This is a genomic window from Cupriavidus sp. MP-37, from assembly GCF_020618415.1.
GTDB lineage: Bacteria > Pseudomonadota > Gammaproteobacteria > Burkholderiales > Burkholderiaceae > Cupriavidus.
On sequence record NZ_CP085344.1, the window covers coordinates 166,339 to 221,696 of the forward strand.

53 protein-coding genes and 2 riboswitches (1 of these 55 running past the window's edge) are annotated in these 55,358 nt (G+C 68.6%); of the genes, 36 read left to right on the forward strand and 17 right to left on the reverse strand.

Features of this window, described 5'->3' with window-relative positions:
- A protein-coding gene (locus LIN44_RS00830) for a homoserine O-acetyltransferase (RefSeq protein ID WP_227313142.1) crosses the window boundary here: on the forward strand, positions 1-762 show its 3' portion. The gene continues 420 nt to the left of window position 1, outside the view; the window shows 762 of its 1,182 coding nt (coding positions 421-1,182); its start codon lies off the left edge, out of view; its stop codon occupies positions 760-762.
- Entirely contained in the window at positions 759-1,370 is a 612-nt protein-coding gene (gene metW, locus LIN44_RS00835; RefSeq protein WP_012351496.1) for a methionine biosynthesis protein MetW, read from the forward strand. The genes LIN44_RS00830 and metW overlap by 4 nt, the downstream gene beginning before the upstream one ends.
- A gap of 10 nt (positions 1,371-1,380) precedes the next feature.
- Here the strand turns inward: metW and LIN44_RS00840 are convergent, their stop codons facing one another.
- Complete coding sequence (locus tag LIN44_RS00840) at positions 1,381-1,809, reverse strand: VOC family protein (protein ID WP_227313143.1); 429 nt, start codon at positions 1,807-1,809, stop codon at positions 1,381-1,383.
- A gap of 86 nt (positions 1,810-1,895) precedes the next feature.
- On the opposite strand from LIN44_RS00840, the gene LIN44_RS00845 reads away from it, so the two are divergent.
- Positions 1,896-2,486, forward strand: coding sequence for a TetR/AcrR family transcriptional regulator (locus LIN44_RS00845; RefSeq protein WP_227313144.1), 591 nt, complete (start codon positions 1,896-1,898; stop codon positions 2,484-2,486).
- On the opposite strand, the gene LIN44_RS00850 is transcribed toward LIN44_RS00845, so the two are convergent.
- On the reverse strand, positions 2,483-3,397 hold the full coding sequence (locus tag LIN44_RS00850) for a LysR family transcriptional regulator (RefSeq protein ID WP_227313145.1): 915 nt from the start codon (positions 3,395-3,397) through the stop codon (positions 2,483-2,485). The two genes, LIN44_RS00845 and LIN44_RS00850, sit on opposite strands and share 4 nt — an antisense overlap.
- A gap of 111 nt (positions 3,398-3,508) precedes the next feature.
- Here LIN44_RS00850 and LIN44_RS00855 point away from each other — a divergent pair, with 111 nt between their 5' ends.
- The gene (locus LIN44_RS00855) at positions 3,509-4,396 is read left to right on the forward strand and encodes a DMT family transporter (protein ID WP_227313146.1); all 888 of its coding nucleotides are present in this window, start codon (positions 3,509-3,511) and stop codon (positions 4,394-4,396) included.
- A gap of 125 nt (positions 4,397-4,521) precedes the next feature.
- Entirely contained in the window at positions 4,522-5,370 is an 849-nt protein-coding gene (locus LIN44_RS00860; protein ID WP_227313147.1) for an acyl-CoA thioesterase II, read from the forward strand.
- An 11-nt stretch (positions 5,371-5,381) separates the two neighbouring features.
- Here LIN44_RS00860 and LIN44_RS00865 read toward each other — a convergent pair whose 3' ends face one another.
- Positions 5,382-6,641 (reverse strand): muropeptide transporter, encoded by a 1,260-nt coding sequence (locus LIN44_RS00865; protein ID WP_227313148.1) that lies wholly within the window; start codon positions 6,639-6,641, stop codon positions 5,382-5,384.
- Between the two features lie 97 nt (positions 6,642-6,738).
- On the opposite strand from LIN44_RS00865, the gene LIN44_RS00870 reads away from it, so the two are divergent.
- Together LIN44_RS00870 and LIN44_RS00875 are read left to right on the forward strand one after the other, a co-directional pair.
- A complete protein-coding gene (locus LIN44_RS00870) occupies positions 6,739-7,707 on the forward strand; it encodes a M48 family metallopeptidase (protein WP_227313149.1) in 969 nt (322 codons plus the stop codon).
- Positions 7,708-7,800: 93 nt separating this feature from the next.
- Positions 7,801-9,879, forward strand: a complete 2,079-nt coding sequence (locus LIN44_RS00875; RefSeq protein WP_227313150.1) for a S8 family peptidase — start codon at positions 7,801-7,803, stop codon at positions 9,877-9,879.
- A 69-nt stretch (positions 9,880-9,948) separates the two neighbouring features.
- On the opposite strand, the gene argC is transcribed toward LIN44_RS00875, so the two are convergent.
- Positions 9,949-10,896 (reverse strand): N-acetyl-gamma-glutamyl-phosphate reductase, encoded by a 948-nt coding sequence (gene argC / locus LIN44_RS00880; RefSeq protein WP_227313151.1) that lies wholly within the window; start codon positions 10,894-10,896, stop codon positions 9,949-9,951.
- Between the two features lie 171 nt (positions 10,897-11,067).
- On the opposite strand from argC, the gene LIN44_RS00885 reads away from it, so the two are divergent.
- Together LIN44_RS00885 and LIN44_RS00890 are read left to right on the forward strand one after the other, a co-directional pair.
- Positions 11,068-11,364, forward strand: coding sequence for a type II toxin-antitoxin system MqsR family toxin (locus tag LIN44_RS00885; RefSeq protein ID WP_227313152.1), 297 nt, complete (start codon positions 11,068-11,070; stop codon positions 11,362-11,364).
- Between the two features lie 29 nt (positions 11,365-11,393).
- A complete protein-coding gene (locus LIN44_RS00890; protein ID WP_227313153.1) occupies positions 11,394-11,792 on the forward strand; it encodes a type II TA system antitoxin MqsA family protein in 399 nt (132 codons plus the stop codon).
- Between the two features lie 23 nt (positions 11,793-11,815).
- Here the strand turns inward: LIN44_RS00890 and LIN44_RS00895 are convergent, their stop codons facing one another.
- Entirely contained in the window at positions 11,816-12,592 is a 777-nt protein-coding gene (locus LIN44_RS00895) for an exodeoxyribonuclease III (protein ID WP_062796369.1), read from the reverse strand.
- A gap of 27 nt (positions 12,593-12,619) precedes the next feature.
- Between LIN44_RS00895 and pyrE the strand changes: the two genes are divergently transcribed.
- Positions 12,620-13,324 carry an orotate phosphoribosyltransferase gene (pyrE, locus tag LIN44_RS00900; RefSeq protein ID WP_227313154.1) on the forward strand — a complete coding sequence of 235 codons (705 nt, stop codon included), beginning with the start codon at positions 12,620-12,622 and terminating at the stop codon, positions 13,322-13,324.
- Positions 13,325-13,414: 90 nt separating this feature from the next.
- Positions 13,415-14,722 (forward strand): patatin-like phospholipase family protein, encoded by a 1,308-nt coding sequence (locus LIN44_RS00905; RefSeq protein ID WP_227313155.1) that lies wholly within the window; start codon positions 13,415-13,417, stop codon positions 14,720-14,722.
- A 21-nt stretch (positions 14,723-14,743) separates the two neighbouring features.
- On the opposite strand, the gene LIN44_RS00910 is transcribed toward LIN44_RS00905, so the two are convergent.
- The 4 genes from LIN44_RS00910 to LIN44_RS00925 form a co-directional block, all read right to left on the reverse strand.
- Positions 14,744-15,553, reverse strand: a complete 810-nt coding sequence (locus LIN44_RS00910) for a polyphosphate kinase 2 family protein (RefSeq protein WP_227313156.1) — start codon at positions 15,551-15,553, stop codon at positions 14,744-14,746.
- 98 nt (positions 15,554-15,651) lie between these two features.
- Positions 15,652-16,518 carry a diaminopimelate epimerase gene (gene dapF / locus LIN44_RS00915; protein ID WP_227313157.1) on the reverse strand — a complete coding sequence of 289 codons (867 nt, stop codon included), beginning with the start codon at positions 16,516-16,518 and terminating at the stop codon, positions 15,652-15,654.
- Positions 16,519-16,560: 42 nt separating this feature from the next.
- The gene (locus tag LIN44_RS00920; protein WP_227313158.1) at positions 16,561-17,454 is read right to left on the reverse strand and encodes a lipid A biosynthesis lauroyl acyltransferase; all 894 of its coding nucleotides are present in this window, start codon (positions 17,452-17,454) and stop codon (positions 16,561-16,563) included.
- Positions 17,451-18,374 carry a lysophospholipid acyltransferase family protein gene (locus tag LIN44_RS00925; protein ID WP_227313159.1) on the reverse strand — a complete coding sequence of 308 codons (924 nt, stop codon included), beginning with the start codon at positions 18,372-18,374 and terminating at the stop codon, positions 17,451-17,453. Before LIN44_RS00925 ends, LIN44_RS00920 begins: the two co-directional genes overlap by 4 nt.
- Positions 18,375-18,651: 277 nt before the next feature.
- Here LIN44_RS00925 and metK point away from each other — a divergent pair, with 277 nt between their 5' ends.
- Entirely contained in the window at positions 18,652-19,815 is a 1,164-nt protein-coding gene (gene metK, locus LIN44_RS00930) for a methionine adenosyltransferase (RefSeq protein ID WP_227313160.1), read from the forward strand.
- Positions 19,816-20,046: 231 nt separating this feature from the next.
- Entirely contained in the window at positions 20,047-20,988 is a 942-nt protein-coding gene (locus LIN44_RS00935) for a Kdo hydroxylase family protein (protein ID WP_227313161.1), read from the forward strand.
- A 23-nt stretch (positions 20,989-21,011) separates the two neighbouring features.
- Here LIN44_RS00935 and LIN44_RS00940 read toward each other — a convergent pair whose 3' ends face one another.
- Positions 21,012-22,415, reverse strand: coding sequence for a coniferyl aldehyde dehydrogenase (locus tag LIN44_RS00940; RefSeq protein ID WP_227313162.1), 1,404 nt, complete (start codon positions 22,413-22,415; stop codon positions 21,012-21,014).
- Positions 22,416-22,708: 293 nt separating this feature from the next.
- On the opposite strand from LIN44_RS00940, the gene LIN44_RS00945 reads away from it, so the two are divergent.
- Complete coding sequence (locus LIN44_RS00945; RefSeq protein WP_227313163.1) at positions 22,709-24,388, forward strand: GMC family oxidoreductase; 1,680 nt, start codon at positions 22,709-22,711, stop codon at positions 24,386-24,388.
- Here the strand turns inward: LIN44_RS00945 and LIN44_RS00950 are convergent.
- Positions 24,385-26,055 (reverse strand): acyl-CoA dehydrogenase family protein, encoded by a 1,671-nt coding sequence (locus LIN44_RS00950; RefSeq protein ID WP_227313164.1) that lies wholly within the window; start codon positions 26,053-26,055, stop codon positions 24,385-24,387. The genes LIN44_RS00945 and LIN44_RS00950 overlap by 4 nt on opposite strands.
- A 200-nt stretch (positions 26,056-26,255) precedes the next feature.
- A riboswitch (TPP riboswitch) is annotated at positions 26,256-26,357 on the forward strand.
- A 101-nt stretch (positions 26,358-26,458) separates the two neighbouring features.
- On the opposite strand from LIN44_RS00950, the gene thiC reads away from it, so the two are divergent.
- The 7 genes from thiC (at position 26,459) to LIN44_RS00985 (ending at position 33,050) form a co-directional block, all read left to right on the forward strand.
- On the forward strand, positions 26,459-28,339 hold the full coding sequence (gene thiC, locus LIN44_RS00955) for a phosphomethylpyrimidine synthase ThiC (RefSeq protein ID WP_018004674.1): 1,881 nt from the start codon (positions 26,459-26,461) through the stop codon (positions 28,337-28,339).
- Between the two features lie 137 nt (positions 28,340-28,476).
- Entirely contained in the window at positions 28,477-29,667 is a 1,191-nt protein-coding gene (locus tag LIN44_RS00960) for an FAD-dependent oxidoreductase (RefSeq protein ID WP_227313165.1), read from the forward strand.
- 12 nt (positions 29,668-29,679) lie between these two features.
- On the forward strand, positions 29,680-29,877 hold the full coding sequence (thiS, locus tag LIN44_RS00965; RefSeq protein WP_227313166.1) for a sulfur carrier protein ThiS: 198 nt from the start codon (positions 29,680-29,682) through the stop codon (positions 29,875-29,877).
- 3 nt (positions 29,878-29,880) lie between these two features.
- Positions 29,881-30,717 carry a thiazole synthase gene (locus tag LIN44_RS00970; RefSeq protein ID WP_116381774.1) on the forward strand — a complete coding sequence of 279 codons (837 nt, stop codon included), beginning with the start codon at positions 29,881-29,883 and terminating at the stop codon, positions 30,715-30,717.
- Entirely contained in the window at positions 30,714-31,847 is a 1,134-nt protein-coding gene (locus tag LIN44_RS00975) for a thiamine phosphate synthase (protein WP_227313167.1), read from the forward strand. The genes LIN44_RS00970 and LIN44_RS00975 overlap by 4 nt, the downstream gene beginning before the upstream one ends.
- 7 nt (positions 31,848-31,854) lie before the next feature.
- The gene (locus LIN44_RS00980) at positions 31,855-32,361 is read left to right on the forward strand and encodes a GNAT family N-acetyltransferase (RefSeq protein WP_227313168.1); all 507 of its coding nucleotides are present in this window, start codon (positions 31,855-31,857) and stop codon (positions 32,359-32,361) included.
- A gap of 239 nt (positions 32,362-32,600) precedes the next feature.
- The gene (locus tag LIN44_RS00985) at positions 32,601-33,050 is read left to right on the forward strand and encodes a PaaI family thioesterase (protein WP_227313169.1); all 450 of its coding nucleotides are present in this window, start codon (positions 32,601-32,603) and stop codon (positions 33,048-33,050) included.
- Between the two features lie 23 nt (positions 33,051-33,073).
- Here the strand turns inward: LIN44_RS00985 and thiD are convergent, their stop codons facing one another.
- Positions 33,074-33,910: a bifunctional hydroxymethylpyrimidine kinase/phosphomethylpyrimidine kinase gene (gene thiD / locus LIN44_RS00990; protein WP_227313170.1), complete on the reverse strand. Its 837-nt coding sequence runs from the start codon at positions 33,908-33,910 to the stop codon at positions 33,074-33,076.
- A gap of 58 nt (positions 33,911-33,968) precedes the next feature.
- Positions 33,969-34,063: riboswitch (S-adenosyl-L-homocysteine riboswitch) on the forward strand.
- 119 nt (positions 34,064-34,182) lie between these two features.
- Between thiD and ahcY the strand changes: the two genes are divergently transcribed.
- The 4 genes from ahcY (at position 34,183) to LIN44_RS01010 (ending at position 37,946) form a co-directional block, all read left to right on the forward strand.
- On the forward strand, positions 34,183-35,601 hold the full coding sequence (ahcY, locus tag LIN44_RS00995; RefSeq protein ID WP_227313171.1) for an adenosylhomocysteinase: 1,419 nt from the start codon (positions 34,183-34,185) through the stop codon (positions 35,599-35,601).
- Positions 35,602-35,685: 84 nt separating this feature from the next.
- Positions 35,686-36,036 (forward strand): phage holin family protein, encoded by a 351-nt coding sequence (locus LIN44_RS01000; protein WP_116335928.1) that lies wholly within the window; start codon positions 35,686-35,688, stop codon positions 36,034-36,036.
- A 40-nt stretch (positions 36,037-36,076) separates the two neighbouring features.
- Entirely contained in the window at positions 36,077-36,907 is an 831-nt protein-coding gene (metF, locus tag LIN44_RS01005) for a methylenetetrahydrofolate reductase [NAD(P)H] (RefSeq protein WP_111521693.1), read from the forward strand.
- 280 nt (positions 36,908-37,187) lie between these two features.
- Complete coding sequence (locus LIN44_RS01010) at positions 37,188-37,946, forward strand: Mut7-C ubiquitin/RNAse domain-containing protein (protein ID WP_227313172.1); 759 nt, start codon at positions 37,188-37,190, stop codon at positions 37,944-37,946.
- Here LIN44_RS01010 and LIN44_RS01015 read toward each other — a convergent pair.
- Positions 37,943-38,521 carry a 5-formyltetrahydrofolate cyclo-ligase gene (locus tag LIN44_RS01015; RefSeq protein ID WP_227313173.1) on the reverse strand — a complete coding sequence of 193 codons (579 nt, stop codon included), beginning with the start codon at positions 38,519-38,521 and terminating at the stop codon, positions 37,943-37,945. The two genes, LIN44_RS01010 and LIN44_RS01015, sit on opposite strands and share 4 nt — an antisense overlap.
- Before the next feature lie 104 nt (positions 38,522-38,625).
- Here LIN44_RS01015 and LIN44_RS01020 point away from each other — a divergent pair, with 104 nt between their 5' ends.
- The 4 genes from LIN44_RS01020 (at position 38,626) to LIN44_RS01035 (ending at position 43,939) form a co-directional block, all read left to right on the forward strand.
- Complete coding sequence (locus LIN44_RS01020) at positions 38,626-40,590, forward strand: lytic transglycosylase domain-containing protein (RefSeq protein WP_227313174.1); 1,965 nt, start codon at positions 38,626-38,628, stop codon at positions 40,588-40,590.
- Between the two features lie 124 nt (positions 40,591-40,714).
- Positions 40,715-41,737 carry a complex I NDUFA9 subunit family protein gene (locus LIN44_RS01025; protein ID WP_227313175.1) on the forward strand — a complete coding sequence of 341 codons (1,023 nt, stop codon included), beginning with the start codon at positions 40,715-40,717 and terminating at the stop codon, positions 41,735-41,737.
- Positions 41,738-41,936: 199 nt separating this feature from the next.
- A complete protein-coding gene (locus LIN44_RS01030) occupies positions 41,937-42,635 on the forward strand; it encodes a glutathione S-transferase family protein (RefSeq protein WP_227313176.1) in 699 nt (232 codons plus the stop codon).
- Between the two features lie 56 nt (positions 42,636-42,691).
- Positions 42,692-43,939, forward strand: a complete 1,248-nt coding sequence (locus LIN44_RS01035; protein WP_227313177.1) for a multifunctional CCA addition/repair protein — start codon at positions 42,692-42,694, stop codon at positions 43,937-43,939.
- A gap of 27 nt (positions 43,940-43,966) precedes the next feature.
- On the opposite strand, the gene LIN44_RS01040 is transcribed toward LIN44_RS01035, so the two are convergent.
- Together LIN44_RS01040 and LIN44_RS01045 are read right to left on the reverse strand one after the other, a co-directional pair.
- On the reverse strand, positions 43,967-44,161 hold the full coding sequence (locus tag LIN44_RS01040; RefSeq protein WP_227313178.1) for a DUF2905 domain-containing protein: 195 nt from the start codon (positions 44,159-44,161) through the stop codon (positions 43,967-43,969).
- 16 nt (positions 44,162-44,177) lie between these two features.
- A complete protein-coding gene (locus LIN44_RS01045) occupies positions 44,178-45,377 on the reverse strand; it encodes a class I SAM-dependent methyltransferase (protein WP_227313179.1) in 1,200 nt (399 codons plus the stop codon).
- A 15-nt stretch (positions 45,378-45,392) separates the two neighbouring features.
- Here LIN44_RS01045 and LIN44_RS01050 point away from each other — a divergent pair, with 15 nt between their 5' ends.
- From LIN44_RS01050 to ttcA, 3 genes are all read left to right on the forward strand, one after another.
- Positions 45,393-46,241 (forward strand): SDR family oxidoreductase, encoded by an 849-nt coding sequence (locus LIN44_RS01050; RefSeq protein ID WP_227313180.1) that lies wholly within the window; start codon positions 45,393-45,395, stop codon positions 46,239-46,241.
- Between the two features lie 95 nt (positions 46,242-46,336).
- On the forward strand, positions 46,337-46,738 hold the full coding sequence (locus LIN44_RS01055) for a dihydroneopterin aldolase (RefSeq protein ID WP_227313181.1): 402 nt from the start codon (positions 46,337-46,339) through the stop codon (positions 46,736-46,738).
- 109 nt (positions 46,739-46,847) lie between these two features.
- A complete protein-coding gene (ttcA, locus tag LIN44_RS01060) occupies positions 46,848-47,786 on the forward strand; it encodes a tRNA 2-thiocytidine(32) synthetase TtcA (RefSeq protein WP_227313182.1) in 939 nt (312 codons plus the stop codon).
- 88 nt (positions 47,787-47,874) lie between these two features.
- Here ttcA and LIN44_RS01065 read toward each other — a convergent pair whose 3' ends face one another.
- Positions 47,875-48,741 carry a DUF6279 family lipoprotein gene (locus tag LIN44_RS01065; protein WP_227313183.1) on the reverse strand — a complete coding sequence of 289 codons (867 nt, stop codon included), beginning with the start codon at positions 48,739-48,741 and terminating at the stop codon, positions 47,875-47,877.
- A 263-nt stretch (positions 48,742-49,004) separates the two neighbouring features.
- On the opposite strand from LIN44_RS01065, the gene glmU reads away from it, so the two are divergent.
- Both glmU and glmS read left to right on the forward strand, forming a co-directional pair.
- Positions 49,005-50,369, forward strand: coding sequence for a bifunctional UDP-N-acetylglucosamine diphosphorylase/glucosamine-1-phosphate N-acetyltransferase GlmU (glmU, locus tag LIN44_RS01070; protein ID WP_227313184.1), 1,365 nt, complete (start codon positions 49,005-49,007; stop codon positions 50,367-50,369).
- A 90-nt stretch (positions 50,370-50,459) separates the two neighbouring features.
- Complete coding sequence (gene glmS / locus LIN44_RS01075; RefSeq protein ID WP_227313185.1) at positions 50,460-52,298, forward strand: glutamine--fructose-6-phosphate transaminase (isomerizing); 1,839 nt, start codon at positions 50,460-50,462, stop codon at positions 52,296-52,298.
- A 152-nt stretch (positions 52,299-52,450) separates the two neighbouring features.
- On the opposite strand, the gene LIN44_RS01080 is transcribed toward glmS, so the two are convergent.
- Entirely contained in the window at positions 52,451-53,395 is a 945-nt protein-coding gene (locus LIN44_RS01080; protein ID WP_227313186.1) for a LysR family transcriptional regulator, read from the reverse strand.
- Between the two features lie 103 nt (positions 53,396-53,498).
- Here LIN44_RS01080 and LIN44_RS01085 point away from each other — a divergent pair, with 103 nt between their 5' ends.
- Positions 53,499-54,491, forward strand: coding sequence for a tripartite tricarboxylate transporter substrate binding protein (locus LIN44_RS01085; protein ID WP_227313187.1), 993 nt, complete (start codon positions 53,499-53,501; stop codon positions 54,489-54,491).
- Between the two features lie 306 nt (positions 54,492-54,797).
- Positions 54,798-55,277, forward strand: a complete 480-nt coding sequence (gene bfr, locus LIN44_RS01090) for a bacterioferritin (RefSeq protein WP_227313188.1) — start codon at positions 54,798-54,800, stop codon at positions 55,275-55,277.
- Positions 55,278-55,358: the final 81 nt, after the last annotated feature.

Consider the following 55,358-nt stretch of genomic DNA (forward strand, 5'->3'; position numbering starts at 1 on the left):
ACGGTGGAGGACTGGGTCAATGCGCAGGCGCGCGTGGCCGACGCGTTCGGCATCGCGCAGTTTGCCGCGGTGATGGGCGGCAGCCTGGGCGGCATGCAGGCGGTGGCCTGGAGCCTGATGTACCCGGACCGGCTGCGCCACTGCATCGTGATCGCGTCCACGCCCAAGCTGTCGGCGCAGAACATCGCCTTCAACGAAGTGGCGCGCAGCGCGATCCTGTCGGACCCCGACTTCCACGGCGGCAACTACTACGCGCACGGGGTCAAGCCCAAGCGCGGACTGCGCGTGGCACGGATGATCGGCCATATCACCTACCTGTCGGACGAAGACATGGCCGAGAAATTCGGCCGCGAGCTCAAGAGCGAAGACATCCGCTTCTCGTTCGACGTCGAGTTCCAGGTCGAAAGCTACCTGCGCTACCAGGGCGACAAGTTCGCCGAGTACTTCGACGCCAACACCTACCTGCTGATCACGCGCGCGCTCGACTATTTCGATCCCGCGCTGGCGCACGGCGGCGACCTGACGCGCGCGATGGCGCAGACGCAGGCCAGCTTCCTGGTGGCCAGCTTCGGCACCGACTGGCGCTTTGCGCCCAGCCGCAGCCGCGAGCTGGTCAAGGCGCTGCTGGACAACAAGCGCCCGGTCTCGTACGCCGAGATCGACGCGCCGCACGGCCACGACGCCTTCCTGCTCGACGACCCGCGCTATCACAACCTGATGCGCGCCTACTACGACCGCATCGCGGAGGAGATCGGCGCATGAACGCCCTGGCCAATCCCAATATCCTGGCGCTGCGCCCCGACTTCCGCGCCATCGCGCGCTGGATCGAACCGAATTCCACCGTGCTCGACCTGGGCTGCGGCGACGGCAGCCTGCTGCGCGTGCTGCAGGACGAGCTCGACGTGCAGGCCTACGGCATCGAGATCCGCGACGAAGGCGTGCTGGCCTGCGCGCAGAAGGGCGTGCATGTCATCCAGCAGAACCTGGAAGGCGGGCTGGCGCTGTTCGAGGACAAGAGCTTCGACACGGTGATCCTGTCGCAGACGCTGCAGACCATCCACAACACCGCGCAGGTGCTGCGCGACACGCTGCGGGTGGGGCGCGAGTGCATCGTCTCGTTCCCCAACTTCGGCTACTGGCCGCACCGGCTGTCGGTGTTCCGCGGGCGCATGCCGGTGTCGGAATCGCTGCCTTACCAGTGGTACAACACGCCCAACGTGCGCGTGCTGACCATCAGCGATTTCGAGGCGCTGGCGCCCAAGGTCGGCCTGCGCGTGATCGACCGCGTCGTGATGCACGAGGGCGTGACCGTCAGCTGGGGCGTCAACTGGCGCGGCAGCCTGGCGGTGTACCGGGTCTGCGCAGCCTGAGCGGCGGCGCCTAGGCCGGCAGCGCGCCGGCCTGGTACTGCGCCGCGAATTCCGCCGATGGCGGGATCGGCTTGATGATGTCGATCAGCACGCCGTTGGGATCGGCGGTAATGAAATGCCGCTGGCCGAAGGCTTCGTCGCGCAGCGGCTGCAGGATCGGCAGCCCGGCCGCGCGCAGGCGCTCATGCAGGGCGTCCGGGTCTTCCACCTCGAAGTTCAGCAGCAATCCCTGCGCACGCTGGCCACGGGCCGGCGCGGGGATGGTCGCGTGGCTGCCGTCGAGCACGGCGAGGTTGACCGACGGCTGGTCCGCCAGCTGCAGATGGACATACCAGTCGCTGGCGAACAAGGCCGTGAAGCCGAAATGTCGCTGGTAAAACGCGGCCGACCCCGCCACGTCGGTGGTCATGATGACGGGGTAATAGCTGGTGACTTTCATGGGCGACTCCTCGTTTCAAAAACATGCAGGCTGTATGTATTTAGAAGAATAAGATACAGGCTGCATGTTTGCAAGGAAACCGAAGCGTGGCCCGAACCAACCGCGAACGTACCGAAGCCACCCGCCAGGCGCTGACGGATGCCGCGCGCGCGCTCTTTGTCAGCCGCGGCTACGCCGACACGTCCACGCCTGACGTCTGCGCCGCCGCCGGCATCACGCGCGGTGCGCTGTACCACCACTTTGCCGACAAGCGCGACCTGTTCCGCCACGTGCTGGCCGAGGAAGCGGCGGCCGTCGCCGCCGACATCGAAGCCGCCACGCCGGCGGGGCAGGATCCTGCCGAAGCGCTGCTCGGCGGCGCGCAGGCATACCTTCAGGCGATGACGGTGCCCGGCCGTACCCGCCTGCTGCTGGTGGAAGGCCCGGCGGTGCTGGGATTGCGCGAGATGCTGGCCCTCGACGAGGCCAACGCGGCCCGCACGCTGCGCGACGGGCTGGAGGCCGCGGGCGTGGACGCAGGCGGCGTGGCGCCGCTGCTGTCGGCGGCCTTCGACCGTGCCGCGCTGGAGATCGAGGCCGGCGCCGATGCCACCCGCGTGCGCGACGCGATGCTGTGGCTGCTGCGCCGTGTGCTCGGGCAAGGCGGGGACAGGGCCCGGGGACCGGCGGCTTCCTAGCGCGGCGCGTCGCCGGCGCTGCCGGCCAGATGGTCGACAAAGGCCCGGACCTTGGGCGGCACGTGCCGCGTCGGCGTGTACACGGCGTACGCCGTGCCGATGTAGGGCTCGAGGATGTCCCAATCGCTCAGCACGGTGACGACCCGGCCCCGCTCCAGCGCATCGCCCAGCGAGAAATCCGGCACCAGCCCGATGCCGGCATCGCGCTCGACCATGCTCATGATCGCCAGGCTGTTGTTCAGCGTCAGGCGCGGCGGGATGCGCACCTCCACCTTGTCGCCGCCGGCCCGGTGGCGCAGCGTCCAGCGCTCGCCGAAATTGCCGTAGCCCAGGTACAGGCAGCGGGCCGCCGGCAGGTCGGCGGGCGTGGCCGGCGCGCCGTGGCGGGCCAGGTAAGCGGGGGAGGCCACCAGCCGGTAGCGCACCTCGCGCAGCGGGCGCGCCGCGAGGCCGGGGGCCAGTTCACGCGCGATGCGCACGGCCACGTCGAGGCCCTCTTCGACCAGGTCGACCATGCGGTCGGCCAGCGTCAGCTGCAGGTCCAGTCCCGGGTATTTCGCCAGCAACGCCGGCAGCCGCGGCGCCAGCCACGCTTGCCCGAACGAGACCGGCGCGCTCACGCGCAGCACGCCGTGCGGCGCGCCGCCATGCTCGCCGGCCAGCGCGGTGACCTCGCGCGCGGCGGCGGTCATGCGCGCGCAGGCGGCATAGACCGACTGGCCCAACTCGGTCAGTGCGAACGCGCGCGTGGTCCGCTGCAGCAGGCTCGCGCCGAGCCGGGCCTCGAGCCGGGAGACATGGCGGCTGACCGCCGACGGCGTCATGCCGAGGTCTTGCGCGGCCGCCGAGAAGCTGCCGCACTCGACTACGCGCGCAAACACCGCCATCGCATTGAGTGGCGTATCCAGCATGGCGAATCTCCTGTCTTTGACCTCTAGTCAAATACTAATTGAGTCATGGCTGTATTGTTGACTTCCGTGACGGGTGGAACAATGCGGCCATTGGCTAAACCGGAGTTCCTCATGCCTTCGCAACAATCCCGGCCGGGCGGCACCTGGCGCATGGCCGCCGCCATGGTGCTGTCGGGCACCATCGGCTGGTTCGTGGTGACCAGCGGCCAGCCGCCGCTGGATGTGGTGTTCTTCCGCTGCCTGTTCGGCGGCGCCGCGCTGCTGGGCGTGCTGACCCTGCAGCGCGGCTGGGTGCGCATGACCCGCGCGCAGGCCGGCTGGCTGGCGCTGGGCGGCGTCACGCTGGTGCTCAACTGGCTGGCGCTGTTCTCGGCGTATGCGTACAGCGGCATCGCCATCGCCACGGTGGTCTACCACACCCAGCCGTTCTTCCTGCTGTTGCTGACGTCGGTGCTGCAGCGCGAGCCGTTCCCGTTCGCGCGGCTGCCATGGCTGGTGCTGGCCTTCGCCGGCGTCATGCTGATCACCGGGCTCGAGCACGGCGGCGGGGGCGCGTCGATGCTGGCCGGCATCGGCCTTGGCCTGCTGGCGGCACTGCTGTACGCCGTGACGACGCTGGCCACGCGGCGGTTGCAGGCGATCCCGCCAGGCCAGATCGCGGGGCTGCAGATGGTGCTGGGCGTGCTGATGCTGGCACCGCTGGCACATCCGGCGGCGGGCACATATAGCGGCGGCACCTGGGCGGCGCTGCTGGCGCTGGGGCTGGTGCATACCGGCGTGATGTACACGCTGTTGTATGGCGCCTTCCAGCGGCTGTCGGTGGTGTCGATCGCGACGCTGTCGTTCATCTACCCGCTGGTGGCGATCGTGATCGACGTGATGGTGTTCGGCGTGGTGCTGGGGCCGCTGCAGGTGGCCGGCATGGCGCTGGTGCTGCTGGGCGTGGTGGCCAACCAGCTTGGCTGGGCGCTGCCGTTGCGGCGGCGGGCGCAGGGGTGATGCAGAGGACGCGGCTTGGTTTGGGCGGGCGAACGGTCGCGCTTGACCGGAACGCTGACTACGGTTAGTGTAGGCAGCTAAAGCGAACGATCGTTCTATTCCAACGAAACCAGCCTGCTTCCGCCATGTCCACTGCGCCCCAGATCCACGCCGCCGCTGCCGCGAGCGCGCTCCATCCCTTCGACGACGCGCTGGCACTGGTGCCGGCCGGCGAGCACCGCTTCCAGGGCCGCACCACGCCGGCGTACTGGAACATGATCGGTCCGTTTGGCGGCATCACCGCCGCCACGCTGCTGCAGGCGGCGATAAACCATCCGCAGCGCGTGGGCGAGCCGGTGTCGCTGACCGTCAACTTTGCCGGGCCGATCGCCGAGGGGCCGTTCGAGATCGAGGCGCGTCCGGTCCGCACCAACCGCTCGACCCAGCACTGGATACTGGAACTGCGCCAGGGCGATGCCGTCGCCACCACCGCCACCGCGATGTTTGCGCTGCGGCGCGACACCTGGGCCTGCGGCGAGGCGGTGATGCCGGAGGTGCCGGCTGCCGACGCGCTGCCGCCCATGGGCGGGTTTGCGCCGGTGCGCTGGCTCAAGGCTTACGACATGCGGCCGGTGCGCGGCGCCAAGCCCACCGCCGAGGCCGGCACCGAACACCCGGACAGCCTGACCCAGTTCTGGCTGCGCGACGCGCCGGCGCGCACGCCGGACTTTGCCGCGGTGGCGGCGTGGGCCGACAGCTTCTACCCGCGCATCTTCCTCAAGCGCGCGGGCTTCGTGCCGGCCGGCACGGTGTCGATGACCACGTATTTCCACGCCGACGCGGCCACGCTGGCCGCGCTGGGCGACAGCCATGTGCTCGCCAGCGCGCAGGCGCAGGTGTTCCGGCAGGGCTTCTTCGACCAGCGCGCGCAGCTGTGGAGCGCCGCGGGCGAGCTGATCGCCAGCTCGCACCAGATCGTCTACTACAAGGAATAGTTTCGGGCCGTTCAGGCCACCGCTTCGCGCGCCTGGGCCTCGTAGCGGTGCACGGTGTGGCGCATCGCCCAGAGCAGCATCACGCCGGGCAGCGCCACCGCCACGGTGCCGAGATAGAACGGCGCCCAGCCCCAGGCCTCGACCATATAGCCCGAGGTGGGCCCCACGTAGACCCGGCCCACCGACGCCAGCGCCGACAGCAGCGCGTACTGCGTGGCCGAGAACGAGCGGTTGCACAGCGTCATCAGCAGCGCGACGAAGGCCGCCGTGCCCATGCCGCCGCACAGGTTCTCGACCGCGATGGTCGCGCCCATGGTCCACAGGTGCGGCGGGGTCACCGCCAGGATCCAGTAGCCCAGGTTCGACACGGCCTGCAGCACGCCGAACAGCATCAGCGAGCGGTACAGGCCCAGCCGCACCATCAGCGTGCCGCCAAACAGCGCGCCAAGGATGGTGGCGGCCAGCCCCAGCGTCTTGTTGACGATGCCGACCTCGCCCGCGGAAAAGCCGGCACCGCGGATCAGGAAGGTGGTCGACAGGCTGCCGGCGAAGGCGTCGCCAAGCTTGTACAGCACGATCAGCAGCAATAGCCACCAGGCCCCCGGACGCGCGAAGAAGTCGCGCAGCGGGCCCACCACCGCCTCTTCCAGCGAGCGCGGCGCGCGCGCGGGCACGTCCGGCTCCGGCGCCCACAGCAGCGTCAGGATGCCCACGCCCATCAGCGCCGCCATCAGCAGGTAGGTCTGCTGCCAGCCCAGCACGCGGTCCGCCAGCCACAGCGCCAGGCCGCCCGAGACCAGCATCGCCAGCCGGTAGCCCAGCACCTTGACCGCGGCGCCGGCGCCGCGCTCGGGCGGGCGCAGCACGTCGGTGCTGTAGGCGTCGAAGACGATGTCCTGCGAGGCCGACAGGAATGCCACCAGCGTGGCCAGCGCCGCCAGCATCCACAGTCCCTGCTGCGGCGGGCAGAACGCCATGCCGGCGATGCCCAGCACCAGCCCGACCTGCGTCAGCAGCAGCCAGCCGCGCCGGCGTCCCATCAGCGGCGGCGTGTAGCGGTCCATCAGCGGCGCCCACAGGAACTTGAAGATATAGGCCTGGCCCACCAGCGAGAAAAAGCCGATGGTCTTGATATCGAGCCCTTCGACCGTCATCCACGCCTGCAAGGTGCCCGAAGTCAGCGCCAGCGGCAGGCCGGAGGCAAAGCCCAGCATCAGCATGGCGCCGATGCGGCGGTTGCGGAAGATATCGAGATAGGTCTGGAAATTCATGGATGGGGCAGCGGTGTGCCGCCCGCGCGGCTGCGCGGGCGCCGTGTATTATTGCACCACCTGTTTGCCCACTCCGCTTGCGCCCAAGGAATCGCACATGCTTCGCCGCCTGCAAGGTGTTCAGCGTCCCTCCCGACTGCGGCTGGTCCGCGCGCTGGCGCTGGCCGCGGCCGTGCTGCCGCTCGGCTGGAGCCTGCCGGCGCCGGCGCAGCCGCAGGACCCCGGCGCCGGCGGCATCCGCCTCAACCCCGGCGGCTCCGCGGTGCGCAACATCGTGCCCGCCGAGGTGATCGAGCAGCAGGCCGTGCAGGAGTACGAGCAGCTCAAGCAGGAGGCCATCGCCAAGCGCGCCCTGGCACCCGACAATCATCCGCAGCTGGTGCGCCTGCGCGCCATCGGCAAGCGCCTGCTGCCGCAGACCGCGCGCTGGAACGAGCGCGCGCGGCAATGGCAGTGGGAAATCAACCTGATCGGCTCGAAGCAGGTCAATGCGTTCTGCATGCCGGGCGGCAAGATCGCGGTCTATACCGGGCTGCTCGACCAGCTCAAGCTGACCGACGACGAAGTCGCCATGGTGATGGGGCACGAGATCGCCCACGCGTTGCAGGAGCACGCGCGCGAGCGCGCCGCCAAGTCCGAGATCACCAACCTGGGTGCCAACGTGATCTCGCAGCTGTTCGGCTTCGGCAACCTCGGCAATATGGCGTTGGGCACGGGCGCGCACCTGCTGACGCTGCGCTTTTCACGCTCGGACGAGTCCGAGGCGGACCTGATCGGCATGGACATCGCCGCGCGCGCCGGCTACGATCCGCGCGCGGCGGTGTCGCTGTGGCAGAAGATGGGCAAGGTCTCGCAGTCCGGGGCCGAGTTCCTGTCGACCCATCCGTCCGGGCGCAGCCGCATCGCCGACCTGCAAAAGCATCTGCCCGAGGTGCTGCCGCTGTACGCGCGCGCGCTCCACACCACGGTCGACAAGCTGCCGCCTTACCGCCCTAATGTGGCCGGACTGGGCGATGCGCCGGTGGATGCCGGCGACGAGGACCGGCAAAAGCCGCTGAAGCGCTGAACGGCGTTTTGGCGCCCCGCGCCGCCTTCGGGGCATCGCCTCGATGGCTTGAAACCGGCGCCGGGACAATGCGACAACCTCAGGGGGACCCGCATGAGCCTGAACCGCATGAGCCCGTCGGAGCGGCGGGCCGCATATATGCTGATCTTCGCCGGCTGCGAGGCCGAGCCGGACCGCTTTACCAGCGATCTGCCGGTCAGCTCCGAAGTCTGGCTGCTGTATGCGTCCGGCGAATCGTTCGAGGTGCCGCGCGGCTTGCTGCTGACGCCGCACCACGACGCCGGCATTGCCGCGCTGCGCGCCGCGGTGCTGCGGCGCCTGCCGGCGCTGGCCGGGCCCGCAGCGGACCACGAAGGCCAGCGCTTTCTTGCCGCCAACGAATCGCACCTGCTGGCGCAGATCGACTTCTTCGACATGCTGCGCCTGCTGCCGCTCACTGCCTGGTGGCAGCGCGAGGTGCGCGTGCCGATGGCCGGCATCAAATGGACGCCCGCCGCGCGCCGGGCGCTGGCGCTGAGCCTGACCGGCGATGCCCTGGTGCGCTGGCTGGGCGAGTCGGTGCTGGCCCATGTCGGCAGCGAGGCGGCGCTGGCCCGCTTCAAGGACATCGGCTACACCGCGGCGCGTACCCGCTTCGGCGGCCTCGCCGCCCCCGCCGGGCAGGCGCTGGGGCGGCTGGTCAATGTCGCCGCGCAGTACGTCGCGTTGACGCTGCTGGGGCTGAGCGACGACAGCTTCCCGCCCGGCGGCCTGGCGCAGCGCGTCACGCAGGCCAGCCGCCGGGTGCTGGAGACGCTGTGGGACTGCCTGCAGGACGATCACGTGGAAGCGGCCGCGCCGGCAGCCGGCATGGCCACGGGGGTGGCTGGCGCCGATGCCGCCGAAGCCGCTGCCATCGCGCCGCTATGGCGTATCTCCGTGAACCGGCCGGCCGAGCATGCGGTGTTCGCCTCGCGCAAGACCGTCAAGGCCGATGCGGCGATCCGCGTGTTCGATACCGGCGGCCAGGGCGTGTGCTGGGCGGTGATCGATTCCGGCATCGATGCGCGCCATCCGGCCTTCTTCGACCCGCTCAAGCTGGACGGCCCGCTGCCGCTGCGCGACGGGCTGATCGCGCCGCGCCTGTCGCGCGTGGCCAGGACGCTGGATTTCACGCGCCTGTCGGCGATCACCAGCGGCCGCCTGCCGCCCATGCCCAAGGACAAGCGCGGGCCCGGCGAGGCGGAACTGCGGCAGCGCATCGCCGCGATTGCCGATGACCTGGCGCACGGCCGCATCATCGACTGGTCCGTGATCGAGCCCCTGCTGGAAATCCGCCACGACGATCCGGCGCAATACGTGGCTCCCGGCGGCAGCCATGGCACGCATGTGGCGGGCATCATCGGCGCCGGCTGGCCATCGTCGGCCTACCTGGCGCGGCCGGATCCCATGCCGCTGCCGCCCGAGCTGGTGGAAGCCGGCGATGTCAGCGGCATCTGCCCGCGCATCGAACTGCTCGACCTGCGCATTTTCGATGCGCAGGGCAGGGGCGACGAGTTCGGCATCCTGGGGGCGCTGCAGTACGTGCGCTGGCTCAACCAGAGCCGCGACCGGCAGTCGGTGCATGGCATCAACCTGAGCGTGGCGTTGCGCCACGACGTGCGCAGCTACGCCTGCGGCAGCACGCCGGTGTGCGTCGAGTGCGACCGCCTGGTGGCCAGCGGCGTGATCGTGGTGGCGGCAGCCGGCAACTACGGCTACGACGAGGCCTACGCCGCCGAACACATGGGCGCGGGCTTCCGCGGCCAGACCATCACCGATCCCGGCAATGCGCGCGCCGTGATCACGGTCGGTGCGACCCATCGCACCGATCCCTACCGCTTCGGCATCTCCTACTTTTCCAGCCACGGGCCCACCGGCGATGGCCGCATCAAGCCCGACCTGGTCGCGCCCGGGGAGAAGATCACCTCGACCGTGCCCGGCGGCACGCTGGCATCGATGGATGGCACCAGCATGGCCGCACCGCATGTGTCCGGGGTCGCGGCGCTGCTGCTGTCGCGCAACAATGAGCTGATGGGCCAGCCCGAGACCGTCAAGACCATCCTGTGCGCCGCGGCGACGGACCTGGGGCGCGAGCGCGCCTTCCAGGGTGCCGGGCTGGTCGACGCGCTGCGCGCGCTGCAGCGCGTGTAGGCCGCGGCGGCCAGCTCAACAAAAAAGCCGGCAATTGCCGGCTTTTCTCATGTGTGCGGAGCAGAAACCTCAGGCGCGCAGTCCGCTGGCCTCGTCGGCACCCACATGCACGTTCATGCATTGCACCGCCGCGCCGGCCGCGCCCTTGCCCAGGTTGTCCAGGCGCGCCACCAGGTTCAGGCGCTCGGCATTGCCGAACACGAACAGGTCGACGCGGTTGGTGTCGTTGTTGGCCTGCACATCGAAGAAGCCGCGGTCGAGGTTGTCGGCGCTGTCGTACGGCATCACGCGCACGAACTGCTCGCCTTCATAGTGCTGGCGATAGATCTCGACGATCTGCTCGGGGCTGACCTTGCGCGCCAGCCGCTCGGCGAACACGGGCACCGTCACCGCCAGGCCCTTGAGGAAATTGCCGACGATGGGGTTGAAGATCGGCGCCTGCGCCAGCCCGGCCTGCACGCGCATTTCCGGCAGGTGCTTGTGCTCCAGGCCCAGTGCGTACGGACGCGGGCTGTTCAGCTTCGGGTTACCACCGGCCTCGAACTCGGCAATCATCGACTTGCCGCCGCCGCTGTAGCCGGTCAGCGAGAACGCCGACAGCGGGTAGTCGGCCGGCAGCACGCCGGCATCCACCAGCGGGCGCACCGCCAGCACGAAGGCGCTGGCGTGGCAGCCCGGCACCGCGATGCGCTTGCTGGCGCGGATCTTGTCGCGCTGGCCGCGCGCCAGTTCGGGCAGGCCATAGGCCCAGTTGTCGGCAGTGCGGAACGCCGTGCTGGCGTCGATCACGCAGGTGTCCGGGTTGGTCACCAGCGACACCGCCTCGCGCGAGGCCACGTCGGGCAGGCACAGGAAGGCGACATCGGCGGCGTTCAGGAAGCGTGCTCGTTCGGCCGGGTCCTTGCGCTTGTCTTCGGCAATGCGCAGCAGTTCCACGTCGGCACGACCGGAAAGATAGTCGAGCAGCCGGAGACCGGTGGTGCCTTCCTGACCATCGACGAACACTTTGAAAACCATGGCTGACTCGCTCTTTGAAATGCGGGAATGCGAAACCTCTCCTGCCAGGCGCAGGGGCGAACCCGCATTGTAGCGGGGATGGGGGCCTGTCGCAGGGGTTTGTACCGATTGGAGTCTTGCGCCTTGGCACAGTTCGCGGCTTGCGGGATTTAACCTAGTAGGTTAGTTTACATGGAGAAGGGGACGGCGCATTACCCGTTGAGGCATGTGAAAGCGCTGTTGCTGGCGGGCAAGATGAAAATGACGTTTGCCGCGTATTCCCATGCGGCGATGATGGGCCTGCGATGGCTTGGGGTTCGCGACATCCTGGTCCGGCTCGAGCCGGGGGACTTCTACAAAAGCATGACAACGTATGAAGACCACCGGGTCTGGCAGGACGTCTACCGGCCTGTCACGCCGCATGGCGCCTTGTATGTGAAGCTTACCGTGACCGATGAGGTGCTGGTCGTTTCCTTCAAGCCAAGGTAGCACCCCAGCGAACAGCCAGAGGAGGCAAGATGAAGTGTCCCGAGTGCGGTGGCGCGGAACTGGTGGCCGGAATGCGAGACATGCCCTATACGTACCGCGGTGAGACCACGGTGATTCCCAATGTGCCAGGGCAATGGTGCCCCAACTGCGGCGAAGGTGTGCTGCCCCGTGACAGCGACTGGGTGAGCGATGCCATGCTGGCCTTCAACAGGCAGGTCAATGCCGCCCTGGTCGATCCGGCCTTTATCACCGAAGTCCGCAAGAAGCTCCGCCTGGACCAGCGCGAGGCCGCCGAAATCTTTGGCGGCGGCGTCAATGCGTTCTCGCGCTACGAAACCGGCCGGACCAAGCCGCCGCTGGCACTGATCAAGCTACTGAAGCTGCTTGACCGCCACCCTGAACTTCTCGATGAAGTCCGGGCGGCGTGAGGGCTTACCGCTGAGCTTACCGCTCAGAGCGGAAAGTTATAGTCGATCGACAACGGCGCGTGGTCGCTGAACTTCTCGTCCTTGTAGATCGAGCACAGCTGCGCGGTGTCGGCGATCTTCGGCGTGGCCAGGTGGTAGTCGATGCGCCACCCGACGTTCTTGGCATAGGCCTGGCCACGGTTGCTCCACCAGGTGTACTGGTCCGGCCGCGGGTCCAGCTTGCGGAACACGTCGACATAGCCGTGCACGTCGAACAGCTCGCCGATCCAGGCGCGCTCTTCCGGCAGGAACCCTGAATTCTTCAGGTTGCCCTTCCAGTTCTTGATGTCGATTTCCTTGTGCGCGATGTTGACGTCGCCGCACAGCACGATCTCGCGCCCGCTCGCCTTCAGCTGCAGCAGGTGCGGCAGGAACGCTTCCATGAAGCGGAACTTGGCCAGCTGGCGCTCCTCGCCGCTGGAGCCAGACGGCACGTACACCGAAATCACCGCCAGGTGCGGATACTGCACTTCCACATAGCGGCCCTCGCTGTCGAACTCGGCATTGCCGAAGCCGGTGATGACCCGCTCGGGCTTGTGGCGCGTGTAGAGCCCCACGCCGCTGTAGCCCTTCTTCTCGGCGTAATGGAAATAGCCGTGGTAGCCATGTGGCGCCAGGAACGCTTCCGTCATGTCGGCGGCCTGCGCCTTCAGTTCCTGCACGCAGACCATGTCTGCGTCCTGCTTGCCCATCCAGTCGAAAAAGCCTTTCTTCGACGCGGAGCGGATGCCGTTGAGGTTGGCGCTGATAATCCGTAACATTCGGGGAAATTTTGAATTCAGAGAGAAATGATGACGCAGCACAACTCGCCTGCCGGTGCCGTGGGTACCGCCGGCAATGACCTCAGCCAGACCTTTATCCGCTTCGCGCTCGACGCGGGCGTGCTGTCGTTCGGCGAGTTCGTCACCAAGGCCGGCCGCAAATCGCCTTACTTCTTCAATGCCGGCCTGTTCAACCAGGGCGGCATGCTGGGCCAGGTGGCGCAATTCTATGCGAAAACCCTGCTGGCCTCGGGCGTGCAGTTCGACGTGCTGTTCGGGCCCGCGTACAAGGGCATCACGCTGGCGTCGGCGACGGCCGTGGCGCTGGCCGGCATGGGACGTGATGTCGGCTTCGCGTACAACCGCAAGGAAGCCAAGGACCACGGCGAAGGCGGCACGCTGGTCGGGGCCAGGCTGCAGGGCAAGGTGGTGATCATCGACGACGTGATCTCCGCCGGCACCTCGGTGCGCGAGTCGGTGAACCTGATCCGTGCGGCCGGCGCCGAGCCTGCCGCGGTGCTGATCGCACTGGACCGCATGGAAAAGAGCGGCACCGCAGAGCAGGTCGGCACCCATTCGGCGGTGCAGGACGTGCAGCGCGAATTCGGCATCCCGGTGATCGCCATCGCCAGCCTGAAGGACCTGCTGGCCTATCTCGATGCCTCGCAGGATCCGGCGCTGGGCGCGTCGCGCGAGGCCGTGGCGGCCTATCGTCAGCGCTACGGCGTCTGAAACCGTTGTAGAGATCGGGCGCTGGCAGCCAGCGTCCGAGGCGTGGCCGGTAGGCACACGGCTGACTTTCAGACTGGGAGGGAGCGCGGCGTGGCGGCAAAGGAGCGGCAGGAACGGGCAGTGCGGCAGGCGGCAACGCCGTCCCCGACGGCGGAGTCCGCCGGCAACGGCGAGTCGCTGGCCGAGCGCGGCGCCCAGGTACGGCCGCGCAAGCCGGTGCGCCAGGCCGCCAAGGCCCCCGACCGGCCCGCGCACGAGGCTTACGCCGTGCGCGCCTTGGTGCTGCAGGGTGGTGGGGCGCTGGGGGCCTACCAGGCCGGCGTGTACCAGGGCCTGGCCGACGGCGGCATCTTCCCCAACTGGGTCGCCGGCATTTCGATCGGTGCGTTGAACGCGGCCATCATCGCCGGCAATCCGCCGCAGCGCCGGGTGGAGCAGCTGCGGGCGTTCTGGGAGCATATCTGCGCGCAGCCTTGGCTGCCCAGCCTGTCCTACACCTGGTTTGCCGATGACGCGGCAAGCTGGCCCGAGCCGATGCGGATCTGGTTCGACGGCCTGCACGCGGCGCGCGCCATGCTGGAAGGCCAGCGCGGCTTCTTCCAGCCGCGCAGCTGGCCGGCGCTGATGTCGCGCTACTCGGATCCGACCCATGCCAGCTTCTACGACACCAAGCCGCTGAAGGCCACGCTGGAGCGCTTTGCCGACTTCGACCTGATCAACCATCGCCCCGACCTGATGCGGGTGTCGGTGGGCGCGGTCAACGTGCGCACCGGCAACTTCGCCTACTTCGACAATACCCGCGACAAGCTCTGCGCCGAGCATTTCATGGCCTCGGGCGCGCTGCCGCCAGGCTTTCCGGCGGTGGAGATCGATGGCGAGTACTACTGGGACGGCGGGCTGGTCTCGAACACGCCGCTGGCCGAGGTGCTGACCGCGCAGCCGCGGCGCGACGCGCTGATTTTCCAGGTGGACCTGTGGAGCGCGCGTGGCAAGCTGCCGCATGACCTGATCGATGTGGCCGAGCGCCAGAAGGACATCCAGTATTCCAGCCGGACCCGCGCCATCACCGACTACATGCGCGAGCAGCAGAACCTGCGCCGCATGCTCAACGAGGTGATGGCGCTGGTGCCGCCTTCAAAGCGCAATAACGACTGGTACCGGCGCGCGGCCGAGCAGTCGTGCGATGCGCGCCGCAACGTGATCCAGCTGATCTACCGCGACAAGTCGTTCGAGAACCTGGCCAAGGACTACCAGTTCGGCCCGCTGACCATGCACGAGCACTGGACCAGCGGGCTGGAAGATATCCGCCAGACGCTGCGCCATCCGCAATGGCTGGCCATGCCCAGCCGCGAGCAGCCGTTCGTCACGCACGACGTGCATCGTGGCAACGGCGGCTGAGCACGGCCGGCGCGCGCTGGCTCAGTCGACCTTGACCTTGGCCAGTTCCGGACGCGCCGGCGGATACGCTGGCTTCAAATCCGCGAAGACCCTGGTCATGATCTCGGCCACCATCAGGTTGCGGTGGGTCTTGGAGTCGGCCGGCACCACGTACCAGGGGCAGTCGGGCGTGCTGGTGGCCATGATGGCGGCCTCGTAGGCATCCATGTAGGCCTTCCAGTGCTTGCGCTCGGCGAGGTCCTTGGTGTCGAATTTCCAGTGCTTGTCGGGGTCCGCCAGGCGCGCTTCGAGCCGCGATTTCTGCTCGTCGCGCGAAATATGCAGGAAGCACTTGACGATGGTGGTGCCGGTCTCGGTCAGCATCGACTCGAATTCCCGGATCTGGCGGAAGCGCCGTTCGCACTCGGCGGCGTCGATCCAGTGGTGCACGCGCGTGATCAGCACGTCTTCATAGTGGCTGCGGTTGAACACAACGATCTCGCCCGACTTTGGCACCTGCAGGTGGATGCGCCACAGGAAATCGCGCGCCAGTTCCTCGGGCGACGGCGCCTTGAAGCCCACCACGCGGATGCCGAGCGGATCGAAGCTGCGGAACACGCCGCGCACGGTGCCGTCCTTGCCGCTGGTATCCATGCCTTGCAGCACCACCAGCAGCTTGCGGCGGTGCTCGGCATAGAAGATGTCCTGCTGCGCGTCGAGCGCGTTGCTCAGCTCGATGATGCGGGCCAGGTCTTCCTCTTTCTTGCCGCATGACAGCGGCTTGCTGCCCGGGTCGAAGTCGGCAAGGCGGAATCGCTTGCCCGAGGTGATGCGGAAATCGTCCAGCGGCATGGGCGCTCCATTCGCGATGATCTGCGGATCAGGAAATCGGGCGCCCCGGGGCTGCGCTGCAAGGCAGGATGGGGAACAGGGGCGCGCAGCCCCTATGGTCAGGCCGGCAGGGCCGCCAGGTCAATGCTGCCTTCGAACACGGTGGTGGCCGGGCCGGTCATGCGCACCGGTTCGGCGCCGCCGTCCCAGGCGATGGTCAGCTCGCCGCCATGGGTCTGGACCCGCACCGGCGAATCCAGCAGGCCGCGCCGGATGCCGGCCACCACCGCCGCGCAGGCGCCGGTGCCGCACGCCAGGGTCTCGCCGGCGCCGCGCTCGTAGACGCGCAGGCGGATGGCGTGGCGGTCTTCGATCTGCATGAAGCCGGCGTTGACGCGGTTCGGGAAGGCCGAGTGATGCTCGATCACCGGGCCGTCCTGCAGCACCGGGAAGTTCTCGACGTCGTCCACCACCTGCACCGCATGCGGATTGCCCATCGACACCGCCGAAATCCATTCGGTGCGGCCGTTGACCTCGAGGCCGTACAGCGTGTCGGCACCTTCGGCCTGCGTGGGCAGGCCTTGCGCGTGGAACGGCACGCGCGCCGGTTCCAGCTCGGGCGCGCCCATGTCGACCGTGACCTGGCCATCGTCCTGCAGCGTCAGCGTGATCACGCCGTTCATGACCTCGACGCGCACCGAACGCTTGTCGGTCATGCCCTGCTCGGTGACGAAGCGCACGAAGCAGCGTGCGCCATTGCCGCAGTGCTCGACCTCGCTGCCATCGGCATTGACGATGCGGTAGCGGAAGTCGACGTCCGGGCGCGTCGGCTTCTCGACGATCAGGATCTGGTCCGCGCCCACGCCGAAATGCCGGCTGGCCAGCGCGCGCCACTGCGCCGGGGTCAGGTCGATCTGCTGGTGGATGCCGTCGAGCACGACAAAGTCGTTGCCCGCGCCATGCATCTTGGTGAACTTGAGTTTCATGGTGGGGATTTTAGCGGCGCGGCGCCGGACGTGCCGGCGCGCTCAGTAGATCTCGGGCTCGCCCGGCAGGCGGTGCTTGAAGCGCTTGTGCACCCAATAGTACTCGGGCACGCGGGGGCGGATGCAGTCCTCGAAGAAGGCATTCATGCGGCGCGTGTCGTCGGTCACGCTGGCGCCCGGGTAGTGTTCCCAGGCTGGCAGCACGCGCAGCACGTAGCCCTGGTAGTCGGGCAGCATCTCGGTGTAGATCGGTACCACCCTGGCGCCGGTCAGGCGCGCCAGCCGCGATACCGAGGTCAGCGTCAGCGCCTGCACGCCGAAGAACGGCACGAACTCCGAATCGCGCTCGCCGAAATCCATGTCGGCAATCAGCTGCAGCGCCTCGCCCTTCTTCAGGCAGCGCAGGATGTCGCGCGCGCTGTCGTTGCGAGAAATCATGTTGGCGCCGAAGCGCCCGCGCGCCTGCTTGAGGAAGCCGTCGAACAGCGCGTTCTTCTGCTTGGTATAGAGCGAGGCGCCGGAGCGGCCGACATGCTCGCGCAGATGGATGGTGAGCCGGATCGCGCCGGCTTCGACGCCCGACAGGTGCAGCGTCACCAGGATGTGCGGGGTGCCGTCCAGCGCCACCAGCCCGGCCTGGTCGTCGATCTGCACCCAGCGGCGCATCTGCGCCTCGCTGCCGGTCCAGAAGATGCCGCGCTCGGCGAAGCTGCGGAACAGGATGCGGAAGCTCTGGCGCGACAGCGCGTCGATCTCGGCCTCGGTCCGGTCGGGGAAGCACAGCCGCAGGTTGGCCTGCACCACCTTGCGCCGCTCGCTGGGGATCCGGTACAGCAGGCTGCCGAGCGCCTCGCCGAAGCGCGCGACGAACGGATAGGGCAGTTTGCCCAGCACGGTCAGCAGGCCGATGCCGAGCCACGTGAACACACGGCTCATGAGATCGATCGATCAGTCGCCGGCTCGGAATCCGTGCCCTCGGCAGCCGGCTTGTCAGGGGTGCCTGGGTTGCCTGGGGTGCCCGCTCCGGCGGGATGCTTGTAGCGGTTGTAGCCCCACAGGTATTGCGTCGGGCACAGGCCTACCAGTTCTTCGATGGTGCGGTTGATGACCGCGGCGGCGGCGGCCGGATCGTCCGGCAGCATGCCGCCCTGGTTGATCACGCGCAGATGGCCGCGGTAGCCGGCGCCGCGCGGCAGCCGCTCGGCGAAGATCGCCACCACCGGTGCGCCGGTCAGCTGCTGCAGCCGGTGCACCAGCGCCATGGTATAGGCGGGCTTGCCGAAGAACGGCGCCCAGTGGCCTTCGCCGCCGCTGGGCACCTGGTCGGGCAGGATGCCCACCGCCTGGCCGCGTTTGAGCGCCTTCACCAGCATGCGCACGCCGCGCGGCGTCGCCGGCGCCATGTGCATGCCGGGCCGGGTGCGCATCTTTTCGATCCAGTCGCGCAGCCACGGCTGGTGCGGCGGCTTGAACAGCGCCGTCACCGGGCGATGCAGGGCGTGGGATTGCGGCAGCACCTCGAAGCAGCCCAGGTGCGGGGTCAGGATGATGATGCCCTTGCCGCGCGCCTGCAGCGTGGCGAGCTCGGGCCACAGGTAGTCATCGAAGCCATACAGCTTGGCGCCGATCCGTGAGCGGCTCCAGAAATAGGGCATCTCGATGATCATGCGGCCGGCCGAGCGGGCGGCCTCGTCGATCATCGCCTCGGTGGCATCGGGGAAGGCGAGCCGGAAATTTTCCCGCAGGCGCTGGCCATAGCGGCCGGGCAGCCGTGCGATCAGCAGGCCCAGCGCGCCGCCCGCGGCTTGCAGCAGCCGCAGCGGAAAACGGGAGATCAGCCAGAATAAAAAAGTCATCAGGCGTGGAAAACGGGTCCAGGCAAGTCCGCCGCGGGTCTGTGCCGGGATCGGACGGGCACGCAGGCGTGGGTCCGGCATGCCGGCAAGGTGTCGTACCGCACCCCTGTGGCACTGCAACGACGCCTGCAGGCGCGTATAATAGCGTGTATCGCCGAGTTAACTGACAACTTGCGGGGCGATGCGGCTCTGACCGGGCTGCCTGAAATACCGCTAAAGCGTCGCCGCCATGGACCGAACAGGCTGGCACGCAATAGCCAACCTGGAGAATAAGTTCGTGGCAAACGACTTCCTTTTTACTTCGGAATCCGTCTCCGAAGGCCATCCCGACAAGGTCGCAGACCAGATTTCCGACGCCGTCCTGGACGCCATCCTGGCGCAGGACAAGTATGCGCGTGTGGCAGCTGAGACGCTTTGCAACACCGGTCTGGTGGTGCTGGCCGGGGAAATCACCACGACCGCCAACGTCGACTATATCCAGATCGCGCGCGACACCATCAAGCGCATCGGCTACGACAACACTGATTACGGCATCGACTACAAGGGTTGCGCGGTGCTGGTGGCCTATGACAAGCAGTCGCCCGACATCGCCCAGGGCGTCGACCGCGCCTCCGACGACTACCTGAACCAGGGCGCCGGCGACCAGGGCCTGATGTTCGGCTACGCCTGCGACGAGACCCCGGAACTGATGCCGTTCCCGATCTACTACGCGCACCGCCTGGTCGAGCGCCAGTCGCAGCTGCGCCGCGACGGCCGCTTGCCCTGGCTGCGCCCGGACGCCAAGTCGCAGGTCACGGTGCGCTATGTCGACGGCAAGCCGCACAGCGTCGACACCGTGGTGCTGTCGACCCAGCATGCCCCGGACATCACCCAGGCGCAGATCCGCGAGGCCGTGATCGAGGAGATCATCAAGCCGGTGCTGCCGGCGGAGATGCTCAAAGAGACCAAGTACCTGGTGAACCCGACCGGGCGCTTCGTGATCGGCGGGCCGCAGGGCGACTGCGGCCTGACCGGGCGCAAGATCATCGTCGACACCTACGGCGGCGCTTCACCGCACGGCGGCGGCGCGTTCTCGGGCAAGGACCCGTCCAAGGTCGACCGCTCGGCCGCCTACGCCGCGCGCTACGTGGCCAAGAACGTGGTGGCCTCGGGCCTGGCGCGGCAGTGCCAGGTGCAGGTCAGCTACGCCATCGGCGTGGCCCGGCCGATCAACGTGACGGTCTATACCGAAGGCACCGGCAAGATTCCGGATGCCAAGATCGCGGAACTGGTGCAGGAGCATTTCGACCTGCGGCCGAAGGGTATTGTGCAGATGCTGGATCTGCTGCGGCCGATCTATGAGAAGACGGCTGCCTATGGGCACTTCGGGCGTGAAGAGCCGGAGTTCTCGTGGGAGGCTACGGATAAGGCGGCTGCGTTGCGGTCTGCTGCTGGGTTGTAAGCGGTACGTCGGAGCCCGGACTTCGGCAGGCCCCGCCAGCTCGCAAGGGTTGGTGGGGTTTCGTGTTTTTGGGCGGTCGCTGTTGGTGACATGCTGTCGGCTTTCAAAGGCCGACAGCATGTCACCAGCCTCGACCACGCGTGAAAGGCTGAAATCCGCCTCCATTTCCCCCAGTAGTAAAATCCCAGATCACAAAAAACTCCTTTCCGGGGCCCCGTCCCCAGGACTCCCATGCCCGCTGCACCAGCCGTTGCCACTGCCACGCCGACCCGCTCCGCATCCGAAGGGACCCTCGACCTGATCCGCCCGCAGCCCTACGCCGACTGGGCTCCGCAGGTCACCCCCGAGGAACGCGCCACGCTGCGCCGCGAGCTGGAGCAGGGCGCGGTGCTTTACTTCCCCAAGCTGAAGTTCCATTTCCAGCCCGGCGAAGAGCGCTTCCTCGACAGCCGTTATTCCGACGGCAAGTCCAAGAACATCAACCTGCGGGCCGACGACACCGCGGTGCGCGGCGCGCAGGGCAGCCCGCAGGACCTGGCCGACCTGTACTCGCTGATCCGCCGCTACGCCGACAGCAGCGAGTTGCTGATCCGCACGCTGTTCCCCGAATACATCCCCCACATGACGCGCGCCGGCACCTCGCTGCGGCCCAGCGAGATCGCCGGACGCCCGGTCAGCTGGCGCAAGGACGACACCCGCCTGCATGTGGACTCGTTCCCGTCCAACCCGATGCTCGGCAAGCGTCTGTTGCGCGTGTTCCACAATATCGACCCGGCCGCGCCGCGCGTGTGGCGGGTGGGCGAGCCGTTCGGCGACTTTGCGCAGAAGTTCGTGCCCAAGACCCACGGCATGTGGCCGGGGCAGGCGGCGCTGATGAAGCTGCTGCATATCACCAAGCGCCGGCGCTCGGAATATGACCACCGCATGCTGCAGCTGCATGACCTGGCCAAGGCCGACCTCGACTACCAGGCCAACGTGCCGCAGCAGGAATTCCACTTCCCGCCGGGTGCGACCTGGATCGTCTTCAGCGACCAGCTGCTGCACGCCGCCATGCGCGGGCGCGCGATGATGGAGCAGACCATCTACCTGGCGCCGCAGGCGATTTCGGACCACACCCATTCGCCCGAGGCGGTGCTGTCGCGCATGCTCGGGCGGCCGATGCTGGTGTCGTGAGCGCGGCCCGCGCCGGCTGAAGCTCAACGCAGCAGCAGGCGCAGCATGGTGTCGAAGGTCTTGCCGTAAGGCGGCTTGAGCAGGCCGGCGCCGTTGAGGCTGGCCTGGTGGAACACCGGCTTCACCTTCGAGAAGGTATCGAAGCCTGCCTGCCCGTGATACGCGCCCATGCCGCTGGCGCCGACGCCGCCGAACGGCAGGCCGTCCTGGGCGATATGGAACAGGGTGTCGTTGACGGTCACGCCGCCGGCGACGGTCTGCTTCATCACATGGTCGACGGCGCCGCGGTCGCGCTCGAACACATACAGCGCCAGCGGCCGCGGGCGCGCGTTGATGTAGTCGACCGCCTCGTCGAGCGTGCGGTAAGTCACCACCGGCAGCACCGGTCCGAAGATTTCCTCGCGCATGGCGGTCACGCCTTCCGGCACATCCAGCAGCAGCACCGGAGGCAGGCGCCGCGCCTGCGCGTCCGGTTGCGCCTCAGACAGCGGCACCACGGTTGCACCCTGAGCCGCGGCCTCGTCGACCAGTCCTGCCAGCCGAGCGAAATGCCGCGGGCTGATGATGCTGGTGTAGTCCGCGTTGCGCGCCAGGTCCGGGTAGAGCCGGCCCACGCAGCGGCGCGCCGCTTCCACCAGTTGCGCCCGCAGGTCCTCCGGCACCAGCACATAGTCCGGCGCGATGCAGGTCTGCCCGGCGTTCATCAGCTTGCCCACCAGGATGCGCTCCACCGCGCGCTCGAGGTCGGCGCCGGCGCCGATGATGGCGGGGGACTTGCCACCCAGCTCCAGCGTCACGGGCGTCAGGTTCGCGGCCGCCGCGCGCATCACATGGTGGCCCACCGCGGTCGAGCCCGTGAACAGCAGGTGGTCGAACGGCAGCGCGGTGAAGGCGCTGGCGACTTCGGCATCGCCGTTGATCACCACGATCTCGTCCGGGGCGAAGTGCTGCGGCACCAGCTGCGCAAACAGTGCCGCGAAGCGCGGCGTGTATTCCGACAGCTTGACCATGGCGCGGTTGCCTGCCGCCAGTGCGCCGGCGAGCGGTCCGATGGTCAGGTACAGCGGGTAGTTCCAGGGCACCACGATGCCCACCACGCCGAGCGGCTGCGGCACCAGGCGCGAGCGGCCCGGACGGAACCAGAACCCGGTGGGCGCGCGCCGCACGCGCATCCAGCGCTTGCCGTGGCGCAGCGCATCGTCGATGCCCGCGAGGCTGGGGAACACCTCCAGCAGCGCGGTTTCCTGGCGCGGACGGTTGGTGAAATCCGCGTGGATCGCGGCGGCAATTTCGGCCTGGTTTTCGGTCACCAGGCGCCGCAGGCGCTGCAGGCGGTCGGCGCGCACGGTCCAGGCGGGCAGCTGGTCGCGCCGCGAGGCGGCATGCATCGCGCCGAAGACGGACGACAGGTCGGGGACTTCTCGCATGGCTGCGCTCCTGGATTTGCGCGCACATTCGCGCACCATCGCGCAAGATAAGGCAGCGCGCCTGCCAACACAATGGAAGCTTCCCACCAGAAGGCCAATTGAAACACCCGTCCGGAAACGCTCGTCCGACGCGCGCGCATTTCGTTGCCGTCGCCCCGCTCCGGCCCTTGAGCCAGCGCAGCCAGCGCCTACACTGAATCTCACGGCTTGCCATCCGCTGGACGGACAGGGCGCGCGCGCCGGCGCAGCCCGGCTCACGCATGCGCGCCGCCTGCGGAACCGCGGGGAGACAGATGGAAACCACCTATGACTACGTCATCGTCGGCGCGGGCTCGGCGGGCTGTGCGCTGGCGGGGCGCCTGGCCGACAGCGGCGACGACACCATCGCGCTGGTCGAGGCCGGGCACCACGACCACCATGTGCTGGTGCGCACACCCGCCGGGCTGGCCGCGCTGCTGCCGCGCGCGGGAGCGCGCAACTACGGCTTCCACACCGTGCCGCAGCCGGGCCTGAACGGCCGCCGCGGCTACCAGCCGCGCGGGCGCGGGCTGGGCGGCTGCTCGTCGATCAACGCCATGATCTATACGCGCGGCCGGCCCGCCGACTACGATGCCTGGGCCGACGCCGGCTGCGATGGCTGGTCCTGGGACGACGTGCTGCCGTACTTCCGCCGCGCCGAATGCAACGAGCGCCTGGCGGGCAGCGACGACGATCCGCTGCACGGCGGCAACGGCCCGCTGCATGTCAGCGACCTGCGCACGCCCAACCCGTTCGCCGAGCGCTTTATCGAGGCCGCGCAGCAGGCCGGCTATCCGCGCAACGACGATTTCAACGGCGAAGAGCAGGAGGGCATCGGCTGGTACCAGGTCACGCAGCACGCGGGCGAGCGCTGGAATGCCGCGCGTGCCTACCTGCACGGCGGCAACGTGCGCGACCGCGCCTGCAATGGCGGCCGTGCGCGGCTGCAGGTGCTGACCGACACGCAGGCCCTGCGCATCGTCTTCGAAGGCCGCCACGCCACCGGGGTACTGGTGCTGCGCGACGGCCGCCAGCAGCTGCTGCGCGCGCGTCGCGACGTGATCGTGTGCGCGGGCACGTTCGGCTCGCCGCAGCTGCTGATGGTCTCGGGCGTCGGGCCCGCGGCGCATCTGCGCGAACACGGCATCGGCGTGGTCCATGACCTGCCCGGCGTGGGCGCCAACCTGCAAGACCATCTCGACGTGGTGCTGCACAAGCGCACCGCCGTGCCCGAGCTGTTCGGCGTGTCGTTCGGTGGCGTCGCGAGGCTGTTGTCCGAAATGCTGCGCTACCGGCGCGAGCGCGCCGGCATGATGTCGAGCAACTTCGCCGAGGCCGGCGGCTTCGTGCGCAGCCACCCGGCGCTGCCCGAGCCCGACCTGCAGTTGCATTTCGTCGTCGGCCTGGCCGACGACCATATGCGCAAGCTGAACTTCGGCCACGGCTATTCCTGCCATGTGTGCCTGCTGCGCCCGCGCAGCCGCGGCGAGGTCCGGCTGGCCGCGGCCGATATCCGGCGCGCGCCGCTGATCGATCCGAAGTACCTCAGCGACGCGCGCGACCTCGACGACCTGGTCGCCGGGGTGCGCATCGTGCGCAGCATCCTGGCGCAGCCGCAGCTGGCCTGCTTCGGCGGGCGCGAACTTTATACGGCCGGCCTGCGCGCCGATGGCAGCGACGATGCCGCCGTGCGCGAGCTGATCCGCGCGCGTGCCGACACCATCTACCACCCGGTCGGCACCTGCCGCATGGGCATGGATGCGATGGCGGTGGTGGACCCGCAACTGCGCGTGCGCGGGGTGGAGGGCCTGCGCGTGGTCGATGCCTCGGTGATGCCCACGCTGGTCGGCGGCAACACCAATGCGCCCGCGATCATGATCGGCGAGCGCGCGCACGACCTGATCCGCTATGCGCCGCGGGTGATGCTGCGGCTGCTGGAGTCGATGGAGGCCTAGCCCTCAAAGCCGCGCGTCGCCACCCGCCAGAGCGCGTCGGCGCCTGCGTCCAGCGTGCCGAACACGCGCCCGTGCTGGCGCCCGAGCCGGCTGGCGACGAACAGCTCCGCGTTCTCGGGTTCGGCATGCGCCAGCATCAGTGCTGCCTGCGCGGTCAGCACCAGGCCCTGGGCAAAGCGGCGCGCACTGGTTTCGAGCTGGTCGGCGTTTTCGCGCAGCATGGCCTGCAGCGAGGCCAGTTCGGCGCGCACCGCGGGATGGCCACCGGCGCGGCGCGACAGGTCTTGCAGCAGGCGCGCGCCGTCGTCCGGGTTGCGCTGGAGCGCGCGCAGCACGTCCAGGCACATGATGTTGCCCGAACCTTCCCAGATCGAATTGACCGGCGCCTCGCGGTACAGGCGCGCCATCGGGCCTTCTTCGACATAGCCGTTGCCGCCCCAGACTTCCATCGCTTCGCCGGTGGCTTCGAGCGTGCGCTTGCAGACCCAGAACTTGGCCGCGGGCGTGACCACGCGCTTCCAGGCGGCGGCAAGCGGGTCGGGGTTGTCGCCCTCGGCATGCGCGAAGGCGTGGCCCAGCTCCATCATCAGCAGCGTGGCGGCCTCGGATTCCAGCGCCAGATCCGCCAGCACGTTGCGCATCAGCGGCTGGTCGCACAGCAGGTGGCCGAAGGCGCTGCGGTGGCGCGTATGGTGCAGCGCCTGGACGAAGGCCGCGCGCAGGATCGCGGCGCTGCCGATCACGCAGTCCAGCCGCGTGCTGGTGGCCATCTCGATGATGGTCGGGATGCCGCGGCCTTCCGCGCCGATCAGGATGCCGGCGGCGTCGCGGAACTCGACTTCGCTGCTGGCGTTGGAGCGGTTGCCGAGCTTGTCCTTGAGCCGCTGGATCTGCACCGCGTTGCGGCTGCCGTCGTCGCGAAAGCGCGGCACGAAGAAGCACGACAGCGGACCGTCTTCGGCGCCCATGCGCGCAACCACCAGGTGCGCGTCGCACATCGGCGCGGAGAAGAACCACTTGTGGCCGGTCAGCGCGTATTCGGCGCCGCGGCCTTCGCCGCGCACCGCGCGCGCCACCGTGGTGTTGGCGCGCACGTCGGAGCCGCCTTGCTTCTCGGTCATGCCCATGCCGATCATGATCGCGGTCTTGCTGCGCCATGGCAGGTCGCGCGCGTCATGCTCGGTGGCATACAGGCGCGGTTCGAGCTCGGCGAACAGCGCGGCTTCCTTGCGCAGCACGGGGATGCTGGCGAAGGTCATGGTGGGCGGGCACAGCGAGCCCGATTCCACCTGCGCCTGCAGGAAGTACCCCGCCGTGCGCGCCGCCCAGGCGCCGGCGCGCGGTTGCGCGAAGGGCAGGGCCTGCAGCTGCTGGCTGCGCAGCAGCCCCAGCAGCGCGTGCCAGCCGGGGTGGAACTCGACCATGTCGATGCGCTCGCCGGTGCGGCTGTGGCTGTGCAGCTCGGGCGTATGGCGGTTGGCATCCGCTGCCCATTGCTGCACTTCCGGCTCGCCCAGCCGCGCGCCGAACTGCCGCAGCGCGTCGGCATGCCAGCCGCCGCCCAGGCGCTCCAGCGCGGCCCGTACCGTGGGGTCGCTGTCGAACAGGTTGTAGTGCGCGAGATCCGGCACCTGGTTGAAGACGCGGTGAGTGGCGGCGTCGGTCATGCTGTCTCCTCGAGCGGGCTTGCCGTTTGCTTGCATGGTAGAGCACGCCGCGCGCGTATGAGTGCCTGTTGGTCCGCTTGGTGCCCGTTTTTGCGATGCAGCATGCGCAATTCGATACCTTTTTGCACAGCTGTGGCACCACCCGCGCCGGCGAACTGGCACTGGCGCCTGCCGGTGCTCTGTGCTTAAATTCACCCCGTTGGATGAAACAGGGGTGCCGTGCGGATGGGCCGTGCGGCTGAGAGAGTCCCTTCGAACCCGATCCGGTTAGTACCGGCGTGGGAAGTTTCAGCAAGACCAAGCCTCTTGTCCCTCCGGGACTCGCCGCCCAGGCCACCGGCCCCGGCAGCGCTCACAGGGCTCCTGGTTTCGTCCACCCCGCAAGAGAGAGAGGACGACACCCATGGCCCGTACTGCCCCCGCTGCATCTTTCGAATCGCTCGAAAGCGATCTCGACCAGAAATTCGCCTATCCGGCTTCGAGCAAGACCTACCTGACCGGCAGCCGCCCGGATATCCGCGTGCCGCTGCGCACCATCCTGCAGACCTCGACGCGCACGGAGAAGGGCGAGATGCCCAACCCGCCGATCCCGGTCTATGACACCTCGGGCCCGTACAGCGACCCGGACGTGCATATCGACCTGAAGGCCGGCCTGCCGCCGGTGCGCGCCAAGTGGATCGAAGAACGCGGCGACACCGAGGTGCTGCCCGGCCTGTCGTCGGAATACGGCCGCGACCGTGCCAACGACCCCGCCACCGCGCACCTGCGCTTCGCCCAGCTGACCAACCCGCGCCGCGCCAAGGCCGGGGCCAATGTGTCGCAGATGCACTATGCGCGCAAGGGCATCATCACGCCGGAAATGGAGTACGTGGCGCTGCGCGAATCGCTGAACCTGCAGGCGCTGTACGACAAGCCCGAATACAAGGCGCTGCTGCGCCAGCATCCCGGCAACGCGCTGGGCGCGGGCCTGCCGCTGCGTCCCGAAGACATCACGCCGGAATTCGTGCGCCAGGAAATCGCCTCGGGCCGCGCCATCATTCCCGCCAACATCAACCACACCGAGCTGGAGCCGATGGCGATCGGGCGCAATTTCCGCGTCAAGATCAACGGCAACCTCGGCAATTCGGCGGTGACCTCGTCGCTGGCCGAAGAAGTGGAAAAGATGGTGTGGTCGATCCGCTGGGGCGCCGACACCATCATGGACCTGTCCACCGGCAAGCACATCCACGAAACCCGTGAATGGATCCTGCGCAATTCGCCGGTGCCGATCGGCACGGTGCCGATCTACCAGGCGCTGGACAAGACCGGCGGCATCGCCGAGGACCTGACCTGGGAGATGTTCCGCGACACGCTGATCGAGCAGGCCGAGCAGGGCGTGGACTACTTCACCATCCACGCCGGCGTGCTGCTGCGCTACGTGCCGCTGACCGCCGACCGCGTTACCGGCATCGTCTCGCGCGGCGGTTCGATCATGGCCAAGTGGTGCCTGGCGCATCACAAGGAAAACTTCCTGTACACGCACTTCGACGAGATCTGCGAGATCATGAAGGCCTACGACGTGTCGTTCAGCCTCGGCGACGGCCTGCGTCCGGGCTGCATCGCCGACTCCAACGACGAGGCCCAGTTCGGCGAACTGCGCACGCTGGGCGAGCTGACCGCCAAGGCGTGGAAGCACGACGTGCAGGTGATGATCGAAGGCCCGGGCCACGTGCCGCTGCAGCGCATCCAGGCCAACATGGACGAAGAACTCAAGCATTGCTACGAGGCGCCGTTCTACACCCTGGGACCGCTGGTGACCGACATCGCCCCCGGCTACGACCACATCACCAGCGGCATCGGCGCGGCCAATATCGGCTGGATGGGCACCGCCATGCTGTGCTACGTCACGCCCAAGGAGCACCTGGGCCTGCCGGACAAGGAAGACGTGCGCGAGGGCATCATCACCTACAAGATCGCCGCGCACGCGGCTGACCTGGCCAAGGGCTGGCCCGGCGCGCAGCTGCGCGACAACGCGCTGTCCAAGGCGCGCTTCGAATTCCGCTGGGAAGACCAGTTCAACCTGGGCCTGGATCCGGAACGCGCGCGTTCGTACCACGACGCCACGCTGCCGGCCGAGGGTGCCAAGATCGCCCACTTCTGCTCGATGTGCGGGCCGAAGTTCTGCTCGATGAAGATCACGCAGGAAGTGCGCGACTACGCGGCATCGCTGCCCAAGGAAGCGCAGCAGGGCATGGAAGAAAAGTCGATCGAGTTCCTGAAGAAGGGCAGCAAGATCTACTCGTGATGTGGTAGCAGGCAGTACGGGCATGGCCTCGCAAGCCATGCCCGCGCATGATCCGCCGCCGCGCAGCGCCCCGCGCGGCGGCACCGATAACAAGGAGGCCGGACGCGGCCGCATGGCGCGCCCGGCACAACACCCTCATGACAGCAGTGCAGTCGTTTGATGTCGCCATCCTCGGGGCCGGCCTTGCCGGCCGCCTGGCCGCCTGGTTGCTGGTCCGCAGCGGCGCCCGCGTGGCGCTGGTGGAGCGGGCCGGCCCGGACGGCGCGGGCTCGGCCGCCTACGTGGCCGCGGCCATGCTGGCGCCGCTGGCCGAGTCGGCGATCGCCGAGCGCCGCATCGTCGACCTCGGCATCGCCAGCGTCGACCTGTGGCGCGCATGGCTGGCCGAGCTGGCCGAGCCGGTCTTCTTCCAGGAAGACGGCACGCTGGTGGTCTGGCATGCGCGCGACCGCGCCGAGATGTCGCTGTTCACCAGCCGCATGCGCGCGGTGGCGCCGCCGGAGCTGGTGGCGCAGCGGCTGCGCCCGCTCGACGCCGCCGGCGTGGGCGAGGCCGAACCGGCGCTGGCGGGCCGCTTCCCGCAGGGCCTGCTGCTGGCCGGCGAAGGCCAGCTCGACAACCGCGGCGCGCTGCGCGCGCTGCTGTCGTGCGCGGTCAGCGAAGGCGTGCATTGCGTCTGGGAGGCGGGCGAGGTCGATGCCGGCTCGCTGCCCAAGCTCGGCATCCGTGCCGACGTGGTGCTGGATTGCCGCGGCCTGGGAGCGCGCTCGGCGTGGCCCGCGCAGCCGGGCGGCGACAAGCCGGGCCTGCGTGGCCTGCGCGGCGAAGTGGTGCGCGTGCATGCGCCCGACGTCAAACTGCACCGCCCGGTGCGCCTGCTGCATCCGCGCTATCCGATCTATATCGCGCCCAAGCCCAACGACCTGTATGTGATCGGCGCCACCGAGCTGGAAAGCGAGGACGATTCGCCGATGAGCGTGCGTTCCGCGCTGGAGCTGCTGTCGGCGGCGCATTCGCTGCATCCGGCCTTCGGCGAGGCGCGCGTGCTGGAGCTGAACGTGCAGCGACGTCCGACCCGCCCCGACCACCTGCCGGCGATCCGCGTCGACCAGCAGGCGCGCGTGGTGCGCGTCAACGGCCTGTACCGCCACGGCTTCCTGATCGCCCCCGCGGTGACCGAGGCCGCGTGCGCGGTGGTGGGCGCGCTGCTCAAGGGCGATCCCGCCGCGCATGCGGTGCCTGCCGCGCTGCGCTGGCCCGGTATGATCGAGGCGGTGACGGAAGCGCCGGCGCCCACCGTTGGCGCGCGCTCCGGAACGCTGCATTAATGCAAGACTGACATGGATATCCTGCTCAACGGCCGACCGCTCGCCCTTGCCGAATCCGCCACGCTGGCGGACGCGGTGAGCGCGGCGAAGATCGCGCCTCCCTTTGCCGCGGCGCTCAACGGCCAGTTCGTGCCGCGCGCCGCGCATGCCAACACCCCTCTTGCGGCCGGCGACCGCATCGACCTCGTGCAACCCGTGACGGGAGGCTGACCCATGACCTTCGAACCTTCCGCAACCCTGCGCGACCCGTTCGTGCTGTATGGCGAGTCATTCGGCTCGCGCCTGCTGCTGGGCACCGCGCGCTATCCCTCGCCGGCCACGCTGGAAGCGGCCGTGCAGGCCTCCACCCCGGCCATGATCACCGTCGCGCTGCGCCGCCAGGGCGCGGTCGGCGATGGCGAGGGCGGCCAGGCGTTCTGGCAGATGCTGAAGGCGCTGAACGTGCCGGTGCTGCCCAACACCGCCGGCTGCTTCACCGCGCAGGAAGTCATTACCACCGCAATGATGGCGCGCGAGGTGTTCGAGACGCCGTGGATCAAGCTCGAACTGATCGGCGACGACTACACGCTGCAGCCCGACACGCTCAACCTGCCGGCCGTGGCCGAGACCCTGATCAAGGAGGGCTTCAAGGTGCTGCCGTACTGCACCGAAGACCTGGTGCTGTGCCGCCGCCTGCTCGACGTCGGCTGCCAGGCGCTGATGCCGTGGGCCGCGCCGATCGGCACCGGCCGCGGCGCGGTCAACCCGCACGCGATGCGCGTGCTGCGCGAGCGCCTGCCCGACACGCCGCTGATCGTCGATGCCGGCCTGGGCCTGCCGTCGCATGCGGCGCAGGTGCTGGAGTGGGGCTACGACGGCGTGCTGCTCAACACCGCGGTGGCGCAGGCCGCCTACCCGGTCGACATGGCGCGCGCCTTCGCGCAGGCCGTCGCCGCGGGCCGCACCGCCTACCTGGCCGGCCCGATGCCCGAGCGCGAAGTCGCGCAGGCCAGCACGCCGGTGGTCGGCATGCCGTTCTGGCACGCCGACAACACGGAGCAGCGCGCATGACCCGCCGCCCCGTGCACGCCCCCAGCGACGGCCCGCTGCGCCAGGCGGTGCTGGAACACTACGGCGACACCTTCGGCGTCGACGACAAGCCGTGGCAGGCGTGGCGCCTGCAAGACGCGCCGGCGCAGCCCGGCGCCCACGACGTGCTGCTGTCCGACGGCGAAGCCGACGCCGACACCATCGCGCGCGTTGCCGCCGCCGGCGCCACGCTGATCGAGACCGACCGCGAGGGCGGCCAGTGGATCGACACCGTGCGCTCGCCGATGGGCACCTGGGTATTCTCGGTTGGCGCGGACAGCGACCAGCCGCATTCGGCCGCCTTCGTCGCGGTGCTGCTGGCCTCGCTGTCGCTGCATTTCCCGGCCCACGATGCGCTGTGCCTGGCGCGCGCCTGGGCCCCGGGCTCGGCCGACTGGCCGTCCGACTTCGCGCGCTTCCCGCACGTGCGCCACGCCGCGCTGGTGGCGCCGGAACAGGCGGTCGAGCCATTCGCGCCGTGCCCCGCGCTGGGCCTGTACGTGGTGGTGCCCAGCGCCGAGTGGATCGAGCGCCTGGCGCCGCTGAACGTGCCCACGCTGCAACTGCGCTTCAAGTCCGGCGACGCTGCCGCGGTGCGCGCCGAGATTGCGCGCGCGGCCGCGGCCATGCAGGGCTCGTCGTCGCGTCTGTTCATCAACGACCACTGGCAGGCCGCGATCGATTATCACGCTGCCCATGGCACGCACAGCGGCCTCTACGGCATCCACCTCGGCCAGGAAGACCTGGACGACGCCGACCTCGACGCGATCCGCGCGTCCGGGCTGCGGCTGGGCGTGTCCACGCACGGCTACGCCGAGATGCTGCGCGTGGCCGCGATCCGCCCCAGCTACCTGGCGCTGGGCGCGATCTTCCCGACCACCACCAAGGTGATGCCGACCCAGCCGCAAGGCATGGGCCGCTTCCGTGCGTATGCCAAGCTGATGCAGCCGGTGATCCCGTCGCTGGTCGGCATCGGCGGCGTCAATGCGTCGAACCTGCGCGAAGTGCTGGCGGCGGGCGTCGGCAGCGCTGCCGTGGTGCGCGCCGTCACCGAGGCCGACGACGTGCCGGCCGCGGTGGCCCACCTCGTCAGCCTGTTCCCGGCCGGCTGAGCGCGCCATGGCCGCCTTGCGCATTCGCCTGGCGGCCGTCGCTGACCTGCCGCGGCTGCCGGATATCGAGCTGGCCGCCGCCGCGCTGTTCCCGGAGGGCGACCTGCCGGCGCTGCTGCGCCTGGTCAGCACGCCGGAGCCGGCACTGGCCGCGGCGCAGCGCGAAGGGCGCCTGTGGGTGGCCGAGCATGGCGGCGAAGTCGCCGGCTTCGCACTGGCCAGCCGCCGCGGCGCATGCGGCTATCTCGACGAGATGGACGTGCATCCCGACCATGGCCGGCGCGGCATCGGGCGCGCGCTGGTCGGCACGGTGCAGGAGTGGGCACGTGCCGGCGGACTGCGCTCGCTGGGCCTGACCACGTTCGCGCACCTGCGCTGGAATGCGCCGTTCTATGCTTCGATGGGATTCCGGCAGCTGGAGGACAGCGAACTTTGCCCCTTGCTGTCGGAGGCGCTGGCGGCGCAGCGCGCGGCAGGATTGCGGCAGCGCGTGGCGATGCGGCAAGAGTTGTGAGGCGGGGACCTATCCCGTCGGTTTGCTCCCCTCTCCCGCTTGCGGGAGAGGGAGAACGCAATCGGGAGTTGGAAGGCTCGAAGCAACGATGCTGCGGCGGTTTGCTCTCCTCGGTGCGAGCGATGGCAAATCCCATTGACAAGATTTGTGCGACATTCGCCCAGCCGCGCAAGCCGCAGCGGAGCCCGCCGCTATGATGTTGGCCAGCATCCCCCGCCAACCACCCAGCCGTGCCCGCCATGTCGACCCAGCTTCCCGCCATCATCCCCGCCGCCCCCGGCACGCCCGAAAAACCCTATTTCGGCATCGACGTGCCGCTGATGCGCTATTTCGGCCTGCAGCCGGAGCTGATCGAAGACGGCTACTGCCGCACGCGCCTGCCGGCGCATCCGCAACTGGTGAACAGCCGCGGCGACGTGCATGGCGGCACGCTGATGGCGACGCTGGATTTCACGCTGAGCGGCGCCGCGCGCTCGCATGCGCCGACGGAAACCGGCGTGATCACCATCGACATGTCGACCCACTTCCTCGCCGCCGCGCGCGGCGAGCTGACGCTGGAAGCACGCTGCCTGCGCCGCGGCGCGCGCATTGCGTTCTGCGAGGGGGAAGTGAAGGATGCCGACGGCAATGTGGTGTGCGTGGCGCGCGCCGCGTTCAAGCTGGTGCCGTTGTCCAGCGGCGGCAACTGATTACGGCCTGAAGTACCCGCCGCTCAGCCCAGCGCCCGCGGCGCGAAGGCGTGGTTCAGCGGGCCGTTGCCGCTGCCCAGCCGCAATCCCGCGCCGGCCGCGATGGCCTGCGCCACATAATCCAGCGCGGTCCCCACGGCCGCTTCCAGCGCATCGCCGCGCGCCAGCTGCGCCGCAATCGCCGCCGCCAGCGTGCAGCCGGTGCCGTGCAGGTTGCGGGTCTCGACACGCGGGTGCGTGAATACGCGCACGGTGCCGTCCTTCAGCATCAGCATGTCGTCCAGCCCGCCGGCGATGCCCGCCGCGCCATCGTCTTCCAGGTGGCCGCCCTTGAGCAGCACGGCCGGGCAGCCCAGCGCGATCAGGTCGGCGGCGGCCTGTTCCATCTCGGCGCGGCGCGCGATGCGGCGGCCCAGCAGGTAGGAGGCCTCGGGCAGGTTGGGCGTGACCAGCAGCGCGCGCGGGAACAGCAGCCGCACCATCGCCTGCGTGGTGGCATCGTCGGACAGCGTCGCGCCCGAGGTCGAGATCATCACCGGATCCACCACCAGCTTGCGAATGCCGTGCCGGTCGGCCGCCGCGGCCACGGCCTCGACGATGGCGGCGGTGCCCAGCATGCCGGTCTTGGCCGCATCCACGCCGATATCGCCGGCGACCGCGTCGATCTGCGCGGCCACCATCTGCGCCGGAATGGCATGCACGCCGGTCACGCCAAGCGTGTTCTGCGCGGTGATCGCGGTGATCGCGCTCATGCCGAAGCAGCCCAGCGCGGAAAAGGTCTTCAGGTCGGCCTGGATGCCGGCGCCGCCGCCGGAGTCGGAACCGGCGATGGTCAGGGTGCGGGGTGGCGTTGGAATCATCTGCGAGGAAATCAAGGAGGGCCGGTGCGCAAGGCGGCCGGGCACGCTACAATACCGCCACTCCGAGGAGCGTTGCAACGGATGCGGTAAGGCAGGCAGTGCCACCCCATGCATCCGCCAGGCTCGGACTGTCTTCAACGGCGCTCGCTGATCCGTGGTTTCGCACGGAGGCGAGTCGACCTATCCGCCCGCTGCGCATGTGCCCGCTGCCATGCCGCCGCCTGATTCCCCGAACTCGTCACCTGCGTGCCACTCTTCACCGGGAGTGAAACATGAACGCTGTGACCGACCTGAAGCACGACTACCTCGTCGCCGATATCAACCTGGCCGGCTGGGGCCGCAAGGAAATCGCCATTGCCGAGACCGAGATGCCCGGCCTGATGGCAATCCGCGACGAGTTCGCCGCCGCGCAGCCGCTCAAGGGCGCGCGCATCGCCGGCTCGCTGCACATGACGATCCAGACCGCCGTGCTGATCGAGACGCTCAAGGCGCTGGGCGCCGACGTGCGCTGGGCCTCGTGCAACATCTTCTCGACGCAGGACCACGCTGCCGCCGCGATTGCCGCGGGCGGCACGCCGGTGTTCGCCTTCAAGGGCGAATCGCTGAAGGAATACTGGGACTTCACGCACCGCATCTTCGACTGGGCCGACGGCGGTACCCCGAACATGATCCTCGACGACGGCGGCGACGCCACGCTGCTGCTGCACCTGGGCGCGCGCGCCGAGCAGGACGCCGCGGTCATCGCCAACCCGGGCAGCGAGGAAGAAACCTTCCTGTTCGCCGCGATCAAGGAAAAGCTGGCCAAGGATCCGTCGTGGTACAGCCGCAACCTGGCAGCCATCCGCGGCGTGACCGAGGAAACCACCACCGGCGTGCACCGCCTGTACCAGATGGCGCAGAAGGGCGAGCTGCGCTTCCCCGCGATCAACGTCAACGACTCGGTCACCAAGAGCAAGTTCGACAACCTGTACGGCTGCCGCGAATCGCTGGTCGACGGCATCAAGCGCGCCACCGACGTGATGATCGCCGGCAAGATCGCGGTGGTCGCCGGCTACGGCGACGTGGGCAAGGGCAGCGCACAGGCGCTGCGCGCGCTGTCGGCGCAGGTGTGGGTCACCGAGATCGACCCGATCTGCGCGCTGCAGGCCGCGATGGAAGGCTATCGCGTGGTCACCATGGACTACGCCGCCGAGCATGGCGATATCTTCGTCACCTGCACCGGCAACTACCACGTCATCACCCATGACCACATGGCGAAGATGAAGGACCAGGCCATCGTCTGCAATATCGGCCACTTCGACAACGAGATCGACATCGCCTCGATCGAGAAGTACGAGTGGGACGAGATCAAGCCGCAGGTCGACCACGTGAAGTTCCCCGATGGCAAGAAGCTGATCATCCTGGCCAAGGGCCGCCTGGTGAACCTGGGCTGCGCCACCGGCCACCCGTCGTACGTGATGAGCAGCTCGTTCGCCAACCAGACCATCGCGCAGATCGAGCTCTGGCAGGAGCGCGACAGCGGCAAGTACCCGGTCGGCGTCTACACGCTGCCCAAGCACCTGGACGAGAAGGTGGCGCGCCTGCAGCTGCGCAAGCTCAACGCGCAGCTGACCGAGCTGACCGAGCAGCAGGCCGCTTACATCGGGGTGAAGAAGGAAGGCCCGTACAAGGCGGATCACTACCGCTATTGATGCGCGCAGTGAGGTAGCAGCTCCCCTCTCCCGCGTGCGGGAGAGGGGAGAAATCCCGCCATCGAAGCCAACCAAGGAACCGTCATGAGACTACTGGTCGTCTGGATCATCAACGCCGTTGCGCTGTTCGTGTTGCCTTACATCATCCCGTCGATCCACATCAAGAGCTTCGGCTCGGCGATGCTGGCGGCGCTGGTGCTGGGCCTGGTCAATACGCTGATCCGACCGCTGCTGGTGATCCTGACGCTGCCGGTGACGCTGCTGACGCTGGGGCTGTTTATCTTCGTCATCAACGCGCTGCTGTTCCTGTTCGTCGGCAACCTGCTGTCGGGCTTTACCGTCGACGGCTTCTGGGCGGCCTTGCTGGGCTCGATCCTGTACAGCGTGATCTCGTGGCTGCTGGCCAGCCTGCTGCTGGGCAACCGCGACGATTGACCTTATTTCGCGCGCCGCGCCAACGCGGCGCGCCACCATCATGCAAGACCGCTACTTCAGCTTTGAATTCTTCCCGCCCAAGACGGCGGAGGGCACCGAGAAGCTGCGCAACACGCGTGCGCAGCTGGCACCGCTCAAGCCCAAGTACATCTCGGTGACGTTCGGCGCCGGCGGCACCACGCAGCAGGGCACGCTCGACGCCGTGCTCGAAATCCAGCGCGAAGGCATCGAGGCGGCGCCGCACCTGTCGTGCGTCGGTTCATCGCGCGAGAGCATCCGCGCGATCCTGCAGCAGTACCGCGACGGCGGCATCCGCCATATCGTCGCGCTGCGCGGCGACATGCCGTCGGGCATGGGCGAGATCGGCGAGTTCCGCTACGCCAACGAGCTGGTCGAGTTCATCCGCGCCGAGACCGGCGACTGGTTCAATATCGAAGTTGCGGCTTACCCCGAGTACCACCCGCAGGCCAAGTCGCCGCGCCATGATCTCGACAACTTCGTGCGCAAGGTCAGGGCCGGCGCCGACTCGGCGATCACCCAGTACTTCTACAACGCCGACGCGTACTTCCGCTTCGTCGACGATGTGCGCGCGCTGGGCGTCGAGGTGCCGATCGTGCCGGGCATCATGCCGATCACCAACTACTCGCAGCTGATGCGCTTCTCCGAGATGTGCGGCGCCGAAGTGCCGCGCTGGGTGGCCAAGCGCCTGGAGAGCTTCGGCGACGACCGCGAATCGATCCGCGCCTTCGGGCTGGACGTGGTCACGGCGCTGTGCGAACGCCTGCTGGCCGCGGGCGTGCCGGGCCTGCATTTCTATACGCTCAACGCGGCCGGCGCGACCAAGGCGATCTGGCAGCGGCTGAAGCTGTAAGGAACGCCGCCGAAGAAGAGAGCGGTTTGGCGTGCTCCCAAGCGGCTCGAGCTAGCCTAGGCAAGGTGTTCTCCCTCTCCCCTCATGGGGAGAGGGTTGGGGTGAGGGGTGGTTTAGCGAGGAATCACAAAGAGCGGGGCCAACGGTTTTATCCAGCATAGCGGCTGCGGCAAGCGCCGGCCCTCTCCCCCACCCCTCTCCCGCAAGCGGGCGAGGGGAGCTTGCTGCAGGCGATGTTGGTGCTCCCACGCCCGCCAAAATCGGTGCCATACTCGCCTCCATGGTCACCGCCACCTTCCGCTTCTACGAGGAACTGAACGACTTCCTCGCGCCGGACCAGCGCCGGCGCGACCTGTCCTGCGCGTGCGCGCGCGCCGCGACCGTCAAGCACATGATCGAGGCGCTGGGCGTGCCGCATACCGAGGTCGAGCTGATCCTGGTCAACGGCGAATCATGCGGATTCGACCGGCAGCTGTGCGAGGGCGACCGGGTCTCGGTCTATCCCAAGTTCGAACGGATCGATGTGTCGCCGCTGCTGCGGGTACGCGAGCAGCCGCTGCGCGTGATGCGCTTTGTCGCCGATGCCCACCTGGGCGGACTGGCGCATCTGCTGCGCATGACCGGCTTCGACACGCTCTACGACAACCATTTCGAAGACAGCGAGATCGAGCGCATCGCGGTCGACGAGGGCCGCATCGTGCTGACGCGCGACCGCGAGCTGCTCAAGCGGCGCGGCATCACGCACGGCTGCTATGTGCGCGCGCTCAAGTCGCGCCAGCAGGTGCGCGAGATCTTTGCGCGGCTGGACCTGGCGCGCAGCGCCCGGCCGTTTTCATTGTGCCTGGACTGCAATGCGCCGCTGCGCGCGCTGGATCCGGCGCGCGCCGTCGGACGCGTGCCGGACGGCGTGCTCGCGCGCCATCGCAGCTTCGTCACCTGCGACCGCTGCCGGCGCGTGTTCTGGGAAGGCTCGCACTGGCGCTGCATGCGCGCGCTGGTCGATGAGCTGGTGCAGGACGCCGGGCCTGCCGCGGGCTAGAACGCCCCCGACTCCGTCACGATCCAGTCCATGGCGATGTCGTGCGGCTGCGCCTGCAGAGCGAGTCGGCAGGCGTCGTAGCCGATGCCGATGGCCACCGGCCGCTGCGCCAGCGCCGCCAGGGTGCGGTCGTAGAAGCCGCCGCCATAGCCCAGGCGGAACTTGTCCGGGCTGAAACCGACACAGGGAATGAGCAGCGCATCGGGCATGGCGGCCTCGGTGCCGTCGGGCACCGGGATGCCGTAGTGGCCGGTGGCCATGGGCGTATCCGGCGCCCACAGGTGGAAATCCAGCGGCGTGCCCGGGCGGCTGACCGAGGGCAGCGCGGCATGGCGGCCGGGCACGGCGGCGAGCCACTGCGCCACCGCCGCGCGCGCGTCGAACTCTTGCTGGATCGGCCAGTAGAAGCCCAGGCACCGCACCGCCAGCCCCGCCAGCAGTTCAGACAGCGCGGCGGCGATGCGTGCATCGGCTTCGGCGCGTGCAGGGAGGGCGGCGCGCTGCGCCAGCAGCTGCGCGCGCAGCGCGCGGCGGTCGGCCGCAGGGGAGGATGTAGTCGCAGGAGTGGAAGACATGGCGTGGGATAATGCCCTCGTCCGAACCAACACGGACGGCGGCGCCGCGGCACCTGGCACACCGGTGCGGGCGCCGGCGCCGCCGTCATCGACAAGGAAGAAGAATGCTGAAGGGAGTATATCTGCAGCGTGCAGGGCGGGCCGCCTGGATCGCGCTCGCATGTGCATTGCTTGTCACGCCGGTCCACGCGCAGAAGCGCCCGCAGACGGTCACGCGCGCGCCGTCGACGGTGATCCCCAGCGATCCCGACGAGGCCTTCGCCGCGCTGCGCGAAGCCGCGCGCAAGAACGACGTGGAGCGCGCCTACGCGATCTCGGCCACGCTGGTGGATTACCCGGTGCCGTCCTATGTCGAGTACTTCCGCATCAAGCCGCAGCTGTTCGACGCCAGCGGCCTGGCGCGCATCGATGCGCCGGACGACCAGGTGCGCGTGTTCCTGCAGCGCTACAAGGGCGACGCGATTGCCGACCGCATGCGCAATGACTGGCTGCTGGTGCTGGGCAAGAAGCGCGACTGGGCCAACTTCGATGTCGAATACCCGCAGTTCGCGCTCAAGGACGATACCCAGGTCGAATGCTATGCGCTGCTGTCGCGCGCGCTCAAGGGCCAGAACGTGGCCGCCGATGCGCGCAACGTGCTGAGCGATCCGCGGTACTACGGCGAGGGTTGTGTCGACCTGATCGGCTACCTGGTGCAGAGCCAGCAGATCCAGCGCAGCGACGTGGCCTTCCAGGCGCGCCTGGCGCTGGAGCAGAACTACGTCACGCTGGCCGGCAAGATCGCCGCGCTGCTGCCTGATGCGCGACCTGAGGCGCGCGTCGACGGCGACACGCTGGCCACCATCGTCAAGATGGCGCGCTCCGACCCATCGCAGGCGGCGGCCTACCTGGCCACGGCGCAGGGCGCGCTGTCGCGCGACGAGCAGGGCGCGGCCTGGGGCGTGATCGGCCAGTTCGCGGCCAAGAAGCTGCTGCCCGAGGCGGCCGGCTATTACCGCCGCCAGATGGACCTGGGCGGCAACCAGTGGCTGTCCGACGACACCCAGGAATGGCGCGTGCGCGCCGCGCTGCGCCAGGGCGACTGGAAGCAGGTGCGCCAGGCGGTCGAGCTGATGCGCCCTGAGCTGCGCGCCAAGGACCCGGCCTGGATCTACTGGTACGGCCGCGCGCTCAAGGCCGATGGCCGCGACACCGAGGCCCAGCAGAATTTCCAGCAGATTGCCGGCCAGTTCAATTTCTACGGCCAGCTGGCCAGCGAGGAACTGGGCAACCGCATCACGCTGCCGCCGCGCACCACTGTCAGCGACGCCGAGGCCATGGCAATGCGCGCGCGCCCCGGTTTTCAGCGTGCGCAGAAGTTCTACGCCATGAACCTGCGCTTCGAGGGCAACCGCGAGTGGAACTGGGAGCTGCGCAACATGAGCGACCGCGAGCTGCTGGCCGCGGCCGAATATGCGCGCCGCCTCGAGCTGCTCGACCGCACCGTCAACTCGGCCGACCGCACCCGCAACGAGCATGACTTCGCGCTGCGCTTCCTGATGCCGTACCGCGACATCATGCAGCGCGCCACCGACGAGGTCGGGCTGGACATGGCATGGGTGTACGGCCTGATCCGCCAGGAATCGCGCTTCATCATGAATGCGCGCTCGTCGGCGGGCGCGCATGGCCTGATGCAGGTAATGCCGGCCACGGCAAAATACGTGGCGCGCAAGATCGGCATGAGCGACTTTTCGCCGTCGATGATGGGCGATCCCACCATCAACATCCAGCTCGGCACCAACTACCTGAACATGGTGCTGACCGACCTGGACAGCTCGTGGACGCTGGCCTCGGCCGCGTACAACGCCGGCCCGGGCCGGCCCAAGGCCTGGCGCAGCACGCTGGCGCGGCCGGTGGAAGGCGCGATCTTTGCAGAAACCATCCCGTTCAATGAAACGCGCGGCTATGTGAAGAATGTGCTTTCCAACGCTACGTACTATGCTGCATTGATGAGTGGCCGGCCGCAGTCGCTGAAGTCGCGCCTGGGCACGGTCGCGCCGTCGGCGGTGACCACCACCAGCCTGCCCTGAAGTCGTCTGTTCCGGTCCGCCTGCTCCGGCATGGGGCGGGGCCAGACGGGCCTGCCGGCGTAGCGCCGCGGGCCCGGGCTGGCGCGGGTGCCGCGGCGTGCTTCTTTCCTGGCACGGAGGCAACATGCAGACCAGCAACGTCCTCGTCATCGGTGGCGCCGGCTTCATCGGCAGCCACCTCGTCTCGCGCCTGGCCGGCGCCGCCTCGGCCTCGGGCGCGCCGCTGGAGCCCGGCGCCAATCCCGATTCCCCGATCGCCCCGGAGCGCATCGTGGTCGGCACCCGCAATGTCGAGCATGCGCAGCACCTGCTGTTGCTGCCGCGCGTCGAGGTGGTGGAGCTGGGCCTGGCCGACAATGCCGCGCTCGACGACGCGATCGGCTCGCTCGGCGTCGACGGCATCGTCGTCAACCTGGTGGGCGTGCTGCACGGCGAGCGCGCCGATCCCTACGGCGAGGCCTTTGCCAGCGCGCATGTGGAACTGGTGCGGCAGATCGTGGCGTCGTGCCTGTCGACGGGCGTGCGCCGGCTGTTGCATATGAGCGCGCTCGGCGCCGACAGCAACGGGCCGTCGATGTACCTGCGCAGCAAGGGCGACGGCGAGCGCATCGTGCGCGCCAGCGGGCTCGACTGGACCATCTTCCGGCCCTCGGTGGTGTTCGGCCCCGACGACCATTTCCTGAACCTGTTCGCCCACATGCAGCAGCTGGCGCCGGTGGTGCCGCTGGCGTGCGCGCATGCGCGCTTCCAGCCGGTGTATGTGCAGGACGTGGTGCAGGCCTACCTGAACGCCATGGTCAATCCGGCCACCATCGGCCACGGCTATGAGCTGGGCGGGCCGCAGGTCTATACGCTGGAGGAGCTGGTGCGCTTTGCCGGCCGCGCCTCGGGCCATCCGCGCCCGGTGATCGCGCTGCCCGATGCGCTGGCGCGGGTGCAGGCGGCGGTGATGGAGCATATGCCGGGCGAGCCGCTGCTGTCGCGCGACAACCTCGATTCGATGCAGCTCGACAACGTGCTGGAGCGCCCGCTGGCGCCGGAGCTGAACCTGCATCCGGTGCACCTGGAGTCGGTCATGACCGACGCGCTGTCCGGGCGCAACCGCGATGCCGCGCTGACGCACATGCGTGCCAGCGTGCATCGCTGAGGCGCCATCCGCGATGCGGCCTATGTGACCGGATTTCATATCGGTTGCGAGCGCAATTCACTTTGACGCGGGCCGCCGCGCTGGCAAAATGACTGGTCCGGCGCTCTGCGGCTACGCCCTGCCGCGGGGCCGCGGCGCACGGATCGCGGCCCGCGTCCGTGCCGTCTCTCCCTCCGTTTCCTCCCCCAAGGACCTCACGATGAAGCTCGTCATCGGCAACAAGAACTATTCCTCCTGGTCGCTGCGCCCCTGGCTGCTGCTGCGCCAGGCCGGCATTGATTTCGAGGAAGTGCAGGTGCGCCTGTTCACCGGCAGCTTCGCCGCCGAAATCGCGCGCTATTCGCCCGCGGGCAAGGTGCCGGTGCTGGTCGACGGCGACATCACCGTGTGGGATTCGCTGGCGATCTCCGAATACGTGGCCGAGCGCTTCCCCGACAAGCAGCTGTGGCCGGCCGATCCCGCCGCGCGCGCGGTGGCGCGCGCGGTCTGCGCCGAGATGCATTCGGGCTTCGTCAACGTGCGCAGCCAGTTGCCGATGAACGTGACCGCGGTGCTGCCGGGGCGCGGCTGGAACGTGGCGGTGCAGCGCGAGGTCGAGCGCATCGCCGCGATCTGGGACGGGCTGCGCAAGCAGCATGCGGCGCGCGGACCTTTCCTGTTCGGCACCTTCACCGTCGCCGACGCGTTCTTTGCGCCGGTGGTGAGCCGCTTCGCCACCTACGGCATCCACCTGCCGGACGACTGCGCAGAGGCCAAGGCCTATGCCGATTTCATGCTGGGCCTGCCGGCGCTGCAGCAATGGATTGCCGGCGCGCGCGAGGAACGCGACTTCCTGGCCGACGACGAGCCGTACCGCCTGGCCCCCGACCGTGCCGATGCGATCATCATCAACCACTAGCCATAACGCCGGCACCGGGCGGCTGCCCGGTGCCGGTGCATGAAAAGGCCACAACCATGCAGGTGTATGCCGTGGGCGGCGCGATCCGCGACGAACTGCTGGGCAAGCCCAGCCAGGACCGCGACTACGTGGTCGTCGGCGCGACCCCGGCCGAGATGGAAGCCGCCGGCTACCGCCCGGTCGGCAAGGATTTCCCGGTGTTCCTGCATCCGCGCACGCAGGAGGAGTACGCGCTGGCGCGCACCGAGCGCAAGACCGCGATGGGCTACAAGGGCTTTGCCTTCTACTGCGAGCCCGACGTCACGCTGGAAGACGACCTGGTGCGGCGCGACCTGACCATCAACGCGATGGCGCGCGCGGTCGATGCCGACGGCAACCTGACCGGGCCCGTGATCGATCCGCACGGCGGCCAGCGCGACCTGGCCGCGCGCCTGTTCCGCCATGTCTCCGACGCCTTTGCCGAAGACCCGGTGCGGATCCTGCGGCTGGCGCGCTTTGCCGCGCGCTTCCACGACTTCAACGTCGCCGCCGAAACCATGCGCCTGATGCGCGAGATGGTCGCCGCGGGCGAGGTCGATGCGCTGGTGCCCGAGCGCGTGTGGCAGGAACTGGCGCGCGGGCTGATGGAGGCGCGGCCGTCGCGCATGTTCGAGGTGCTGCGCGAATGCGGCGCGCTGGCGCGGCTGCTGCCGGAACTGGAGCGGCTGTGGGGCGTGCCGCAGCGCGCCGACTTCCACCCCGAGGTCGATACCGGCGTGCACGTGATGATGGTGATCGACTGCGCCGCGGCATTGGGCGCACCGCTGCCGGTGCGCTTTGCCGCGCTGGTGCATGACCTGGGCAAGGGCACCACGCCCGCGGACGTGCTGCCGCGCCATATCGGCCACGAGCTGCGCAGCGTCAGGCTGCTGGAAGAGGTCTGCGCGCGCTTGCGCGTGCCCAACGAGTGCCGCGACCTGGCGGTAGTGGTGGCGCGCGAGCACGGCCACATCCACCGCTCGCTGGAGTTCAGCGCCGCCGCGGTGGTGCGCCTGCTGGAGCGCTGCGACGCGCTGCGCAAGCCCGCGCGCTTCGCCCAGGCGCTGCAGGCCTGCGAGGCCGACAAGCGCGGGCGCAAGGGTTTCGAGCACAGCGCCTACCCGCAGGCCGAGCGCCTGCTGGCGGCGCGCGAGGCCGCGGCGTCGGTCGATGCGGGGGCCATCGCGCGTGCCTGCGCGGATGACGTGGCGCAGATCAAGGACCGCGTCCATGCCGCGCGGGTCGCGGCGGTGGCGCAGCGGCTGGGGGCGCAGCCGGGCGAGTGAGCCTGTCCTGGCGGGCGGCCGAAGGTCCTACAGCAGCTTGCCGACCACCAGCGCAATCAGCGAGATCAGGATCGTCGACGCGAACGGCAGCACGAATTCGCGCCCGAACACACGGAAGCGCACGTCGCCGGGCAGCCGGCCCAGCCCGACCTTCTGCAGCCACGGCAGCGCCGCGGACAGGATGATCACGCTCAGGAAGATGGTCAGGGTCCAGCGCAGCATGGCGGCTCCGATGCCGTTACAGGGCGTGGCAGCGGTCGCCGCGGGCAAAGCCGGCCAGCGGCTCGGTGTCGTCGAGCCCGCGCGTGAGCGCGATCACCTTGAACAGTTCACCCATCTCGGCCTCGGACAGCAGCTTCTGCACCGCATTGGCCTGCGGCAGGAAGGCGCGCGCGTCGGACGGGTCCAGCGCCATCAGCAGCTCGGTGATGCCGGCGTTCATCAGGAAGCGCGCCTGCGAGGCAAAACCCGCCACGCTCAGCCCTGACTCGACTGCCGCATGCGCGATGCCGCTGAAGTTCACGTGGGCGGTGATGTCCTGCAGGCCGGGGTACAGGAACGGGTCCGGGTGCGCATGGTGGCGGTAGTGGCACATCAGCGTGCCGCCGGCGCGCTGCGGATGGTAGTACTCGCTGCCGGGGAAGCCGTAGTCGATGAAGAAGGCCGCGCCGCGCGCCAGCATGGCGCCGACCGCGCGCGTGAAGCCCTCCGCTTCGGCATGGGTTTCGGTGACCAGGTCGTGGTCGCCGGGAATCGCGCGCAGCGCCGCGGGCACGTCGGCAGCGGCCAGGGCGCGGTCGTCGAAGCGGAACGCGGGCGCGCCGCTGTCGGCCGGCAGCGCGGACCGCGCCACGCCGCGCTCATGCCAGTGGCCGCCGTTGCGCGCATACAGCTGCACCGGCATTGCATCCAGCACTTCATTGCCGACGATCACGCCTTCGAAGGCGACCGGCAGGGTATCGAGCCAGGTGACGCGCTCGGCCAGGTGCGGCGCACGCCGGGCCAGCGTGTCCTGCTGGCGTGCGCGCAGTTCGCCCGACAGTTCGACGATGGCGTAGGTGTCCGGCAACTGGCCTTCCTGTTCCAGTCCCAGCAGCAGGTCCGCCGCCAGCCGGCCGGTGCCGGCGCCGAATTCCAGCAGGCGCGGCAGCCCCTGCGCCAGCAGCGGCGCGAACTGGCGCGCCAGCGTGCGGGCGAAGAACGGGCTCAGTTCGGGGGCGGTGATGAAGTCGCTGCCGTCGCGGGCATCGCGCCCGAACTTGGCCGAGCCGCCGCTGTAATAGCCCAGGCCGGGCGCGTACAGCGCCAGCGCCATGTAGCGGTCGAAGCCGATCCAGCCGCCGGCGGCATCGATCGATTCGCCAATACGGGCCGTAAGGGTATCGGAAGCGGCCTGCGCGTCGGCGGGGGGAAGGGGTAAACTAGCGGCTTTCTGCATCCTGCGATTGTAGCAATGCCCGCATCCGATACCTCCGCCAGCCCACCCACCAGCCACCAGGCTGGCCGGCCCGCCGCCCGCGGCGTGGCGCTCGTGACCGGCGGCGCGCGCCGCCTGGGCCGCGCCATTGCGCTGGAACTGGCGGCGCAGGGCTGGGACGTGGCCGTGCACTGCCATCGCTCGGTCGACGAGGCCGAAGCGCTGGCCACGCAGATCCGCGCGCTCGGCCGCCGCGCCGCGGTGCTGCGCGCCGACCTCGCCGACGAGGCCGCCACCAGCCGGCTGGTGGCCGACTGCACCGCCGCGCTCGGCGTGCCGGCCTGCCTCGTCAACAATGCCTCGCTGTTCCAGTACGACGTCGCCACCAGCTTCTCGTATGCGTCGCTGGATACGCATATGCGCACCAACGTGGCAGCGCCGCTGCTGCTGGCGCGCGAACTGCACAAGGCGCTGGCCGCGGCCGCGGGCACGGATGCCGCGAACAAGGCCGCCGAGCCGCGCGGCGTGGTGATCAACCTGCTCGACCAGAAGCTCGACAACCTGAACCCGGACTTCCTCTCGTACACGCTGTCCAAGGCCGCGCTGCAGACCGCCACGGTGCAGCTGGCGCAGGCGCTGGCGCCGCGGCTGCGCGTGGTCGGTGTGGCCCCTGGCATCACGCTGGTGTCGGGCGAGCAGTCGGAGCAGAGCTTCCGCCGCGCGCATCGCGTGACGCCGCTGGGCCAGTCCTCCACGCCCGAGGACATCGCCCAGGCGGTGGCCTACCTGGCGCAGGCGCGCGCCGTGACCGGCACCACGCTGTATGTCGACGGCGGCCAGCACCTGATGCCGCTGGCGCGCGACGTGATGTTCCTGACCGAGTAAGCTGCAGCCAGCAGCCGGAACCAAGCCGATTCCATTGACGTGATGTGCCGCGCCCGCCGGGCGCGGCTTTCCTTTTTCCCCACCGCAGCCCGCTCATGACCATGCTCGCCGCCCTTTCCCACCCCAGCCTGCAAGACTGCCGACGCATGTTCCTGCGCAACTACGAAGTGCAGATCAATATCGGCGTGCACGAATTCGAAAAGAAGGGCGAGCAGCGCGTGCTGATCAATATCGACCTGTTCGTGCCGCTGGACGAATGCACGCCGCAGGCCGACAAGCTCGACGAAGTGGTCGACTACGACTTCATGCGCAATACCGTGGCCGCGCGCATGGCGCAGGGCCACGTGCACCTGCAGGAAACGCTGTGCGACGACGTCGCGCGCGCCATGCTGAAGCATCCCAAGGTGCGCGCGGTGCGGGTGTCGACCGAGAAGCCCGATGTGTACCCGGATTGCGATTCGGTCGGGGTCGAGGTCTTCCATATCAAGCAGGCCTGAGCGGTCCTGCCGGCGCCCGCTGCAGCGCGCGGGCGCCTAAAGTAAAATGTTGCCCCTTCGCGCCGCGCCGGCCATTCCATCCGGCGGGCGCCACGCAACAGGATGCTCCATGAGCCACTCGAACAATTTCTATCGCCTCGAGACGAGGCTGCAATCGCAAACCGGCAAGGCCATCGGCGACTTCGGCATGATCGAGGACGGCGACACCGTGCTGGTCTGCATGAGTGGCGGCAAGGACTCGTACACCATGCTGTCGGTCCTGATGGCGCTGCAGAAGCGCGCCCCGATCCGGTTCAAGCTGATCGCGATGAACCTGGACCAGAAACAGCCCGGCTTCCCGGAACACATCCTGCCGGAGTACCTGAAGTCGGTCGGCGTCGAATATGTGATCGTCGAGGCGGACACCTACTCGATCGTCAAGGAGAAGGTGCCCGAGGGCAAGACCACCTGCTCGCTATGCTCGCGCCTGCGCCGCGGCGTGATCTACCGCACCGCCAAGGAACTGGGCGCCAACAAGATCGCGCTGGGCCACCACCGCGACGATATCGTCAACACCTTCTTCCTGAACATGTTCTTCGGCGGCAAGATGAAGGCGATGCCGCCCAAGCTGGCCACCGACGACGGCGCGCATATCGTGATCCGGCCGCTGGCGTACTGCTCGGAGAAGGACATCGCGTCGTACGCGCGTGCGATGGAGTTCCCGATCATCCCGTGCAACCTGTGCGGGTCGCAGGAAAACCTGCAGCGCAAGAAGGTCAGCGAGATGCTGCAGGAGTGGGAGCGCCAGAACCCGGGCCGCATCGACAATATCTTCTCGGCGCTGCGCAACGTGGTGCCGTCGCACTTGGCGGATACCGAGCTGTTCCCGTTCACCGGGCTGGCCACCGGCCTGGCCAAGGTCGACGAGGCCTCCCTGTTCGGCGAAACCACGTTCCAGCAGCAGCCGCTGACGTTTGCCGGCAGCGTGGACCAGAACCGCATGGAGTTCGTGCGCTTCGAGCGCGCGCCGGCGGCTGCCGAGGCACCGGCCGAGCAGGCCGGCACGTAATAGGACTGCCGACAGCGTAAGCTTGCCGGCGGTTTGCTCCCCTCTCCCGCAAGCGGGAGAGGGGGCAAGCAATCGGTCTTCAATCCTCCTAGTTCGCCGCCGCCGACTGCACCGGCGGACTCGCCTTCTCGCGCATCAGCGCATGCGTATCGTCGATCCACTTCTGGAAGCGATCCTGCGCGTGCGCCTTCTGTTGCGGCGTGGTCAGGTTGGCGATGGCCACCGTGAGCGCGATGCCGGCGCTGTTGCCGGCCTCGTGGCTGGCGGCGTGCCGGGCGGGCGGGTTCTGCCAGTATTCGCGGAAGCGGCGCAGCAGGTCGATCACCTGCGCCTTGGGCGGCTGCGTGGCTTGCACGAAGCGCACCATCTTGAGCCATTCCTGCTGGCGCGCCACGCGCTCGGCATAGCGCGACTCGGCGTTCTGCACCACCGGCCCCACCTTGACGCGGATCGCCTTCTCCTGCTCGGGCGAGAAGCCGCCGTAGACCAGGCGGGCGTACTCCATCACCTTGTCGAAGCGCGCTTCCTCGCGCTCGGCCGGGTCCGGGTTGAGGAACTTCTTGCGGTACTTGGCGTTGCCCTCGGCAAACTTCTTTTCCATGCGCGCGATCTGCTCGGGCGTGAGCGTGAGCAGCAGGTCGGCCATGTCGGGCATGGCCTGCTCAAACGAGCGGCGCGCCAGTTCCTGCGAGGCGTCCTGGAAGTGCGCGACCATCGCCGGCGTGACCGGCTGGCGCACGTCCGCCTTGGCTTGCTGCAGCAGGTTGGCGATTTCGGGCAGCTGCGCCTTGCGGTGCCAGGCGAAGAAGCGCGCGATCGCCTCGCGCGTGAGCGGCTCCTGGGCCGCGGTGACGTCGACATAATTGTCGATCCACCAGTACGCCAGCCGGTCGCCCTGCTGGTAACCCAGCTTCATGGCGCTGCAGGCGCACAGCGCCGCGGCGCCGAGAATCACCAAAATACGCCGCGCCCAGCAATTGTGAAATTCGGAAACCACGGTCCGTTGCGCAGAAAGCGCCATGTTAAAATCGGCGCGCATTGGAACCGGCCCCGCCCGAAGCCCGCAAGCCAAGTCCTGGCAAGGGTTTGCGGGGAGATGCGCAGGCCTGGCGGCAGGCTTTTGCGAGGCCCGGCGGCGCAGTTTGCCAAACACCGGACGAAACACCCGGCCGGCGTTTTCCAGAATATTTTCGGACACACTCACTTAGGGGTCTCCTTGTGAATATCGTCATTCTCGCCGCGGGCATGGGCAAGCGGATGTATTCCGATTTGCCCAAGGTGCTGCACCCGGTAGCCGGGCGGCCCATGCTCGCGCATGTCCTGGATACGGCCCGTGCGCTGTCGCCGTCGCGGCTGGTGGTCGTGGTCGGCCACGGCGCCGCGCGCGTGCGCGAGGCGGTGGCCGCTGACGATGTCGCTTTCGCCGAGCAAGCCCAGCAACTGGGCACGGGCCATGCGGTGATGCAGGCACTTCCCTTGTTGGACGACAACCAGCCTACGTTGGTTCTCTACGGTGACGTGCCGCTCACCAGCGCGGCGACGCTGCAGGCACTGGTGGCCGAGGCCGGCGCGCGGCGCTTTGGCGTGCTCACCGTGGAAATGCCCGACCCCACCGGCTATGGCCGCATCGTCCGCGACGCCGCCGGCAGCATCGTCCGCATCGTCGAGCAAAAGGACGCGACCGAAGCCGAGAAGGCAATCCGCGAAATCAACACCGGCATTATCGTGTGCCCGACCGGCCACCTGCGCAAGTGGCTGTCGACGCTGCGCAACGACAACGCCCAGGGCGAGTACTACCTGACCGACACCGTCGAGCGCGCCGTCGCCGACGGCGTCGAAACGGTTTCGGCGCAGCCGGCGGCGGTCTGGGAGACGCTGGGCGTCAACAGCAAGCTGCAGCTGGCCGAGGTCGAGCGCATCCACCAGGGCAACCAGGCCCGGCGCCTGCTCGAAGCCGGCGTGACGCTGCTGGACCCGGCCCGCATCGACGTGCGCGGCGAGCTGACCTGCGGGCGCGATGTCACCATCGACATCGGCTGCGTGTTCGAGGGCCGCGTGCACCTGGAAGACGGCGTGCGCATCGGCGCGCATTGCGTGGTCCGCAACAGCACCATCGGCGCCGGCGCGCAGCTGCATCCGTTCTGCCATATCGACGAGGCCAGGGTCGGGCCCGCGGGCCGCATCGGGCCGTACGCGCGCCTGCGCCCCGGCACCGAGCTGGGCGAGGACGTGCATATCGGCAACTTCGTCGAGGTCAAGAATGCACAGGTGGCGGCACACAGCAAGGCCAATCACCTGGCTTATGTGGGCGACGCCACGGTGGGATCGCGCGTCAATATTGGCGCGGGTACCATCACCTGCAACTATGACGGGGTGAACAAGCACCGCACCGTGATCGAGGACGATGTCTTCATCGGCTCCGACACGCAGCTGGTGGCGCCGGTGACGGTGCGCCGCGGCGCCACGCTGGGCGCCGGCACCACGCTCACCAAGGAGGCCCCGGCCGACAAGCTGACATTGTCGCGGGCCAAGCAGCTGACCATCGACGCCTGGCAGCGTCCGGTCAAGCAGCCGAAGCAGTAAGCACCAGGCGCCGCCTGCACCGGGCGGCGCCTCAGGATTCATACCGGCGCCAGTGCCCTGACGGCAGGCGCCAGCAAACGGGGGTTCAGCATGTGTGGCATCGTCGGCGCGGTTTCCACGCGCAACATCGTTCCGGTCCTGATCGAAGGGCTGCGCCGCCTGGAGTATCGCGGCTATGACTCGTGCGGCGTCGCCGTCGTGCGCGACGATGCGGTCGAGCGCGCGCGCACCGTGTCGCGCGTCGCCGACCTCGACGCGCAGACGCAGGCGTCCGGCCTGTCCGGCTTCACCGGCGTGGCGCATACGCGCTGGGCCACGCACGGCAAGCCCGATACCGTCAACGCCCACCCGCACCTGTCGGGCGAGACCATCGCGCTGGTGCACAACGGCATCATCGAGAACTACGAGCCGCTGCGCGAAGAGCTGCGCGCGGTCGGCTACGGCTTCGAGTCGCAGACCGATACCGAGGTGGTCGCCCACCTGATCCACCAGGCCTACAGCTATCCCAGCAGCGCCACCCGCGGCGACCTGTTCGCGTCGGTGCGCGCGGTCACCAAGCGCCTGCACGGCGCCTACGCGATCGCGGTGTTTGCCAAGGACCAGCCGGGCCGCGTGGTCGGCGCGCGCGCCGGCTCGCCGCTGGTGGTGGCGCTGGGCGAGAACGAGTCCTTCCTGGCGTCCGACGCGCTCGCCGTTGCCGGCACCGCCAACCGCATCATCTACCTGGAAGAGGGCGACGTGGTCGAGATCACGCTGGACGGCGTGACCATCCATGACGTCGACGACCATCCGGTCGAGCGCGAAGCGCGCGTGGTCGAAGCCCACGCCGCCTCGGTGGACCTGGGCCCGTACCGCCACTTCATGCAGAAGGAAATCTTCGAGCAGCCGCGCGCGCTGGGCGACACCCTCGAAGGGGTCGAAGGCCTGTCGCCGGACCTGTTCGGCGACAACGCCGCCGAGGTCTTCGCCGGCATCGACAGCGTGCTGATCCTGGCCTGCGGCACCAGCTACTACTCCGGCTGCACCGCCAAGTACTGGCTCGAAAGCATCGCCAGGATCCCGACCCAGGTCGAGGTCGCCAGCGAATACCGCTACCGCGACACCGTGCCCAACCCGCGCGCGCTGGTGGTGGTGATCTCGCAATCCGGCGAGACCGCCGACACCATGGCCGCGCTGCGCCATGCGCGCGCGCTCGGCCACATCCATACGCTCGCGGTATGCAACGTCGCCACCAGCGCGATGGTGCGCGAGACCGAGCTGCGCTTCCTCACGCGCGCCGGCACCGAGATCGGCGTGGCCTCGACCAAGGCCTTCACCACGCAGCTGGCAGCGCTCTACATGCTGACGCTGTCGCTGGCCAAGACCCGCGGCCTGCTGACCGACGAGGCCGAGGCCCGCGCCCTGACCAACCTGCGCCACCTGCCGGCCGCGCTGCACGGCGTGCTGGCGCTGGAGCCGCAGATCATCGCCTGGTCGGAAGACTTTGCCCGCCGCGAGAACGCACTGTTCCTCGGCCGCGGCCTGCACTACCCGATCGCGCTGGAGGGTGCGCTCAAGCTCAAGGAAATCTCGTATATCCACGCCGAGGCCTATCCGGCCGGCGAGCTCAAGCACGGCCCGCTGGCGCTGGTCACCGAAGCCATGCCGGTGGTCACCGTCGCGCCCAACGACGCGCTGCTGGAAAAGCTCAAGTCCAACATCCAGGAAGTGCGCGCCCGCGGCGGCCGCCTCTACGTGTTTGCCGACAGCGATACGCAGATCCAGTCGTCCGACGGCATCCAGGTGATCCGCATGCCCGAGCACTACGGCGACCTCTCGCCGATCCTGCATGTGGTGCCGCTGCAGCTGCTGGCGTACCACACCGCCTGCGCGCGCGGCACTGACGTGGACAAGCCGCGCAACCTGGCGAAGTCGGTGACGGTGGAGTAAGGCGAGCGATGCCGGCGCGGCGCCGGCTGCAAGCTGCAAAGAGGCCCTGCGGGGCCTCTTTTCCGTTGGATCGCGGCCGCGCTGCCGCTATGCCACCGTCAGCAGGAACGGCCGTGGTGGCTGCAGGCGGAGCGCTACGCAATACGCCGGGCTTACGCCGGCCCGGCTTCGGCGCCGGTCTGCGCCACCGCTTCATGCACCAGTGCCGCGAACACGCGCATGGCCGGCGACGGCGTGCGCCCGGCCAGCGTCACGATGCCGTATTGCGCCCTTAGCGCGGCAGGCGGGTGCATCGGCAGGGCCACGGCCAGGCGCTGTGCGCAGGCTTCGGCCATCATCGCCACCGGCACCAGCGCCACGGCATCGACCGCCAGCAGCAGCGCGCGCAGCGCATGCATGTCGTTGCAGGTGACCGTCATCAGCCCGGGCTCGTCTTCGGGCAGCGGGCCGCTGCCGCCGCTGGCCTCGTGCAGGGCCTGGCGGAAGAAGCGCACGATATGCGGCGGCAAGCGGGTTCCGGCCACCGGATAGGCACGCAGGTCGGCCAGGGTGACCCGGCGCTGCCGTGTCAGCGGATGGCCGCTGCGCACGAAGAAGGCCGTTTCCAGTGCCGGCAGCCGGTCGATCTGCAGGTGCGCCAGTTCCGCCAGGCTGCGGCTTTCGCCGACAAAGATGTCGAGCTGTTCGGCTTCGAGCGAACGCCGCATGGCGGACGTGTCGGCGGTCTCGAGGTCGATGCGCAGCCGCGGATAGCGGCGCACCAGCGCCTCCAGCACCGGGTCCAGCAGGAACGAGGCCGCAAACGGCCCGAAGCCGGCGCGGATCGTGCCGATTTCCACGTCCTCCAGCAATTGCAGGTCGCGCCGCAGCTCGCGCTGTTCGCGCAGCATGCGGCGCGCGCGCGCCAGCGCCAGCATGCCGGCGGCGGTCGGGCGCACCTTGCCATAGCTGCGGTCGATCAGCGTGCCCAGCTCGGATTCCAGCGCCTGGATGCTGCGCGTCAGCGCCGGCTGCGACAGGTGCAGCGCGGCCGCGGCACGCGCGAAGCTGCCTTGCTCGACCAGCGTGACGAAGTGATGCAGCTGCCTCAGGCCCATGAATTAATTATTTGCGCATCAAAAACTGAAAAATATTGCATTGGACGTAAGTTCTCAAGCCCACTAAGGTTGTCCTCCAAAACCAAAACCATCTGGAGACAACATGAACCGACGCACATGGCTGACGCTGGCGACTGGCGGCCTGGCCGCCGCGCTTGCGCTCGGCGTGGCCCTGCCGGCCGCGGCGCAGGCCTATCCCGCCAAGCCGATCCGCATCGTCGTGCCCTATGTGGCCGGCGGCGGCACCGACACCATCGCCCGCGCCATGGGCGAAAAGCTGAGCAAGCGGCTGGGCCAGCCGGTGGTGGTCGACAACAAGGCCGGCGCTTCCGGCATCATCGGCACCGATGCCGTGGCCAAGGCCGCGCCCGATGGCTACACGCTGCTGATGACGCTGACGCAGTCGGTGCTGACCAACCAGTTCCTGTTCCAGAAGCTGCCTTACGACCCGCGCAAGGACCTGAGCATGATCAGCGTGCTGGCCGACGCGCAGCTGGTGCTGGTGACCCATCCGTCGGTGCCGGCGCGCACCGTGCGCGAGCTGGGCGAATACGCGCGCAGCCGGCCGGGCAAGCTCAGCTATGCGTCGTGGGGCGTGGGTTCGCTGTCGCACCTGAGCGGCGCCTACTACAGCAAGCTGGTGCACGGCCAGGCCACGCACGTGCCCTACAAGGGCGAAGCGCCGATGCTGCAGGACCTGCTCGGCGGGCAGGTGCAGTTTGGCTTCGCCAGCATCCTGACCGCCAAGCCCTATATCCAGAGCGGCAAGCTCAAGGCGCTGGCGGTGACCGGCGCGCAGCGCAGCAGCGCGTTGCCCGACATGCCCACCTTCGCCGAAGCCGGCATGCAGGACAGCGCCTTCAAGACCGTCGGCTGGATCGGGCTGGTGGCGCCGGTAGGCGTGCCCGCACCGATCCTGGCGAGGCTGGAAGGCGAGGTGCGCGCGATCCTGCAGACCCCTGAGATGCAGGAGCGCATGGTCACGCTGGGGCTGCGCACCGTCGGCAGTTCGCCGGCCGAAGCGCAGGCGCTCTATGCGCGCGACTGGCCCGTGCTGAAGACGCTGGTGGCGGATTCGGGCGCGAAGCTGGATTGAACTTCACCGGTGCGAAGGGCCCATGGCGGGCGCCGCGGCCAATGCCGCGCGCCCGCTTTTTTTATCGCCGCGATGTCGTGCAGGGCGCTTTCGAAAACCGAATAAAAACCATTGGCATTCGCATCCGCAAGCAGTCGGCGAAATAGCGATCCGTGCGCCATGAATGCCGCGCGCGCGGACTGCATTGCTTGATGTCCGCTTAGGCAGCACTACCATGAAGTCACGGCGGCTGATTTGCCGTGGCGTTGCTGTGGTCGCGCAATAGCGACATCGCGTGTCCCTGTCACAGGGGCGTTGGGGGCTGCCATGAAGACTGACAAGAAGGTAATCCAGTTGCTGAACACGCAGCTGCGGCATGAGCTGACCGCCATCAACCAGTATTTCCTGCATGCCCGCATGTACCGGCACTGGGGGTTGCGCGCGCTGGGCAAGCATGAGTACGACGAATCGATCGAGGAGATGAAGCACGCCGACAAGCTGATCGAACGGATCCTGCTGCTCGACGGCTTGCCCAACCTGCAGGACCTCGACAAGCTGCTGGTCGGCGAGAACACCGAGGAGATGCTCGGCTGCGACCTGAAGCTTGAACTGGTGTCGCAGGCCAGCTGCAAGGATGCGATCAAGTATTTCGAATCGGTCAGCGATTATGTCTCGCGCCAGCTGGTGGTCGATATCCTCGAAGACACCGAGGAACATATCGACTGGCTCGAGGCGCAGCTGGAGCTGGTGCGCAAGGTCGGATCGCAGAACTACATCCAGTCGGCCATGGGCGAGATCGAGGACTGAGCCGGCGCGGCGTTTGCGCGCGGTCTCCTGCAAAGATTTCCATTTCCCGCTACACTGCGGCCCGCAGCACGTCGCGCCGCT

Bases quoted from the DNA above. Each gene is read 5' to 3' on its own strand.
- LIN44_RS01050 (WP_227313180.1), top strand. From the start codon at position 45,393: ATGCCCGCATCCGATACCTCCGCCAGCCCACCCACCAGCCACCAGGCT.
- LIN44_RS01015 (WP_227313173.1), bottom strand. From the start codon at position 38,521: ATGTCTTCCACTCCTGCGACTACATCCTCCCCTGCGGCCGACCGCCGC.
- thiD (WP_227313170.1), bottom strand. From the start codon at position 33,910: ATGATTCCAACGCCACCCCGCACCCTGACCATCGCCGGTTCCGACTCC.
- LIN44_RS00950 (WP_227313164.1), bottom strand. From the start codon at position 26,055: ATGACCGACGCCGCCACTCACCGCGTCTTCAACCAGGTGCCGGATCTC.
- LIN44_RS01035 (WP_227313177.1), top strand. From the start codon at position 42,692: ATGCAGGTGTATGCCGTGGGCGGCGCGATCCGCGACGAACTGCTGGGC.
- LIN44_RS00940 (WP_227313162.1), bottom strand. From the start codon at position 22,415: ATGCGAGAAGTCCCCGACCTGTCGTCCGTCTTCGGCGCGATGCATGCC.
- LIN44_RS01085 (WP_227313187.1), top strand. From the start codon at position 53,499: ATGAACCGACGCACATGGCTGACGCTGGCGACTGGCGGCCTGGCCGCC.
- LIN44_RS01080 (WP_227313186.1), bottom strand. From the start codon at position 53,395: ATGGGCCTGAGGCAGCTGCATCACTTCGTCACGCTGGTCGAGCAAGGC.
- LIN44_RS00865 (WP_227313148.1), bottom strand. From the start codon at position 6,641: ATGAATTTCCAGACCTATCTCGATATCTTCCGCAACCGCCGCATCGGC.
- LIN44_RS00855 (WP_227313146.1), top strand. From the start codon at position 3,509: ATGCCTTCGCAACAATCCCGGCCGGGCGGCACCTGGCGCATGGCCGCC.
- LIN44_RS01055 (WP_227313181.1), top strand. From the start codon at position 46,337: ATGACCATGCTCGCCGCCCTTTCCCACCCCAGCCTGCAAGACTGCCGA.
- thiS (WP_227313166.1), top strand. From the start codon at position 29,680: ATGGATATCCTGCTCAACGGCCGACCGCTCGCCCTTGCCGAATCCGCC.
- pyrE (WP_227313154.1), top strand. From the start codon at position 12,620: ATGATGACGCAGCACAACTCGCCTGCCGGTGCCGTGGGTACCGCCGGC.
- metF (WP_111521693.1), top strand. From the start codon at position 36,077: ATGCAAGACCGCTACTTCAGCTTTGAATTCTTCCCGCCCAAGACGGCG.
- glmS (WP_227313185.1), top strand. From the start codon at position 50,460: ATGTGTGGCATCGTCGGCGCGGTTTCCACGCGCAACATCGTTCCGGTC.
- LIN44_RS01025 (WP_227313175.1), top strand. From the start codon at position 40,715: ATGCAGACCAGCAACGTCCTCGTCATCGGTGGCGCCGGCTTCATCGGC.
- LIN44_RS00885 (WP_227313152.1), top strand. From the start codon at position 11,068: ATGGAGAAGGGGACGGCGCATTACCCGTTGAGGCATGTGAAAGCGCTG.
- LIN44_RS00875 (WP_227313150.1), top strand. From the start codon at position 7,801: ATGAGCCTGAACCGCATGAGCCCGTCGGAGCGGCGGGCCGCATATATG.
- bfr (WP_227313188.1), top strand. From the start codon at position 54,798: ATGAAGACTGACAAGAAGGTAATCCAGTTGCTGAACACGCAGCTGCGG.
- dapF (WP_227313157.1), bottom strand. From the start codon at position 16,518: ATGAAACTCAAGTTCACCAAGATGCATGGCGCGGGCAACGACTTTGTC.
- LIN44_RS00920 (WP_227313158.1), bottom strand. From the start codon at position 17,454: ATGAGCCGTGTGTTCACGTGGCTCGGCATCGGCCTGCTGACCGTGCTG.
- LIN44_RS00890 (WP_227313153.1), top strand. From the start codon at position 11,394: ATGAAGTGTCCCGAGTGCGGTGGCGCGGAACTGGTGGCCGGAATGCGA.
- LIN44_RS01010 (WP_227313172.1), top strand. From the start codon at position 37,188: ATGGTCACCGCCACCTTCCGCTTCTACGAGGAACTGAACGACTTCCTC.
- LIN44_RS01040 (WP_227313178.1), bottom strand. From the start codon at position 44,161: ATGCTGCGCTGGACCCTGACCATCTTCCTGAGCGTGATCATCCTGTCC.
- argC (WP_227313151.1), bottom strand. From the start codon at position 10,896: ATGGTTTTCAAAGTGTTCGTCGATGGTCAGGAAGGCACCACCGGTCTC.
- LIN44_RS00895 (WP_062796369.1), bottom strand. From the start codon at position 12,592: ATGTTACGGATTATCAGCGCCAACCTCAACGGCATCCGCTCCGCGTCG.
- LIN44_RS01020 (WP_227313174.1), top strand. From the start codon at position 38,626: ATGCTGAAGGGAGTATATCTGCAGCGTGCAGGGCGGGCCGCCTGGATC.
- LIN44_RS00925 (WP_227313159.1), bottom strand. From the start codon at position 18,374: ATGACTTTTTTATTCTGGCTGATCTCCCGTTTTCCGCTGCGGCTGCTG.
- LIN44_RS00970 (WP_116381774.1), top strand. From the start codon at position 29,881: ATGACCTTCGAACCTTCCGCAACCCTGCGCGACCCGTTCGTGCTGTAT.
- LIN44_RS00960 (WP_227313165.1), top strand. From the start codon at position 28,477: ATGACAGCAGTGCAGTCGTTTGATGTCGCCATCCTCGGGGCCGGCCTT.
- LIN44_RS00985 (WP_227313169.1), top strand. From the start codon at position 32,601: ATGTCGACCCAGCTTCCCGCCATCATCCCCGCCGCCCCCGGCACGCCC.
- LIN44_RS00860 (WP_227313147.1), top strand. From the start codon at position 4,522: ATGTCCACTGCGCCCCAGATCCACGCCGCCGCTGCCGCGAGCGCGCTC.
- LIN44_RS00975 (WP_227313167.1), top strand. From the start codon at position 30,714: ATGACCCGCCGCCCCGTGCACGCCCCCAGCGACGGCCCGCTGCGCCAG.
- LIN44_RS01000 (WP_116335928.1), top strand. From the start codon at position 35,686: ATGAGACTACTGGTCGTCTGGATCATCAACGCCGTTGCGCTGTTCGTG.
- LIN44_RS00945 (WP_227313163.1), top strand. From the start codon at position 22,709: ATGGAAACCACCTATGACTACGTCATCGTCGGCGCGGGCTCGGCGGGC.
- thiC (WP_018004674.1), top strand. From the start codon at position 26,459: ATGGCCCGTACTGCCCCCGCTGCATCTTTCGAATCGCTCGAAAGCGAT.
- LIN44_RS00840 (WP_227313143.1), bottom strand. From the start codon at position 1,809: ATGAAAGTCACCAGCTATTACCCCGTCATCATGACCACCGACGTGGCG.
- LIN44_RS00870 (WP_227313149.1), top strand. From the start codon at position 6,739: ATGCTTCGCCGCCTGCAAGGTGTTCAGCGTCCCTCCCGACTGCGGCTG.
- LIN44_RS00850 (WP_227313145.1), bottom strand. From the start codon at position 3,397: ATGCTGGATACGCCACTCAATGCGATGGCGGTGTTTGCGCGCGTAGTC.
- LIN44_RS01045 (WP_227313179.1), bottom strand. From the start codon at position 45,377: ATGCAGAAAGCCGCTAGTTTACCCCTTCCCCCCGCCGACGCGCAGGCC.
- ttcA (WP_227313182.1), top strand. From the start codon at position 46,848: ATGAGCCACTCGAACAATTTCTATCGCCTCGAGACGAGGCTGCAATCG.
- LIN44_RS01030 (WP_227313176.1), top strand. From the start codon at position 41,937: ATGAAGCTCGTCATCGGCAACAAGAACTATTCCTCCTGGTCGCTGCGC.
- ahcY (WP_227313171.1), top strand. From the start codon at position 34,183: ATGAACGCTGTGACCGACCTGAAGCACGACTACCTCGTCGCCGATATC.
- metW (WP_012351496.1), top strand. From the start codon at position 759: ATGAACGCCCTGGCCAATCCCAATATCCTGGCGCTGCGCCCCGACTTC.
- LIN44_RS00980 (WP_227313168.1), top strand. From the start codon at position 31,855: ATGGCCGCCTTGCGCATTCGCCTGGCGGCCGTCGCTGACCTGCCGCGG.
- LIN44_RS00935 (WP_227313161.1), top strand. From the start codon at position 20,047: ATGCCCGCTGCACCAGCCGTTGCCACTGCCACGCCGACCCGCTCCGCA.
- LIN44_RS00910 (WP_227313156.1), bottom strand. From the start codon at position 15,553: ATGCCGCTGGACGATTTCCGCATCACCTCGGGCAAGCGATTCCGCCTT.